The organism is Vibrio makurazakiensis (genome assembly GCF_050337375.1).
GTDB lineage: Bacteria > Pseudomonadota > Gammaproteobacteria > Enterobacterales > Vibrionaceae > Vibrio > Vibrio makurazakiensis.
The window spans coordinates 1-57,671 of sequence record NZ_JAKJSW010000019.1 but is presented as its reverse complement, the minus strand read 5'-3'; the positions used below and the strand labels follow the sequence as shown (position 1 = coordinate 57,671).

Annotated in this window: 47 protein-coding genes, 1 pseudogene and 1 riboswitch (1 of these 49 running past the window's edge); of the genes and pseudogenes, 22 read left to right on the top strand and 26 right to left on the bottom strand. The window is 43.2% G+C overall.

All coding sequences use genetic code 11. From position 1 onward, the window contains the following. Positions 1–235: the 3' portion of a lipoyl(octanoyl) transferase LipB gene (gene lipB, locus L4C33_RS02265; protein ID WP_428810848.1), read on the top strand. 425 nt of this gene lie to the left of the window's left edge; the window shows 235 of its 660 coding nt (coding positions 426–660); its start codon lies beyond the left edge, outside the window; the stop codon is at positions 233–235. 4 nt (positions 236–239) lie between these two features. Further along, positions 240–1,205 (top strand): lipoyl synthase, encoded by a 966-nt coding sequence (gene lipA, locus L4C33_RS02260; RefSeq protein WP_428810847.1) that lies wholly within the window; start codon positions 240–242, stop codon positions 1,203–1,205. A gap of 191 nt (positions 1,206–1,396) precedes the next feature. Here lipA and L4C33_RS02255 read toward each other — a convergent pair whose 3' ends face one another. From L4C33_RS02255 to L4C33_RS02240, 4 genes are all read right to left on the bottom strand, one after another. Continuing rightward, positions 1,397–2,761, bottom strand: coding sequence for a sodium-dependent transporter (locus tag L4C33_RS02255; RefSeq protein WP_428810846.1), 1,365 nt, complete (start codon positions 2,759–2,761; stop codon positions 1,397–1,399). Positions 2,762–2,914: 153 nt separating this feature from the next. Next, a complete protein-coding gene (locus L4C33_RS02250; RefSeq protein ID WP_428810845.1) occupies positions 2,915–4,423 on the bottom strand; it encodes a sensor domain-containing diguanylate cyclase in 1,509 nt (502 codons plus the stop codon). A 108-nt stretch (positions 4,424–4,531) separates the two neighbouring features. Then, on the bottom strand, positions 4,532–5,275 hold the full coding sequence (locus L4C33_RS02245; RefSeq protein ID WP_428810844.1) for a YggN family protein: 744 nt from the start codon (positions 5,273–5,275) through the stop codon (positions 4,532–4,534). 55 nt (positions 5,276–5,330) lie between these two features. After that, positions 5,331–5,810, bottom strand: a complete 480-nt coding sequence (locus tag L4C33_RS02240; RefSeq protein WP_428810843.1) for a GreA/GreB family elongation factor — start codon at positions 5,808–5,810, stop codon at positions 5,331–5,333. 78 nt (positions 5,811–5,888) lie between these two features. On the opposite strand from L4C33_RS02240, the gene L4C33_RS02235 reads away from it, so the two are divergent. After that, a complete protein-coding gene (locus tag L4C33_RS02235; RefSeq protein ID WP_428810842.1) occupies positions 5,889–7,799 on the top strand; it encodes a RecQ family ATP-dependent DNA helicase in 1,911 nt (636 codons plus the stop codon). 42 nt (positions 7,800–7,841) lie between these two features. On the opposite strand, the gene dinB is transcribed toward L4C33_RS02235, so the two are convergent. Then, complete coding sequence (gene dinB / locus L4C33_RS02230; protein WP_428810841.1) at positions 7,842–8,918, bottom strand: DNA polymerase IV; 1,077 nt, start codon at positions 8,916–8,918, stop codon at positions 7,842–7,844. A 150-nt stretch (positions 8,919–9,068) separates the two neighbouring features. Here dinB and L4C33_RS02225 point away from each other — a divergent pair, with 150 nt between their 5' ends. Then, the gene (locus tag L4C33_RS02225; protein WP_428810840.1) at positions 9,069–10,325 is read left to right on the top strand and encodes a GGDEF domain-containing response regulator; all 1,257 of its coding nucleotides are present in this window, start codon (positions 9,069–9,071) and stop codon (positions 10,323–10,325) included. A 68-nt stretch (positions 10,326–10,393) separates the two neighbouring features. On the opposite strand, the gene nqrM is transcribed toward L4C33_RS02225, so the two are convergent. The 9 genes from nqrM to bolA all read right to left on the bottom strand — a co-directional run bounded on the left by nqrM (position 10,394) and on the right by bolA (position 18,520). Further along, the gene (gene nqrM / locus L4C33_RS02220) at positions 10,394–10,648 is read right to left on the bottom strand and encodes a (Na+)-NQR maturation NqrM (protein ID WP_428810839.1); all 255 of its coding nucleotides are present in this window, start codon (positions 10,646–10,648) and stop codon (positions 10,394–10,396) included. 16 nt (positions 10,649–10,664) lie between these two features. Continuing rightward, positions 10,665–11,669, bottom strand: coding sequence for an FAD:protein FMN transferase (locus L4C33_RS02215; RefSeq protein WP_428810838.1), 1,005 nt, complete (start codon positions 11,667–11,669; stop codon positions 10,665–10,667). A 170-nt stretch (positions 11,670–11,839) separates the two neighbouring features. Next, positions 11,840–13,066 carry an NADH:ubiquinone reductase (Na(+)-transporting) subunit F gene (gene nqrF / locus L4C33_RS02210; protein WP_428810837.1) on the bottom strand — a complete coding sequence of 409 codons (1,227 nt, stop codon included), beginning with the start codon at positions 13,064–13,066 and terminating at the stop codon, positions 11,840–11,842. A 29-nt stretch (positions 13,067–13,095) separates the two neighbouring features. Then, on the bottom strand, positions 13,096–13,692 hold the full coding sequence (nqrE, locus tag L4C33_RS02205) for an NADH:ubiquinone reductase (Na(+)-transporting) subunit E (protein ID WP_152468280.1): 597 nt from the start codon (positions 13,690–13,692) through the stop codon (positions 13,096–13,098). Positions 13,693–13,699: 7 nt separating this feature from the next. Next, positions 13,700–14,332 carry an NADH:ubiquinone reductase (Na(+)-transporting) subunit D gene (locus L4C33_RS02200; protein ID WP_428810836.1) on the bottom strand — a complete coding sequence of 211 codons (633 nt, stop codon included), beginning with the start codon at positions 14,330–14,332 and terminating at the stop codon, positions 13,700–13,702. Then, a complete protein-coding gene (locus L4C33_RS02195) occupies positions 14,332–15,099 on the bottom strand; it encodes a Na(+)-translocating NADH-quinone reductase subunit C (RefSeq protein ID WP_428810835.1) in 768 nt (255 codons plus the stop codon). Before L4C33_RS02195 ends, L4C33_RS02200 begins: the two co-directional genes overlap by 1 nt. Next, a complete protein-coding gene (locus L4C33_RS02190; RefSeq protein WP_428810834.1) occupies positions 15,089–16,333 on the bottom strand; it encodes an NADH:ubiquinone reductase (Na(+)-transporting) subunit B in 1,245 nt (414 codons plus the stop codon). The genes L4C33_RS02195 and L4C33_RS02190 overlap by 11 nt, the downstream gene beginning before the upstream one ends. Before the next feature lie 5 nt (positions 16,334–16,338). After that, positions 16,339–17,679: a Na(+)-translocating NADH-quinone reductase subunit A gene (locus L4C33_RS02185; protein WP_428810833.1), complete on the bottom strand. Its 1,341-nt coding sequence runs from the start codon at positions 17,677–17,679 to the stop codon at positions 16,339–16,341. 529 nt (positions 17,680–18,208) lie between these two features. Beyond that, positions 18,209–18,520 (bottom strand): transcriptional regulator BolA, encoded by a 312-nt coding sequence (bolA, locus tag L4C33_RS02180; RefSeq protein WP_428810832.1) that lies wholly within the window; start codon positions 18,518–18,520, stop codon positions 18,209–18,211. A 176-nt stretch (positions 18,521–18,696) separates the two neighbouring features. On the opposite strand from bolA, the gene L4C33_RS02175 reads away from it, so the two are divergent. The 7 genes from L4C33_RS02175 to csdA all read left to right on the top strand — a co-directional run bounded on the left by L4C33_RS02175 (position 18,697) and on the right by csdA (position 26,095). Continuing rightward, on the top strand, positions 18,697–19,845 hold the full coding sequence (locus tag L4C33_RS02175; RefSeq protein ID WP_428810831.1) for a methyltransferase: 1,149 nt from the start codon (positions 18,697–18,699) through the stop codon (positions 19,843–19,845). A 119-nt stretch (positions 19,846–19,964) separates the two neighbouring features. Further along, positions 19,965–20,534: a YajG family lipoprotein gene (locus tag L4C33_RS02170; RefSeq protein WP_428810830.1), complete on the top strand. Its 570-nt coding sequence runs from the start codon at positions 19,965–19,967 to the stop codon at positions 20,532–20,534. Continuing rightward, the gene (locus tag L4C33_RS02165; protein ID WP_428810829.1) at positions 20,534–21,079 is read left to right on the top strand and encodes a peptidylprolyl isomerase; all 546 of its coding nucleotides are present in this window, start codon (positions 20,534–20,536) and stop codon (positions 21,077–21,079) included. The genes L4C33_RS02170 and L4C33_RS02165 overlap by 1 nt, the downstream gene beginning before the upstream one ends. A 57-nt stretch (positions 21,080–21,136) precedes the next feature. Next, a complete protein-coding gene (locus L4C33_RS02160; RefSeq protein WP_428810828.1) occupies positions 21,137–22,525 on the top strand; it encodes an AmpG family muropeptide MFS transporter in 1,389 nt (462 codons plus the stop codon). Positions 22,526–22,976: 451 nt separating this feature from the next. Next, entirely contained in the window at positions 22,977–23,822 is an 846-nt protein-coding gene (locus L4C33_RS02155; RefSeq protein ID WP_428810827.1) for a nucleoside-specific channel-forming Tsx family protein, read from the top strand. A 109-nt stretch (positions 23,823–23,931) separates the two neighbouring features. Further along, complete coding sequence (panE, locus tag L4C33_RS02150; protein WP_428810826.1) at positions 23,932–24,819, top strand: 2-dehydropantoate 2-reductase; 888 nt, start codon at positions 23,932–23,934, stop codon at positions 24,817–24,819. A 64-nt stretch (positions 24,820–24,883) separates the two neighbouring features. Beyond that, positions 24,884–26,095, top strand: coding sequence for a cysteine desulfurase CsdA (csdA, locus tag L4C33_RS02145; protein WP_428810825.1), 1,212 nt, complete (start codon positions 24,884–24,886; stop codon positions 26,093–26,095). 45 nt (positions 26,096–26,140) lie between these two features. Here csdA and csdE read toward each other — a convergent pair whose 3' ends face one another. The 4 genes from csdE to L4C33_RS02125 form a co-directional block, all read right to left on the bottom strand. Continuing rightward, positions 26,141–26,584 (bottom strand): cysteine desulfurase sulfur acceptor subunit CsdE, encoded by a 444-nt coding sequence (csdE, locus tag L4C33_RS02140; RefSeq protein ID WP_428810824.1) that lies wholly within the window; start codon positions 26,582–26,584, stop codon positions 26,141–26,143. A gap of 15 nt (positions 26,585–26,599) precedes the next feature. Then, on the bottom strand, positions 26,600–27,409 hold the full coding sequence (gene tcdA / locus L4C33_RS02135) for a tRNA cyclic N6-threonylcarbamoyladenosine(37) synthase TcdA (protein WP_428810823.1): 810 nt from the start codon (positions 27,407–27,409) through the stop codon (positions 26,600–26,602). Between the two features lie 92 nt (positions 27,410–27,501). Then, entirely contained in the window at positions 27,502–28,605 is a 1,104-nt protein-coding gene (mltA, locus tag L4C33_RS02130; RefSeq protein WP_428810822.1) for a murein transglycosylase A, read from the bottom strand. Positions 28,606–28,702: 97 nt separating this feature from the next. Beyond that, the gene (locus tag L4C33_RS02125) at positions 28,703–29,173 is read right to left on the bottom strand and encodes a DUF2850 domain-containing protein (RefSeq protein ID WP_428810821.1); all 471 of its coding nucleotides are present in this window, start codon (positions 29,171–29,173) and stop codon (positions 28,703–28,705) included. A gap of 163 nt (positions 29,174–29,336) precedes the next feature. Between L4C33_RS02125 and argA the strand changes: the two genes are divergently transcribed. Both argA and L4C33_RS02115 read left to right on the top strand, forming a co-directional pair. Further along, the gene (argA, locus tag L4C33_RS02120) at positions 29,337–30,674 is read left to right on the top strand and encodes an amino-acid N-acetyltransferase (protein ID WP_428810820.1); all 1,338 of its coding nucleotides are present in this window, start codon (positions 29,337–29,339) and stop codon (positions 30,672–30,674) included. A 276-nt stretch (positions 30,675–30,950) separates the two neighbouring features. Beyond that, the gene (locus L4C33_RS02115; protein ID WP_428810819.1) at positions 30,951–31,142 is read left to right on the top strand and encodes a hypothetical protein; all 192 of its coding nucleotides are present in this window, start codon (positions 30,951–30,953) and stop codon (positions 31,140–31,142) included. Between the two features lie 83 nt (positions 31,143–31,225). Here L4C33_RS02115 and recD read toward each other — a convergent pair whose 3' ends face one another. From recD to L4C33_RS02095, 4 genes are all read right to left on the bottom strand, one after another. Beyond that, positions 31,226–33,361, bottom strand: a complete 2,136-nt coding sequence (gene recD, locus L4C33_RS02110; RefSeq protein WP_428810818.1) for an exodeoxyribonuclease V subunit alpha — start codon at positions 33,359–33,361, stop codon at positions 31,226–31,228. Continuing rightward, positions 33,361–36,993 (bottom strand): exodeoxyribonuclease V subunit beta, encoded by a 3,633-nt coding sequence (gene recB, locus L4C33_RS02105; RefSeq protein ID WP_428810866.1) that lies wholly within the window; start codon positions 36,991–36,993, stop codon positions 33,361–33,363. Before recB ends, recD begins: the two co-directional genes overlap by 1 nt. 401 nt (positions 36,994–37,394) lie before the next feature. Then, positions 37,395–40,811, bottom strand: coding sequence for an exodeoxyribonuclease V subunit gamma (gene recC, locus L4C33_RS02100; protein WP_428810865.1), 3,417 nt, complete (start codon positions 40,809–40,811; stop codon positions 37,395–37,397). A 185-nt stretch (positions 40,812–40,996) separates the two neighbouring features. Beyond that, positions 40,997–41,974, bottom strand: a complete 978-nt coding sequence (locus L4C33_RS02095; protein ID WP_428810817.1) for a TDT family transporter — start codon at positions 41,972–41,974, stop codon at positions 40,997–40,999. Between the two features lie 121 nt (positions 41,975–42,095). Between L4C33_RS02095 and L4C33_RS02090 the strand changes: the two genes are divergently transcribed. The 7 genes from L4C33_RS02090 to cspE all read left to right on the top strand — a co-directional run bounded on the left by L4C33_RS02090 (position 42,096) and on the right by cspE (position 48,163). Further along, the gene (locus L4C33_RS02090) at positions 42,096–42,992 is read left to right on the top strand and encodes a LysR family transcriptional regulator (protein WP_428810816.1); all 897 of its coding nucleotides are present in this window, start codon (positions 42,096–42,098) and stop codon (positions 42,990–42,992) included. A gap of 89 nt (positions 42,993–43,081) precedes the next feature. After that, a complete protein-coding gene (locus tag L4C33_RS02085; RefSeq protein ID WP_428810815.1) occupies positions 43,082–43,375 on the top strand; it encodes a YebG family protein in 294 nt (97 codons plus the stop codon). Positions 43,376–43,531: 156 nt separating this feature from the next. Beyond that, positions 43,532–43,615, top strand: a riboswitch (Fluoride riboswitch). Between the two features lie 195 nt (positions 43,616–43,810). Beyond that, complete coding sequence (locus tag L4C33_RS02080; protein WP_428810814.1) at positions 43,811–44,503, top strand: iron-sulfur cluster assembly scaffold protein; 693 nt, start codon at positions 43,811–43,813, stop codon at positions 44,501–44,503. A 23-nt stretch (positions 44,504–44,526) separates the two neighbouring features. Beyond that, positions 44,527–45,507 carry a GGGtGRT protein gene (locus L4C33_RS02075; protein ID WP_428810813.1) on the top strand — a complete coding sequence of 327 codons (981 nt, stop codon included), beginning with the start codon at positions 44,527–44,529 and terminating at the stop codon, positions 45,505–45,507. A gap of 164 nt (positions 45,508–45,671) precedes the next feature. Next, positions 45,672–46,313: a MarC family protein gene (locus L4C33_RS02070; protein WP_428810812.1), complete on the top strand. Its 642-nt coding sequence runs from the start codon at positions 45,672–45,674 to the stop codon at positions 46,311–46,313. A 226-nt stretch (positions 46,314–46,539) separates the two neighbouring features. Then, the gene (gene dapD / locus L4C33_RS02065) at positions 46,540–47,571 is read left to right on the top strand and encodes a 2,3,4,5-tetrahydropyridine-2,6-dicarboxylate N-succinyltransferase (protein ID WP_428810811.1); all 1,032 of its coding nucleotides are present in this window, start codon (positions 46,540–46,542) and stop codon (positions 47,569–47,571) included. Positions 47,572–47,950: 379 nt separating this feature from the next. Further along, entirely contained in the window at positions 47,951–48,163 is a 213-nt protein-coding gene (gene cspE / locus L4C33_RS02060) for a transcription antiterminator/RNA stability regulator CspE (RefSeq protein WP_428810810.1), read from the top strand. Between the two features lie 376 nt (positions 48,164–48,539). On the opposite strand, the gene purL is transcribed toward cspE, so the two are convergent. Beyond that, positions 48,540–52,436: a phosphoribosylformylglycinamidine synthase gene (purL, locus tag L4C33_RS02055; protein ID WP_428810809.1), complete on the bottom strand. Its 3,897-nt coding sequence runs from the start codon at positions 52,434–52,436 to the stop codon at positions 48,540–48,542. Between the two features lie 319 nt (positions 52,437–52,755). On the opposite strand from purL, the gene mltF reads away from it, so the two are divergent. Next, positions 52,756–54,318: a membrane-bound lytic murein transglycosylase MltF gene (gene mltF, locus L4C33_RS02050; RefSeq protein WP_428810808.1), complete on the top strand. Its 1,563-nt coding sequence runs from the start codon at positions 52,756–52,758 to the stop codon at positions 54,316–54,318. A 289-nt stretch (positions 54,319–54,607) separates the two neighbouring features. Continuing rightward, on the top strand, positions 54,608–54,742 hold the full coding sequence (locus L4C33_RS02045) for a hypothetical protein (protein WP_428810807.1): 135 nt from the start codon (positions 54,608–54,610) through the stop codon (positions 54,740–54,742). A 63-nt stretch (positions 54,743–54,805) separates the two neighbouring features. Here L4C33_RS02045 and tadA read toward each other — a convergent pair. The 3 genes and pseudogenes from tadA to L4C33_RS02030 all read right to left on the bottom strand — a co-directional run. Then, a pseudogene (tadA, locus tag L4C33_RS02040) lies at positions 54,806–55,415 on the bottom strand (tRNA adenosine(34) deaminase TadA). A gap of 63 nt (positions 55,416–55,478) precedes the next feature. Beyond that, positions 55,479–56,768 (bottom strand): hemolysin family protein, encoded by a 1,290-nt coding sequence (locus tag L4C33_RS02035; RefSeq protein ID WP_428810806.1) that lies wholly within the window; start codon positions 56,766–56,768, stop codon positions 55,479–55,481. 143 nt (positions 56,769–56,911) lie between these two features. Next, positions 56,912–57,671 (bottom strand): AbgT family transporter (locus L4C33_RS02030; protein ID WP_428810805.1); only part of this gene is annotated, 760 nt, incomplete at its 5' end.

Below are 57,671 nucleotides of genomic sequence, written 5' to 3'. Positions count from 1 at the left end.
TCGACGTGGTTGTTCATTTCATGGGCTCGCACTCAACGTAAATATGGATTTATCGCCATTTCTTCGTATAAACCCATGTGGTTACCAAGGGATGGAAATGGTTCAAGTTAGCCAGCTTGGAGGCCCAGAAAGCCTTGAGCTAGTCGAACAACAATTAATACAAGAGCTTGTCACTTTACTTGGTTACGACCAAGTCGATATTCAGGCCAACAGTAACATTACAGCAGAAGCATAAAATCATGAGCAAACCAATCCAGATGGAAAAAGGCGTTAAATATCGTGACGCTGACAAAATGGCATTAATTCCCGTAAAGAATATGCCTGCTGAACAGAAAGAAGTGCTACGTAAACCTGAATGGATGAAGATCAAACTTCCTTCAGACAGCCACCGTATCCAAGAGATCAAATCTGCAATGCGCAAAAACAACCTTCACTCAGTATGTGAAGAAGCGTCTTGCCCGAACTTAGCCGAGTGTTTCAACCACGGTACGGCAACGTTTATGATTCTTGGCGCTATCTGTACTCGTCGCTGCCCGTTCTGTGATGTTGCCCATGGTCGTCCTATTGCTCCTGAAGCTGAAGAGCCGAAGAAACTGGCTAAGACAATTCAAGACATGAAACTGAAGTACGTGGTAATCACTTCAGTAGACCGTGATGACTTGCGTGATGGCGGTGCTCAGCATTTTGCTGACTGTAACCGTGAAATTCGCGAACTAAATCCAAGTATCCGTATTGAAACACTCGTACCTGACTTCCGTGGTCGTATGGACGTTGCGCTTGATCTAATGAAAGACAACCCGCCAGATGTTTTCAACCACAACCTAGAGACAGCGCCACGCTTATACCGTAAAGCGCGTCCAGGTGCGAACTACAAGTGGTCTCTTGACCTACTGAAGAAGTTCAAAGAGCAGCACCCTGATATCCCAACAAAATCAGGGGTGATGATGGGTCTTGGTGAAACAAAAGAAGAGATCGTTCAAGTACTGAAAGACCTTCGTGAACATGGCGTGACTATGCTGACACTAGGCCAATACCTAGCACCAAGCCGTCACCACTTACCAGTTGAGCGTTACGTTCCACCTTCAGAGTTCGATGAGCTAAAAGAGATTGCGCTTGAGCTTGGCTTTACTCACGCAGCATGTGGTCCATTCGTACGTTCGTCTTACCATGCTGACCTACAAGCTCAAGGTATGGAAATTAAGTAACCGGACTATCGTTACTTGAACATTTGAAATAGTAAAAGCGCAGACCATTATGTTCTGCGCTTTTTTGTGCCTGTCGTACAAAGAATACAATGCTCTTCGCTACGATCTCAGCTAGAGGCCTTCTGGAGAAAAATATCAGGATGGGCAAAAGCCACTCAGATGAGTGGCTTTACAGACTCTATATGTTGTGCCTAGCCAAATGAAGCCCAGATAACCGTCGCAACTAAAAGTGGGCACACAAGCTTCACATACATTGGCCACACCTTACCAAACCAGCCAAGCTGAAAGTCAGAGCAGCCTTGTTCAAGCTCCTTCACTTTAGAAGCTCTACTCCAAACCCATCCACCAAATAGACAGAACATAAGAGCTGCAATTGGCTGTAGATATTGAGTCGCGATCATCGCAACCATGCCGAACATCGCTGCAAAATTATAGACAATCACTACACTAAACAGCGCAATGACACCACCAATTACCCAACTCGTTGATGTACGTTTGGTATTAAAACGTTCACTAACAAGCGCTACAGGGCCTTCCAGCATCGAAATTGAAGAAGTAAGTGCAGCAATCGTTAACAACAGGAAGAATACAATCGCAAAGATTTGCCCGAGTACGCCCAAGCTATCAAACATCAGCGGCAAAACGGTAAAGACTAGAGTGTCGGAACTCAGTAGCGAGCCATCTTCAGCGTAAATTTGTACGCCTTTTTTCATCGCCACAAACATCGCTGGCATAACAACAAGGCCAGCAATAAAAGCAACAGCGGTATCTACCAGCGTTACATTCATCGCCATTTTAGGCAGGTTCTCTTTTTTACTTAAGTAAGAACCGTAGACCAACATCGAACAGCCACCGATAGTTAGCGAGAAGAATCCTTGCCCCATCGCTGCTAAAATCAGCTTTCTATCCCATACTTTTTCAAAGTCAGGTACGAGATAATGCTTCAAACCTTCCATCGCGCCAGATTGGGTCATGATGTAAACAAACAAAAGTGCGAACAGAATGAACAGTGCCGGCATTAAACGTGTCGACCATTTCTCAATACCTTGCTTAACACCGCCCTGCACAATCAAGATAGTCAGTACATAAAATGCGACGGTACCAAATACGTTGCGCTCAACACTGAAGCCTTTAAACCAATCAGCAGCAGTCTCTAGACCAATCAGATCTGCAACAGCACCAATTAGGAAACAGATTAACCAACCGCCGACAATGCTATAGAATGCCAAAACTGCACTAGGGACGCTTAAACCAACCCAACCTACAAACTCACCGACTTTCTTGCCTAAAGGGTTTGTCGTCAAAGATCGCATGCTATCGACAGGGTTTGCTTGGCCGTGACGGCCGATCGCCATTTCAACCACTAGCATCGGGAAAGCCACCACAAAGATCATCACCAAATAAACAAGGAGGAACGCCCCTCCACCATTACTAGCGACTTGTGTAGGGAACCCCCAAATATTGCCTAAACCAACAGCAGCGCCTGCTGCTGCTAAGATAAATCCGAGACGAGAGCTAAAATGCTCTCTTGGAGAAGATGATGTTGATGGAGACATTAACCTGCACTCATACCAATGAACTAGTTTGCGAGTACAATACTGAAATTAGAGTTCCAACTCAAGCTGTAGTTATATAAAGAACCAAATAACCACCTGAATTATAGATAAACACACAACCAAAGCATCCAACCTACAGGTTATGTATCTAGCCTATGGCACTTTCACAGTAAACTGAGCTCTTCCCAAAGATTTAGACTCATACAATGCTTCATCAGAAACTCGGAACAATTTGTGATAATCAGCAACCTGTGGATTCTGGATCACCGTACAACCTAAACTGACTGTGACGATATTACGCGTCGGGGAAAAGTCATGTGGAATAGCAAGTGCCTCGACTTGTTCTAAAATCCCCTTAGAGATCGTTCTTGCATCTGCGTCACTTCCTAACAGCATCGCTATACAAAACTCCTCCCCTCCAAATCTTGCAACAACACTCTCGTAACCGTAATTAAGCTGTTTAAGTGCGTTAGCAACATTGATCAAAGCGGTATCACCTTCAAGATGACCATAGTTATCATTAAAAAGTTTAAAATGATCAACATCGATGAGGAACAAAGCTAGTTGTTGTCCATTAGGTTCAGCTAAGAGCTGTCTTACTGATWTTTCTAACTTTCTTCGATTAGCAACGCGTGTAAGCGGGTCGTGATCCGATTGCCATTGTAGCTCTGCACGACTTCGATCTAAGTCGTTCACCAATGAATTTATCATTGATGCAAACCGCTTCATCTCCGAAGACACAAAACTATTTTCATCGGGAAGCTTCCCACCATTGTCTTTAAACTCCGCCAATATCTTTTTGGCTCGTCTTAAAGGGGAAATCAGCAGTTGAACAATCAGTAAGTGAAAGAAAAATAACAGTATTGATATAACAGCCAGCGCTACAGCTTCATCTCGCTCAATAAAGCTTGGTAAAGTGACTGAGTGGTTCACTTTGATAATAAATGAAGGATGATTTTGATAATCGTCCCTGCGCAAATACGACACGTTAGGTAGATCTGTGAGTACTACCGTTCCCTTTTCATCGACAATAAGGTCAATATCAATACCGGTAGACTGTTCAACTTGAGAAATAAATGACTGACGAACTTTTTTAATGAACATCATGTAGCCACTCGTACAACTATAACCTTCGCTATTACAAACTCGAGATGTGGCTAGAAGGTAAGGCTGTCCATCAACCACTAAAAATCGTACAAATGACCGAACCTCATCACTTCCAGATCTTAAAGCATCAATTAATAGAACCCCATATTTATATTTCAATTGGCCGATTGGTACACTTTTACGTAATTCATGATCATACCTTTGTCCCCAAACCAATTGAACGTCAGAATCAAATATAAAAATCCCATCGAGCAGTTTGGTATCAAATGTATGCTGATTCATGTTCTGATCGATAAACGTTTGGTTGGGCTTATCAATAAAACCGCGAATAGAGTCCCACGCAGCGTAATCTTCTAAAGCCTCACCCAAATGGGATTTATTCATATTCAGAACGGTGAGGATGCGTTGGGATTCTAGCTCCTGTAAACGAAGCGCTTCTTTGGTGTCTTTATCAAATGACCAGAAGTATTTGAACAGTAGTAGCCCTATGAGAAACAGCGCAACAAAGGAAATGGAAACGAGAAGTGATAACTGTCGAAGTGAAAGACTACGCATAAGACTTTAAACCGAATGATTGACGCCACTTTCTATCATAGACAAAAATAATGTCTAGAAAAAGAGCACCCTAAGGCGCTCTTGAACATCATTTAATCGATATCGGTATCATATTGTGAATACTTGGTAATCTTTTAAGTTTGGAATGACTTTATGTAGTTGCTGTTCTTGCTCAGCCATTTCACCTAACGACTCACAGAATTCTTCTGTTTGTTGTTCAACTTGCTGAGAGTGCTCAGACAAACGTTCTTCGACTTTTGCCTTTAGTTCAGCCATGCTGTCTGCCAGCTCTGTCAAATTCAAACCGCCATCTGCTTTCATTTTTTCAGACATTGCATTGAAGGCGCTAGAAATAAACTCTTCATTAAAGATTTCCATAGCTCGGTCAAAATCTTCTGTCCAGCTATTTGCCATAGAATCAAAACTGTCTGCAGGCAGAACTAAATCGCCATCTTTGTAGTAACGAGCTTCTACATCAGCAAAGAACTGCTTCATCGACTGTTTTACATTATCGAATGCTTCAGGTGAATCAAAGCTCGCTGAAATATCATCAATCACATCATTTGCTAATGATAAACCTTCGCGTGCCATCTCTTTTGCTTTTGGTAAGTATGCATTCATACTTTCACGGTATTTTTCAATAGCCGCTTGTTGATCAGCATCTAACTCAACCTTTTCGCCATGAATATAAAGGTTGTTGTCATTATCTAGTACGGCTGAGCTTCCATTTACTTGCAGGATCTCAACTTGTTGATCATCAATGTGAATTTCGTTTTTCAGGTCGACGCGACACTGTGCAGATAACGCAGACTGACTCACCAATAATGAAGCTATTAAAACAATTTTTTTCATAATACTCTCTCGAACGACAACCCTTATATTATATCAATACTCAATAGATCTAATGTCAGTAAACAGTGACTATTTCGTAACAAAAGAGACTGTCGGCCACGTTAAACTCAATTTCGTCACCAACCTCTTTACCAAGAAGAGCCTTACCTAAAGGGGCTTGTGGCGTCAGTATCGAAACTTCAACACCTTGCCAATCAACCGACAAACCACCAGCGCAAGGGCCAACGAAGAAGTGTTTCTCATTGTCCTGTTCATCCACAACCGCAAGGTAACTAGTCATAGCAATAGGTTTCCCCTCTCCTTCCCTCAATACCAGTTCTTGATATTGGCGAATGTCTTCTTCGCACTCTAATACACGCATCGCTTGGCCATGAGCTAAATAAGAGGCTTCCAGAGCTAAGGTATCGTATTTATGCTCTGGCACAGTTTCTTCATCGGTTGCAGCATCTATAGCCCTTTGGGTGGCTTCATGAGCAATGACATGTCTTTGTTTAAGTTTGCTTAATATTATTTGTTGAAGCTCAGACTTATTCATACTTTTGCGGTGCTTTTCGTTAGGAGCTACAGAATAGAATTAGGTACAATTAGGCGCAAGTCTTTAAGGGGAATATAAATGATAGAGCAAACTCTCAAGCAGGTTTTTGGATTTGATTCACTGCGCCACGGTCAACAGCAAGTCATCGATAAAGTACTAGATGGGCGCTCTACTGCTACGATATTCCCTACTGGCTCGGGTAAGTCACTATGTTACCAACTCCCGGCACTAGAGTTACCTCACTTAACTTTAGTCATATCCCCGTTACTGGCATTAATGAAAGACCAACTTAGCTTTTTACACAGTAAAGGGATCAGTGCGGCGTCTATCGACTCAAGCCAAGATCGCCAACAAACTCAACAGGTGATGCAATCCGTACGAGATGGCAGTACAAAAATCCTCATGATCTCTGTCGAAAGGCTTAAGAACGAACGCTTCAGACAGTTTATATCTCAGGTGCCTATCTCATTATTAGTGGTTGATGAAGCCCACTGTATTTCTGAATGGGGGCACAACTTCCGTCCTGATTACTTAAAGCTTCCTCAATACCAGAAACTGCTTAATATCCCCCAGGTATTACTGTTAACGGCAACAGCAACGAGCTCTGTGATTACTGATATGAAGAGTAAATTCGCTATCCAAGACCAAGATGTGGTCGTGACTGGCTTCTATCGTAAGAATCTCAATATATCCATTCAACCCTGCGTAGAAGAAAATAAAATTGAGATTCTGGGCGATGTCATTAATCAACAAGCTTCGTCACCCACCATTGTTTATGTGACGCTTCAACAAACTGCGGAGCAGGTAGCGCAACAATTGCGAAATGTTGGCGTCAACGCCACCGCGTATCATGCAGGTTTAAAACCTGAAGTTAGAGATTCTATCCAACAGCAATTCATGGCCGACGACATTCACTGCATCGTGGCGACCATTGCTTTTGGTATGGGAGTCGACAAGTCGAACATTCGACGTGTTATACACTTTGACTTACCTAAATCGATAGAAAACTATTCACAAGAGATTGGCCGTGCTGGGCGTGATGGGCAAGACTCAGACTGTATTCTTCTTGCTAACAAAAACGGCTTAAACGTACTCGAGAACTTTGTCTATGGTGATACACCCGACCGCATTTCAATTCAATCGGTACTAGAGCAAATCTATCAGCATCAACAACAATGGGAAGTGATGCTGAATCAGTTATCCCGAGAATCAAACATTCGCCAACTTCCTTTGAAAACATTGTTGGTTTATTTAGAACTTTCAGGTGTGATTGAACCTAAATACAGCTATTTTGCCGATTATCGCTTTAAGTTCATCCGCCCAAAACAAGATATCGTGAATCAGTTCCAAGGTGAACGCCGCTCTTTTGTAGAGGCGATATTCCAATGTTCACCTCAGGCAAGAGTTTGGTGCCAGCTAGACTTTGATGCGCTCTGGGAGCATTTTCAAGCTGATCGACATCGCGTTATCACCGCGATGGACTATTTCCATGAGCAAGGTTGGATTGAACTTGAAAGTAAACAGATCACAGACGTCTATGCAGTTCATGATAAGGGTGAAAATATCGTCGACCTAACGGAGCGTTTATCCGAGCTATTCGCAACTAAAGAAAAAAATGAAATCAATCGTATTAACCAAATGCTCGAGTTCTTTCAATCCGGTGACTGTTTAAGCGCAAAACTCGCCGCCTACTTTGCAGATGACAACGCACCTCAACAGTGCCAACACTGTTCAGTATGCCAGGGACAAGTAGCAAACCTACCAAGTAATCAATTTGAAGAAGTAGAAGCTGAATCGGTCGTGTTATGGATTAAAGAGTTCGTATCTGCCAGTGATCAGTTAATCACCAATGAAGCAGTAGCTCGCTTTTTGTGTGGTATTGCTACACCGCTCTCTACCAAGCTTAAAGCCAGTAAAATGGCGGGGTACGGTAAGCTTGAACAACAACCTTTCAGTCAAGTTCTTGAATTGGCGGATAGCCTTAGATAAGCCATACATAATTGAAGTAAGGCTAGCTGATATAAAGAACCTTTAATCGGCAATAAACAAATTAAGCTGTTTCATTTGTTCAGGTGGTGGTAGAGCAACATTTAGACCTAAGAGTCGAATTTCTCTACTGCCTTGCCGCTTCAAAATTTCAGTGAGTAGTTCGCGAAAATAATTTAGATCCAGCGATGCATGTATGTGCTCTATGGTAGTTTGTTGAAAATCAGCAAACTTAAGCTTAATGCCCTGTTTAATTATATTTTTATTTGGATCGGCACGTTCCAAGCGCTTTTCCAGCTCAGGAAATAGCTTTGTTTCAATTACTTCCCAGCACTCTTCAAATGTCGAAATATTCGTAGTAAATGTTCTCTCAACACCCACGGACTTTCGTTCTCGAGAAACAGTAATTTTACGTTCATCAATTCCATGGCTACGCTTCCAGAGCGACGCACCTAATCGACCAAACTTAAGTAACAGCTCTCTATAGTCAGTAGCTTTGATGTCTTCACATAAATAGAAACCAGCCTGTTGCAGCTTCTCCAAGCTCACTTTCCCAACACCAGGGATCTTTTCAAGGGGTAGCTTATCAATAACAGTTTGAACATCTTGTGGCGGGATGACAAATTGACCATTCGGCTTGTTTAGATCAGACGCTACTTTAGCTAGAAATTTGATTGGGGCAACGCCCGCCGAAGCTGTTAGATTCAACTCCGTGAAAATATCCCTACGTATTGCTTCTGCAATGAGTGTAGCTGAGCCGTGGCACAACGTTGAGTCTGTTACATCAAGATATGCCTCATCTAAAGACAATGGCTCTATGAGAAGTGTATAGCGTGAAAATATCTCACGGATATGTTTAGACGTTTCTTTATAGACATCCATTCTTCCAGGCACAACTAACAACTGCGGACATAGTTTTAAAGCTTGCCCTGTTGGCATAGCACTTCGAATACCAAACTTACGCGCTTCATAATTACAAGTACTGAGCACCCCTCGCTGCTTCTCATGCCCACCAACGGCTAGAGGACGGTTTCGGTACGCAGGGTTGTCACGCATTTCAACTGCAGCATAGAAGCAGTCCATATCGACATGAATTATTTTTCTTTGTTTTATTTCCGGCAAAATCGCAACCCACAACTGTATTAATAAACAGTATACTTCTTAAATACAAAAATAAAAATAAGATAAGTTTGAGTACCTTTTTTCGCTGTGATATAGATAAATCCACAGGACTTATTATTATTAAGGTAAATAACCTCACAGGGGTCACGCTTGACTAAAAGGATTTTAGTTGTCGAAGATAGCCGCGCATTTAGGAACTATCTTCATCAGCAACTCACTAGCAATGGCTACGAAGTAGTTCTGGCAGAGTGCCTCAACGAAGCAAAAGAAATCTTAGAACACGAAAAAGATTTTTTATGTGCTGTTCTCGACTACTGCTTACCAGATGGACAAGATGGTGAAATCATCGACCTTGTTCTTAAACATGATCACCGAGTCATTGTGCTTACAGCAATGTTTAGCGATCAAGTTCGGGAAAGTGTATTAGCCAAAGGAGTCCTCGACTACATACTTAAAGACAGTATGGCGTCGGTCAGTTATTTATTACCGCTAATAAATCGACTCACGAATAATCAGCAGCATAAAGCGCTTGTTGTCGATGACTCAGCCGTGGTTCGTCGTTATGTAGTTCAATTGCTTGAGCATCAGTATATCCAAACAGTTCAAGCTGAAGATGGCCAAGTTGCACTCGATATTCTACAAAAAGACCCATCCATAACATTCGTGATAACAGATCACGACATGCCGAATAAAGACGGTATTTCGATGATTCGTGATATTCGAGTTCATCAAGATCGCAACCAACTTGCTATATTAGGCTTATCTGGCAGTGATGATCGAACCATGACAGCCCGCTTTCTAAAAGCCGGTGCCAATGACTTCCTATATAAGCCTTTTAACCAAGAAGAGTTCTTCTGCCGCGTACACCAACTTCTTGATATGAAAGAAGCTGCGAGTGAGTTGTATAAAATGGCTAACGAAGATGCCCTCACTGGATTATGGAACCGCCGATTCCTTTTCAATCAAAATTGTAATTCATGCGAACTTCGTAGCATTGCTATGTTAGATATTGACCACTTCAAGAAAGTCAACGACACCTATGGGCATGATGGTGGAGATTGCGTTTTAGTCGCTATGGGAAAAACCCTGAAAGCTTATTTCTCTGACGATATTGTCACGAGGTTTGGGGGCGAGGAGTTTTGCATTCAGTCATGTCGCCCCTATGAAGAGTTTGTGGCTAGGTTAGATAACATGAGGCAATTTATTGAGAACGCTGACATCAATCATAATGGCACTAACATCAACATTACCATTAGTATTGGTGTTACTGACCTCGAGGGTTCACTAAACGAACAAATCAAGATCGCCGATGATAGGTTATATATCGCGAAAGAAAATGGCAGAAACCAAACAATCAGCCAGTCTATTCCCCCTCCTCCCGCTCTATCAATAAGCCCGGCAGACTAAAGTTTTATTTCTTCAAACATAAAAAAGCCATGGTTGAACACCATGGCTTTTTTTCATAACTTTACTGATTATGCGATGCGGTCTTTATTCCAAGCCGCTTCTTTTTGTTCACGTTCGGCTAGTTTTTCAACGCGGTACGCTTCACGTGCTTCACGCTTTTTGCGTGCGTCACAAGGCTCAGGACAGTTACATACCTTATCGATGCCAACTGCACCTAAACCACCACAGCTACCTTTCACAACTTTCTTTTGGATTATATAGCCAATCGACATTGCTGTGATTACGGTAAGAAAAACACCAAATGTAATCAGAAATGTATTCATAATTTTCTCGCTTACCTTATTTACCTAAGTATGGCTTAAATGCTTCAGAAGCARTCTCTTTAAAGCCATCTGCTGTTTTTACCACCATGAACACCGGAATGTTATGTTGGTTTGCGATTTCCATTCCTTTTTCCTCACCTAGAACCATAAGGCCAGTAGATAAGCCGTCTGCAGTCATTGAAGACGGATCTAAAACAGTTACAGAAACCACTTTATGATGAAGAGGTTTTCCTGTTTCAGGGTTGATGATGTGTGAGTAACGAACACCATCACGCTCAAAATAGTTACGGTAGTCACCAGAGGTTGCGATCGCCATATCACCCGGCTCGATGATCTCTTGAATGGTACGCTCTTCAACACTTGGCTTCTCAATCGCGATACGCCAGCCGACGTTTTCACGGTTCAGACCTTTTAAGCGGATTTCACCACCAATCTCTACCATATAATTGTGAATACCGATTGAATCAAGATAATCAGCGACAACATCAACGCCCCAACCTTTCGCAATAGTCGAAAGATCAACATACAGTTTTGGTAGATCTTTAGTTAACTTATTACCTTCAATGCTCAGATGGTGAATACCGACCTTTGCTTGACGAGCTGCTAACTCTTCATCCGTTGGTACGACTTCAGGGCGCGCTTCAGGGCCAAAGCCCCAAAGGTTAACTAATGGGCCAACCGTAACATCTAACGCACCTTCAGTAAGACCGTTCAAACGAATCGCTTCTTTCACTACAGTGGCAGTTTGTTCCGACACTTCGAATGCGTTCGCACCTCGGTATTGATTAAAACGGCTCAGCTCTGAGTCTTCACGGTAAGTCGACATCTGATCATTTACTTCTTCAAGTAGGCGATCAATCTCAGTATGAATTTCTTTAGATTCAGGAAACTCATCACCGTTGATGTACTTAATATTGTAACTTGTGCCCATTGTTGGGCCACTTAAATGCACTTGCTCGATTGGCTTTTCACAGCCAGCAAGAAAAATCAAAGAAGTTAATGCAACAAGCCAAATTCTCACTTGCTTACTCCTATTCATGTTGAGGATTTATATAAGGAAAAATAAGAGTACAAAGGTATTTTTAGCACCTTACTCTTTCTTATATAAGCCGTTGTACTGGCAAAATCTATCTTAGAAAAACAAATGGCTGACTCGTAGGAGTCAGCCATAATATCAATCACTTAAATGGATTAACCACCGAAGTCATCTAGTAGGATGTTTTCATCTTCTACACCAAGATCTTTCAGCATGCCGATAACAGCAGCGTTCATCATTGGTGGACCACACATGTAGTACTCACAATCTTCAGGAGCTTCGTGATCCTTCAGGTAGTTTTCGTACAATACGTTGTGGATGAAACCAGTGTAACCGTCCCAGTTGTCCTCTGGTTGAGGATCAGACAGTGCACAATGCCATACGAAATTTTCGTTCGTAGCCGCTAGGCCGTCGAAGTCTTCAATGTAGAACATTTCACGCTTAGAACGCGCACCATACCAGTAAGACATCTTACGAGTAGAGTTAAGACGCTTAAGTTGGTCGAAGATATGTGAACGCATTGGCGCCATACCTGCACCACCACCAATGAATACCATTTCGTTGTCAGTGTCTTTAGCAAAGAACTCACCAAATGGACCAGAAATAGTACATTTGTCGCCTTCTTTAAGAGACCAGATGTATGAAGACATAACACCAGGAGCAACGTCAGGATTATTTGGCGGCGGAGTCGCGATACGAACGTTCAACTTAATGATGCCTTTCTCTTCTGGGTATGAAGCCATAGAGTAAGCACGGATTGAATGTTCTTTAACGATAGACTCGTAACGGAATAGGTTAAACTTATCCCAGTCACCACGGTATTCCTCTGGAATATCGTAATCAGCGTATTTAACGTGATGTGGTTCAGCTTCGATCTGAATGTAGCCACCTGCACGGAAAGGAACTTCTTCACCTTCCGGAATTGCAAGAGCTAGCTCTTTGATGAAAGTAGCTTCGTTGTTATTCGAGATAACAGTACATTCCCACTTCTTAACACCGAAGATATCTTCGTCCAGTTCAATCTCCATGTCAGTTTTCATAGCAACTTGACATGCAAGACGTTCGCCTTCACGAGCTTCGCCTTTTGTGATGTGGTCAAGCTCAGTCGGTAGAATATCACCACCGCCAGACTTAACTTTCACACGACACTGACCACAAGAGCCACCGCCACCACAAGCAGAAGATACAAAGATGCCAGCACCAGCTAGAGCACCAAGTAGCTTACTACCAGGTTGAGTTACGATTGCCTTTTCAGGATCGCCGTTTACAGCGATAGTGATGTCACCTGATGGTACTAGCTTAGATTTAGCGAAAAGGATCACTAAAACTAATACCAATACGATAATGGTAAACATCGCTACACCAAGAATAATGCTTTGCATTTGTTATTCCTTATTACCGGGTGCTTACCCTACAGTTGAACACCAGAGAAAGACATAAAGCCTAACGCCATCAAACCTACAGAGATGAAAGTGATACCTAGACCACGAAGACCTGGAGGCACATCTGAATACTTCATCTTCTCACGGATACCCGCAAGTGCAACGATAGCTAGCATCCAACCCACACCAGAACCAAAGCCGTAAACAACAGACTCAGCAAAGTTGTAGTCACGCGTTACCATGAAAGATACACCACCAAAGATTGCACAGTTAACTGTGATCAGCGGTAGGAAGATACCTAGTGCGTTGTACAAAGGTGGGAAGAAACGGTCTAAAACCATCTCTAGGATTTGTACAAGTGCTGCGATAACACCGATGAATGCGATAAAGTTAAGGAAACTTAAATCAACACCTTCAACAAGCGCGTTTTCTTTTAGGATGTTAGTGTAAACAAGATTGTTTACTGGTACCGCGATGGTAAGTACAACAACTACCGCTACACCAAGACCAAAAGAAGTTTTAACTTTCTTAGATACCGCTAGGAATGTACACATACCTAGGAAGAAAGAAAGCGCCATGTTTTCGATGAAAATCGATTTAACTAGCAGACTAATATAATGTTCCATGACTACCTTACCCCTTCGCTTCTACTTGTTCTGGTTTGAACACACGAATTGCCCAAATCAAGAAACCAATTAGGAAGAATGCTGAAGGTGCTAGAAGCATCAAGCCATTAGGCTGATACCAACCACCGTTGCTCACTAGTGGTAGTACTTCCATACCAAATAGCTTGCCAGAACCTAGAAGCTCACGGAAGAAACCAACAGTGATAAGAACGAAACCGTAACCAAGACCGTTACCAAGACCATCGATGAAAGATGGTACTGGCGCAGACTTCATTGCGAATGCTTCAGCACGACCCATTACAATACAGTTAGTAATGATAAGGCCAACGAATACAGACAGCTGCTTAGAGATGTCGTATAGGTATGCTTTAAGCACTTGGTCTACCACGATTACTAATGATGCGATAATTGCCATCTGAACGATGATACGCACACTGTTAGGAATGTGGTTACGGATTAAAGAAACGAAGAAGTTAGACAATGCAGTAACAAACATTACCGCGATAGTCATAACAAATGCTGTTTCTAGCTTAGTTGTTACCGCAAGAGCAGAACACACACCAAGAACCTGTAGCGCGATTGGGTTGTTATCCAATACTGGCGCTAAAATGCTCTTTTTAATATCTTTTGCACTAGACATTAGTTCAGACCTCCGTCACGAACTTTTGCTAGGAATGGACCAAAGCCCATCTCACCTAACCAGAAGTCAAATGTGTTTTGTACGCCAACACTGGTCAGTGTTGCACCAGAAAGGCCATCAACACCGTGCTCAGTACCTTCAGGAGCACCACCTTTAACTACCTTGATAGCTGGCTTGTGGTTTTCGTCGAATAATTTCTTACCAACGAACTGTGCACGCCAAGTTGGGTTCTCAACTTCACCACCAAGTCCAGGAGTTTCACCTTGCTCGTAGTAAGTGATACCAGAAACTGTGTTGCCATCAGTTTCTACCGCAACGAATGCGTACATCATTGACCAAAGGCCGTTACCGTGAACAGGGATGATAACTTTAGAAGTTTCAGCGCCATCTTTCACTAGGTATACAGTACCTGTGTTAGCACGACGAAGGATCTTAGCAATGTCATCTTCAGCTGAAAGCTTGATTGACTGAGCTGGATCTTTTGCCGCTTTACGTTGGTCGTATGCAGCAGCATCTCCGTCAACGAAATCACCAGTAGTGAAATCAACTAGACGAGGTTCGATGTTCTCTGCGTACAACGCTGGAACGTCACCCGCTAGCTCAATGCCCGCAACTTCTAGGATCTTAGTTTGCTGATCTAGAACTGCGTTAGCTTGTTGCTTAGGTTTAAGAACGACTGCAGCTGTTGAAACGATGATTGAGCACACTAAGCTCAATGCGATAACAACAAACAGCGTCTTTTTAATGCTATCGTTATTACTTGCCATAGCGCGCTAGTCTCCGCTTAATGTTCTTCTCGATTACAACGTGGTCAAACAGAGGAGCAAATAGGTTTGCGAATAGAATCGCAAGCATCATGCCTTCTGGGTATGCAGGGTTAACTACACGGATCATTACACACATTGCGCCGATTAGGATGCCGTACCACCATTTACCACCGTTGGTAAATGAAGCTGATACTGGGTCTGTCGCCATGAAGAACATACCAAATGCGAAGCCACCTAGAACTAGGTGCCAGTGCCAAGGCATGCTGAACATTGCGTTAGTATCAGAACCAATCACATTAAATAGCGTAGATACTGCAACCATACCGATCATTACACCGGCAATGATGCGCCATGACGCAACACGGATGTAAACGATAAATGCAGCACCAATCATAAGTGCTAGTGTCGATACTTCACCAATTGAACCTGGGATATTACCGATGAACGCGTCCATCCAAGTAATAGCTTCGCCAGATACAGTGTTCACTAAAGCGCTACCGCCGCCTTGAGCCCATTGGCTAAGAGCAGTTGCACCAGAGAAACCATCTGCAGCAGTCCAAACTACGTCACCAGAAATCTGTGCAGGGTATGCAAAGAATAGGAACGCACGGCCAGCTAGCGCAGGGTTTAGGAAGTTACGACCCGTACCACCAAAGATCTCTTTAGCAACAACAACACCGAAGGTAATACCTAGTGCTGCTTGCCATAAAGGAAGTGTTGGCGGAACGATAAGCGCGAATAAGATAGAAGTAACAAAGAAACCTTCGTTTACTTCGTGCTTACGCACCATACAGAACAGAACTTCCCAGAAGCCACCAACGATAAATACCGTTGCATAGATAGGTAGGAAGTATGTCGCACCTAGCAGCATTTTACTGCCAACCCCAGCATCAGCACCTAAAGAAGCGCCAAGCATTTGAGTTAACCAGTAGTGCCAGTTACCATCGATAACAGATACTAATTCAGCACCCGCATACATATGGTTAAGTGCAGCGATAGCTTGGCCACCTGCGTTGTACATACCCCAGAACATTGCTGGGAATACCGCAAGCCAAACCATAATCATGATACGTTTTAGATCAACGCCATCACGAACATGCGAGCTTTTCTTTGTAATAAGACCTGGCGTGTAGAACACAGTCGCAGCGGCTTCGTAAAGCGCAAACCACTTTTCATGTTTACCACCTGGCTCAAAATGATGCTCGATGTCTTCAAGAAACTTTTTAAGGCCCATGAAAATTACCCTTCCTTCTCAATTGTATCTAGGCATTCACGAAGTAGCAGACCGTACTCGTACTTACCTGGACATACAAAGGTACATAGCGCTAGATCTTCTTCATCTAGTTCTAAAGCACCTAGTGCTTGTGCACTATCAACGTCACCAGCACATAGATCACGAAGCAACAGAGTTGGCTCCATGTCTAGTGGCAGTACGCGTTCGTAGTTGCCAATTGGAACCATTGAGCGATCACTACCGTTTGTAGTCGTTGTCATGTTGAACAACTGACCTTTAAACAGGTGACCAAGGAATGAACGAGTAACAGAGAACTTGTTCTTACCAGGCATAGCCCAGCCGAATAGCTCTTTATCACGACCTTCACGTAGAACAGAAACTTGCTGATGGTAACGACCTAAGAAAGCGTGTGGGCCAGTAGCCTCAACGCCAGATAGAACCGAACCTGAAATCACACGAACTTCACCAGGCATCAACTCACTATCCGTTAACTCTTCAAGGCTAGCACCAATTTGAGTACGAATTAGACGTGGGTTGTTAACCACTGGACCCGCTAGAGAAACAACGCGGTCAGTGTAGATTTCACCAGTAAGGAATAACTTACCGAAAGCAATAACATCTTGATAGTTAATGCTCCACGCAACATTTTCAGCATTTACCGGGAAAAGGTAATGCATGTGCGTACCCGCAAGACCTGCTGGGTGAGGGCCATCAAATACATGTTCTTCAACGTTTGATTGAGAAGAGCGAGGTAGACTAGTACCTTTCTTACAAACGTAAACTTTGCCTTCAGTCAGAGTTGACAGAATGTCTAAGCCAGCTACGAAAGCATCAGATTGCTCACTAATAATCAATTCAGGCTCTGCCGCCAATGGATTAGTATCCATCGCAGTAACAAAGATAGCCTTTGTTGAAGACTCAATAGCTGGAACCTTGCTGAACGGACGAGTACGCAAAGCGGTCCATGCGCCAGACTCAACTAACTGAGTTTTAACCGTTTCACGGTCTAAACCTGCTAGTTGGCTAGCTTCAAAGCTGTTGAAAGTAACCTGTTCGTTGCCAGCTACTTCAATCACTACTGATTGAAGAACACGCTTAGCACCACGGTTCACTTCAATAACTTTACCACTTGCTGGAGAAGTAAATACAACACCTGGGTTCTTTTTATCTGCAAAAAGAACTTGGCCTTTCTTCACTTCATCACCAACGCGAGCATGCATCGTAGGACGCATACCAACGTACTCTTCGCCAAGCAAGGCGACTTTAGTGATGGACTTACCATCATTAATCACCTGGGATGGAGTTCCTGCGATAGGAAGATCCAAACCCTTCTTTATTGTAATCATACGCACTTGCACTACTTTATCGGGAAAAAGATTCTTTTAATTGCGTAAATTTGGAGTGTTAATAGTTCACTCCTAGACACGACATTACAGTGTCCGGTTTCGATGTGTTTAAAACATCAAAATCGCAACATCCTATTAATAAATCCATCACAAACATTTAGTGAGATTTATCAGGTGCGGTAGTCTAGCATTTTTTGGGAACTTGTTGCCATGACCAATAACTTGAATAGCCGTTTTATTTGGAAGGAATTGGAGTGTCTAGCCTAGAGAATATTCATAACTTTGACATGCCGCACAGATAAGCAGCAATTATCACCCTTTTGTTCATAGTGACTAAACAGTTTTTCATAATCTCAAATCTACTGTAATTTGTTGTTACACTGTTAATAAAAACACTACTCATTATAGGTATTTAATAGATTAAGTTGTTTTCATAATGTTCTGTTCAATTTCGAATTTTAAACAGAGCATGGGCCAAAAGAACACAGATACAAAAACGGTGGCTATTGCCACCGTCAGTCAGTTAATTTTAACCTTTCCCACCGCCCATACACATAGGGCTTTCAGGAACCGAATCATACTGAGCTTGCCACTCTTCCCGTGTGAAAGTGTGCATTGAGAGTGCGTGAATATTATTTGCGAGCTCTTCAGATAAAACTTGGTTTACCTTGCGATGACGAGCAATAAGCCTAAGTCCTTCAAAAGCTTCACTTACAACGACTACCTTAAAGTGACTCTCGGAACCAGCAGGGACATTATGCATGTAGCTTTCGTTCACAACATCTAGGTGTATAGGGTTTAATTCGTTGTGTAGTTTCGTTTCTATGATTTCTTGGATCATGCTGATTCCTCGCTGTCTAGCACACTTACGTTTGACTCAGTATAAACGGTAAGCCCCCCTCTGTCCGACAATTTATTTGGTACGCTACCTTACATGACATCACTTTCTTCTATCTTGTTTCGGCTTCATTTGAGACAATACTTTAGTTATTTCCTATATATAAGTGCCCCAATATCATGAAAACTGAACTCTCCCTTCACGGCAGAAATTTATCCTTACATCGCTTTCCTAAGCGTTCTAATGAAACCCTTCAGGCTTGGGATGCTGGTGATGAGTACATCATTAACCATGTAGAAGAAATGAATCTCGATGCTGGTAAACATATTCTAATTTTGAACGACAGTTTTGGTGCGCTCTCTTGTTGGTTCTCTGAGAAACACGACGTCACCATGATGAGTGACTCGTTTATTTCTCACCGTGGGGCGCTAAAGAATCTACAACGCAATCAATCTGGCCGCGTTAACTTCCTAAATACAATGGATGACATCCCACATGGTATTGATTTGGTCTTGATGCAAATTCCAAAGACGAATCGTCACCTTGTTTGGCAATTGAGCCAATTACGTAAATCACTCCCAGAAAGCTGCCAAGTCATCGGTGTCAATAAAGTTAAAGAAATCCACACATCAACTTTAAACTTGTTTGAAAAACACTTGGGCACAACGACCACCTCTTTGGCAAAGAAAAAGCATCGTTTAGTTTTCTCTGCACCAAACTGCCAACCTAATGCGGTTGAACCTTATGTGGAGTGGGATGTTGACGGCGAAGATATCCGCCTGAAGAATTTACCAAACGTTTACTCAGGGGAAGCATTAGATCAAGGTGCGCGTTATATGCTTGAACATATCCCACAAGATCCTGAGCTTCGTCATATTATTGATCTAGGCTGTGGTAATGGTGTTCTTAGCGTTAAGGCAAGCCAACTAAACCCACAAGCTCGAATTACATGTGTTGATGAAAGTTTTATGGCTGTTGAATCAGCTCGTCAAAATATTAAGGATAACCTTGGCGAAGACGGAAATTTCCAATTCATTGCCAATAACTGTCTAGACGGTTTTAAAAAGAACAGTACCTACTTAGTAATGTGTAATCCTCCATTCCACCAGCAACAAGCGATTACAGATCACATTGCTTGGCAAATGTTCTGTGATGCAAAGCATGTTCTAAGCAATGGAGGCAAATTAATAGTTATTGGTAACCGACACCTCGGATACGATATAAAGCTAGCGCGATTGTTTGGTGAAGCAAATGTGGAGACTCTTGAATTAAATCAAAAATTTGAGATTTTACAAGCGACAAGAGAACCTGCTAACTTTAACAAATAACCAACTGATATTTGGCTACAAATTTAGCCGAAAGCGACATATAAAAGCTACGTATAAACCAGCATTCAATACCTAGCTTTTATATATGTAGCTATAGTGCACTTAAAAAGGATATGAGAATGAAAAAACTGGTTTTAGCAGCTTCAATGGCTTTATTGACAGCTTGTGCAGCGCCTCAACAAGAACAAATTAGCATTATGCCTACGGCTACATTAAGTTCTAGCAACCTGGTCGATTCAGCAACGTTTACTTTAACCAGTAAAGATGTTCGTGCGGCTCAGTACGTAGCTCTTGTTGATAGCGGCCGCTCAAACATAGAACCTATTCACCCTAAGCAAAACATGCGCATTACATTAGAGAATATCCTAGCGCAGCAATTGCAGTCTCAAGGCTACCGTAGCAGCGTAAATAGCGAAAACTCTGTTGTATTAGAGATTCAAGAAGCATTAGTAACCGTGAAGCACAGCATCATGGAAAACGAAATGGACGGCAAAGTAACGGTTGAAGTGACTGCTGAAACGCCGAAAGGCAAACTAGTAAAAACATTCAACGGTGTTGCTCAACGTTCAGGTACTCTAAGCGCTTCAAATGAAGAGATTGAAAAAGTACTAAATGATGTAATTAATCTAGTATTTGAAGAAATTGCCAACGATAAAGAGCTTCAAAACTACATGAAGGAACGTTTCTAATGCTTCGTTTATTAACGCCTCTCCTACTCTTCGTAAGCTTTGCATCTTGGTCTGCACCTAAAGTTGTGTTTGAAACAACACTGGGTTCATTCACAGTAGAGCTCAATCAAGAAAAAGCACCTATTTCAGTCGCAAACTTCATAAAATATGTTGAAGATGGTAGTTATGTTGGTAGCCAATTCCACCGTGTAATTCCGGGGTTTATGGCACAAGGTGGTGGTTTTGATAAAGAAATGAATCGCCTTCCAACTTACGCGCCAATTAAAAATGAAGGCTCAAATGGTTTAGCTAATGCTACTGCGACAATCGCAATGGCGCGCACTAATAATCCAGATTCAGCGACTCGTCAGTTTTTCATCAACCTTAATGACAATAACTTTCTAGATGCAACGCAACGACCGCCTGGTTATGCCGTATTCGGTAAAGTATCTAACGGTTTCGAGGTCGTTCAGGATATGGCGACTAAACCAACACGAAATGTTGGTCGTATGGCTGATGTTCCAGCCGAAGCTATTGTTATTACGAAAGTAACCCTCCTAAAATAATACACTTCACGCCTCAAGCTTTCTTGGGGCGTTTCTCTCTTACAAGGACGTGTTCTTATGTCATCTGGCACTCAGCCCCTTTCATGGATGCAAACTTTTAAAAGCTACCTAGACAAACGGTTACTCTGGGTATTTATGTTAGGTTGCTCAAGTGGTTTTCCATGGGTTCTTATCGGCTCTAACATGTCCGGTTGGCTAAAAGATGCAGGCTTAACACGTGCTGCAATTGGTTATTTCGGCAGTGTATTTGCTGTTTATGCGATTAACTTCCTCTGGGCACCTCTTGTCGACCGAGTAAAACTGCCCGTTCTCCACGCCGTATTAGGGCAACGTCGTAGTTGGATATTTTTATGTCAATCCGTAGTACTGGTTTGTACGTTATTCATAGCAGGGGTTAACCCGGCGAACGATCTAATGTTCACTTCTATGTTGGCATTGGGTGTTGCGATAGCTTCGGCAACTCAAGATATCGCGATTGATGCTTACCGTATTGATACCTTCCCTAAATCGGAATCAACCAAGTTACCTCAAGCATCAGCTATGGCTGTTATTGGTTGGTGGACTGGCTACTCACTTCCGGGCTACCTTGCTTTCGTCAATGCAGACTCAATCGGTTGGAACGGTGTCTATTTTGGTATGGCAGGTATCGTCGGGATTTTGATGCTATTTACGTTACTGGTTAAAGAACCAAAAACTCAGCGAGAAGCATTACAGCAGCAGGCGGAAGCTAGACATAGTCAAGTTGTTGGCTCTAAGGTTGCCGCTTGGTTCAGCGTAACGGTAATTGAACCATTTTATGACTTCTTTAAACGAAATGGTGTGCAAGTCGCCATTACTTTATTGCTGTTTGTCTTCCTATTTAAAATCGGTGAAGCATTTCTTGGTCGGATGTCGATTACTTTCTACAAAGAAGTGGGGTTCAGTAACGAACAGATAGGACATTACTCCAAGTTAATTGGTTGGGGAGCTACGATCTTCTTTACTTTGCTAGGCAGTGTATTCAATGTGAAGTTTGGTATTGTCCGTGGATTAATGATCGGCGGTATTGCTATGGCAGCTAGTAATTTGATGTTTGCATGGATTGCGAAAGTAGGTCCAAATGAACACTTATTTTTAGCGACGATCATTGTAGATAACTTTACCACCGCATTTTCTACCGTTGCATTCGTTTCTTTCCTAACCTTACTAACGGGCCAGGCATTCTCGGCAACACAATATGCCTTACTCGCTTCCCTTGGTAATTTTGGTCGAACAACCTTGGCATCGTTCAGTGGCGAATTGGTCGACTACCTTAATGATTGGTCAACGTTCTTTATTCTCACCTCTTTCATGGTCATCCCAAGTTTGATTATGCTTTACTCTTTACGTCATTACTTCACCGACCTTTTAGAAAAGGCCAAAAGTAAGACAGACGAAGAAGTCAGTAATAAGAAAGTCACAGAGTAATTTAAACGTTTAATCCTTATTTACCTGCTATAGATGAGAAGGCTTGGAAATTTCCAAGCCTTTTTTATTTCTGTCACATTCCCACCCGCCCCTATAACCATCAACAAAAAAGATGGTTGGTTGATGTCATATTTTTAATGTTTATATATGCATTATTTTGATTAACCAAGCTTACTAACTAAAACTGTTGGTTAATCGATAAGCATAAAACTTAAAAAACCGATAAAGCAAACGATTAAGATCACATTTATTAAGCAATAAAATGCAACAAACAAAAAGTTCCATAAGAAAAATAAAAAAGAAGATCTAGATCACTCAATTTATGAAATTTACTGGGTCTTATCACTTTTAATTGAGATTTAAATCGTTATTATGCGCCCAATTCGGACAGATTCGATAGAACGCATGGATAAGCGTGATAAGAAACCATTACAACATAGAGAGTTCCATTATGCGTAAATCACTTTTAACTCTTGGCCTACTTGCAGCAACTTCTGCTCCAGTTATGGCTGCTGACTATTCTGACGGCGATACTCACAAGAATGATTACAACTGGATGCAATTTAATATCATGCATACAGTTAACGAAAAGCCAGGTAACGCTGATCATACTTACCTAGAAATGGAGTTTGGTGGTCGTTCTGGAATTTTCGATCTATACGGCTACATTGATGTATTCAACTTAACTGACAGCGACAGCAGCGACAAATCTGGTTCAGACCAGTTGTTCTTGAAACTTGCTCCACGTATGTCTCTAGACGGCCTAACAGGTAAAGACCTTTCTTTCGGCCCAGTTCAAGAGCTTTACATCGCGAACTATACAGTGATCGATGGTGGTGCTGAGCATAAGATTGACTTAAACAAACCTGATGCAAACGGTAATCCAACTTACGATGAGAAAAACCCAGGCTACCAATCTATGATTGGTCTTGGCTCTGACGTTATGGTTCCTTGGTTTGGTAAAATGCAATTCAACCTTTACGCAAACTACGACCTAAACCAGAAAGATTGGAACGGTTACCAATTATCTACTAACTGGTTCAAACCATTCGTTAACTTCGAAAATGGTTCATTCATTGCTTACCAAGGTTACCTAGATTACCAATTCGGTATGAAAGACGAATACAGCTCAGCAAGCAGCGGTGGTTCTATGTTCAACGGTATCTACTGGCACAACGATCAGTTTGCTGTAGGTTACGGTCTAAAACTTTACAGCGATGTATATGGTATTAAAGACTCTAGCTCATTTGAATCAAGCGGTGTAGGTCATTACTTCGCAGCTACTTACAAGTTCTAATAGAGCTTCTAAGAAAACTTTCTAAATGGCGCCTTCAGGCGCCATTTTTTATTGCTTTCATTTTCTAGCTCGTTATCCTTGCCGCTATCGCTATCAAAGGGGTAGAGCTATGAATATCACCATACTTGGTCCAGGAGCAATTGGTTCCCTTTGGGCAGTAAAACTATCAAAAGCAGGCCACTCTGTTTCTCTATGGAGTCGCAGTACTTCTCCTTCGACATTACTGTCATTAGATGAAGAGCAAGCAATAGCCTTCAATAACAATAATATTCAAAACCTTGAAGCGGCGGATCTAGTCCTCGTAACCGTTAAAGCTTGGCAAGTCGAAAGTGCTATCGCTCCCCTTTTAAAAAACATCCACCCTGACGCTATTTTAGTATTTATGCATAACGGTATGGGGGCTCTCGACTCAATTGAGCATTCACTTGCCGATCGCCCTGTTGTTATTGCTACGACAACGCAAGCAGCTTTCAAGCCATCTAGTGACAACGTAAACCATACCGGTATGGGGCAAACTCAACTGGGCTCATTTAATGCTAAAGGAAGCCAATGTCAGTTTTTAGTTAATGTATTCAATCACGCGCTACCTGAAGTTGTATGGAACTCAAAGATTCAAACAGCACTGTGGACTAAGCTTGCGATAAACTGCGCGATTAACCCTCTAACGGGTCTAAATCAGGTCAAAAATGGCGAGCTTGCTAATCAAGAATACTCTGGGCAGCTAAGTGCAGTCATTCGCGAACTCGTTCAAGTAATGAATGCCGAACATATTCAATGTGATTATCAGCAGCTTCATTCAAGTATCTATAATGTCATTAATACCACATCGGCCAATAACTCTTCGATGAAGCAAGACATCCACTTCCAGCGCCCGACTGAGATTGAGTTCATCACTGGCTACCTAATCAAAATAGCTACTAAGCACAGCATATCAGTGCCAGTTAATACCGCGCTTTATAATCAAATAAAGCAGCAAGAACAAAATTGGTTAGACTAATAACCAGACTCTATAACCATGTTAAAATCACTCTCAAACGACTAAAAATATTTAGGTAATAGTAATGCTTGATATAAGCCACATTCGCGAACAGTTTCCTGCACTTAAGCAAGAGGTGAACCAACAACCTCTGATTTATTTAGACAGTGCAGCCACGACTCAAAAGCCTCAAGTCGTGATAAATGCGATCAGTCAGTATTACTCTAAACAAAATGCCAATGTTCACCGTGGCAGCCACAGTTTAACAGCGCAAGCAACCAGCCAATTTGAAGCAGCACGAGCATGCGTTACGGAATTTATAGGCGCATCCTCACCAAAAGAAATCATTTGGACTCGTGGCGCAACCGAAGCTCTCAATTTAATCGCTCAAACCTATGCTAGAAATACATTACAAGCTGGTGATGAAATTCTGATTAGTGAAATGGAGCACCACGCCAATATCGTACCTTGGCAAATTGTTGCTGAGCAAACAGGGGCTAAAGTCGTCAAAGTGCCTATGACACCAGAATGCCTGTTCGATATGAGTGCATATAACTCGTTGTTATCAGATAAGACAAAAATCGTCGCACTTGCACAAGTTACTAATGTTACTGGCTCTCGACAACCGATTGAACAAGTCATAGAAAAAGCACATCAAGTCGGCGCAGTGGTCGTCGTGGATGGTGCGCAAGGAATCGTCCATGAAGCGGTCGATGTCACCAAGCTTGATGCCGATTTCTACGTGTTTTCCGGGCACAAGTTATACGCACCAGCAGGTATCGGCGTGCTCTATGGAAAGTTAGAATTACTTGAGGCTATGCCTCCATGGCACGGTGGTGGGAAAATGGTCGAGAAAGTATCTTTCTCTGGAACTACGTACTCTGAACTACCTGGAAAATTTGAAGCAGGAACACCCAATGTTGCCGGAGCGATTGCCTTAGCGACAGCAATTGAATGGTTACAAACATTTGATCAACAAGCCATTGAAGCGCATATACATCAGTTGCAAACCAAAACCTATAATGCTCTTAGCCAATTGGAAGACATTAATATTCTTGGCTATCAACCCAATGCGAGTGTACTGACTTTCGTAATGGAAGGTGTTCATCACCAAGATATCGCGACACTACTTGATCAACAAGGCATTGCAGTAAGAGCTGGTCATCACTGTGCTCATCCTTTAATGGATGCATTGAACGTCAAAGGGACAGTACGAATATCTTTTGGGGTTTATAACAACTTGGATGATGTCGACAGGCTCATTGCCGCGATAGAGAAAGCGGTAGATATGTTGTAGAGAAAAATTTAAAAGGGTTGATGTTAAGCATCAACCCTTTTTGCATTAAGCAGTCAGCTCTTGAATTTGAGCCACAATAGCCTTTAAACCATTACCACGAGAAGGACTTAAATGAGCAATCAGCCCCACCTTTTCAAAGTACTCATCAATATTAAACGCCTGAATTTGAGCCGAGGTTTTACCATCAAATGCTGCCATCACCAGTGCAATTAAACCTCGAACAATTCGTGCATCTGAATCAGCACAGAAATGCCAAACTCCGCCTTTAATTTGTGCCACAAGCCATACTTGGCTTTCACATCCAGCAACCACCACTTGATCACTTTTCATTTCTTCTGGCATTTGAGGAAGCTTTTTCCCCCACTGAATAACTTGGCGATAGCGATCTTCCCAGCCCGAGAGCTGCTGCATAGTGGCAACAATATCAGCGCTAGTGATATCTTGACCAAACGGTGAGCTAGGAAACGAAGTCGATACAGATTGCGTCATAAGTGTCACCAATAGTTATTTTTTATGCTTTTGGATAAGCTTTTCAAGAATACGAGAAACAGCCACAAAACCAAATGATGCTGTAACTACAGTCGCAGCGCCGAAACCACTCGCACAATCCATACGTTTTGGACCTTCTGCGGTTGCTTTCGTTGCACATACACTTCCATCCGCTTGTGGGTATTTCAGGTGTTCTGTAGAAAATACACAATCGATACCAAACTTACGCGCAGGATTCTTTGGGAAGTTATGGTGACGACGCAAAGTATCTTTCAGCTTTTTCGCTAAAGGATCTTGAATCGTCTTAGTTAAATCGGCAATTTGGATTTGGGTTGGATCCATTTGACCACCAGCCCCACCCGTCGTAATGACCTTGATTTTATTACTTCGACAGTACGCTAATAAAGACGCTTTTGCCTTCATACTATCGATGGCATCTAAAACATAATCAAACTCTTTAGACAAGTATTCAGACTGATTGTCAGGGCCAATAAAGTCATCTATCAAGTTAACTTTACATTCAGGGTTAATAAGCTTAACTCGCTCTGCCATTACTTCAATTTTACTTTTACCCACCGTACCTGACATTGCATGAATTTGACGGTTARTGTTAGTCACGCATACGTCATCCATATCTATCAGCGTTAGTTCGCCTATGCCTGAACGAGCTAGAGCTTCAACAGCCCACGAACCCACGCCACCAATACCGATAACACACACATGCGCAGCACGTAATATCTCAACTTCACTATTGCCATAAAGTCGGCGAGTCCCACCAAAACGTTGGTCATAGTTTTCAGAAGCTGGAGAGGTTAATTCACGCATAGTGTCGTCCAATTGAGGTCGATAGAAAAAGAAGAGTGCGTTTTATACGCACTCTTGAATAAAAAGTCTAGCATTTGGGAAAAGCCTGAAAGCTATTCTTGTTTCTCTGGTGGCAAAGCCCAAGGTGCCGCGGTTGCACCACCATTCAAGCCTAATTTCCATACTCGACCAAAGTGCTTATAGTGGCCGGCCTCTGTTCCTGCTCTAGGCCCCATACCATGGTATAAATCCAAGTGGTTCTGTTTCACAGCTCCACCAGTATCTAAGACCAATAGTAATCTAAGTTGATGCGCACCACTCCACGTGCCGTCTGCATTTAATAAAGGCACTTCTGCAAGAATAGGCGTTCCCATAGGGAGAATAGAACGGTCACCAGCAACCGCTGCCATTGGAAGCAATGGAATACCCGCAGTTCCCATTACCGATAAATCCTCTCTAGAACTAAAGAAGACGAAAGACGGGTTTTGCTCAAGTAGTTCTTTCACCACTTCAGGGTCATTCGCAAGAACCCACTCTTTAATCGCTTTCAAAGACATCTTTTCACGTGGGACTAAACCACGCTCAATCAGAACTCGGCCAATACTCACATAAGCCTTGTTATTCTTACCAGCATAAGCAAAATACTCTAATGTGTCGTCATCTTCAAAATGCACAAAACCACTGCCCTGCACTTCCATAATGAAAGGGTCAATCCTGTTTGATGCATAACCGAGTTCTAGCCCTTTACCTTCTAAAGCCCCATCATAAATTTGAGCACGGGTCGGACAGTCTTGAGAGCATTCAGGTAATGAGTAGACAGGGAATCGATATTCTTCGTTGGCTTCATGGCGCAATTCCATTACTGGTGAAAAGTAACCAGTAAAAAGAACATTACCTTTACTATCACCACCACCAAATTGTGCGGCTTCGACACCAAAGTTAGCTAACTCAGCAGGGTCCCCACTTTGCAGCGCCCACTCTTCAAGTTGCTCATAAAGAGGCTGGTAGATTTTTGCCATTGAAGGCGAGCGGGTAATAACTTGTTCCGCTTGCTTAGAAAAGGTCGTGTAATCACGCGGCTTATTCGACTGGATTTGCTCAGTTTTATTGAGAGTTTGAGCGAATTCTTCATCCATATATTGCTGTGCACGTTCTGTTGGTTGCGCGCAGCCAAACAGCAGCCCGGCGGCTACTAGAGGGAACAGTTTTTTTATCACGAGAGTCTTCCTAAAAGTTCTGTAGGGCGAGAATGACAAACTCTGGCTAAGAACTCAATTCTAACTTTGTATCAAATGTTGGGAAGACAACCACTTACTACCTCAATGCTTTAGTACTTTTGCCTTCCAACTTAAATACAGGGGTATAGTGGGCAGTCTTTGAGTCTAAGACCATTTCCGAATGATCACGCGTAGTCATACGAAAACGCACGACCTGATCACCCGACGTATACGAAAAGTGAGAGCCGTCAAACTCAAAACTTGTTGCGACTACTGAGCCATCAATAGTGATGCCATGTTCACTTACGACAAATTTTTCCGTGGCGTAATGAGCAACCTTCTGTTCAACCCAAGTACCATAAATGACACTCTTGGGTGGGCCAATATCAAACACTCGATTAAACAGATCACCAAACAAAGTTATCGCTAGCACTGTTCCACCGATAGCCAAAAACATCAAAGCTCTCTCTATAGCTTTTCTCTTATTCGCTTTCTTAGGCTTTTCATCTTGGTTATAGAGGTTACTTGTCACCTCATCAATCTTATTTTTTTTCACAGATGCTTGCATTCGAAACACTATATACAGGGGGTCAACGCCATTCTATACATATAAAGTTTACGGAATAAAGTACCAATTATAATACTTTGCGCTGCATTCCAAAAAACACCTTGCTTACATTTGAATAAAAATGCTAATTTTAAGTATAAATAAACAATAAAGAACATAAATTGTGAAAATAAGAAATACTGCTCTCGTTAAAGGATTCAGACAATCGACACCTTATGTAAATGCTCACCGAGGAAAGACCATGGTGATCATGTTAGGTGGCGAAGCCTACGCAGATAAGAATTTCAGCAATATTATTAATGATATAGCATTACTTCATAGCTTAGGTGTCAAAATTGTTTTAGTGCATGGCGCGCGCCCTCAAATCAATCAATTACTAGATAAACAAGATTGCCATACACCCTATCACAAAAACATTAGAGTCACTGATGAGCATGCTCTTGGCCTAATTATGCAGGCCTCAGGTCAGTTACAACTGTCGATCACAGCCTCACTATCAATGAGTTTAAACAATACTCCAATGGCTGGTACTCAGCTCAATGTGATGAGTGGTAATTTCGTCATTGCACAACCATTAGGTATAGACGATGGCACCGACTATTGCCACAGTGGCCGTATTCGTAGAATAGATATAGAAGGTCTTAACCGCACGCTAGATCAAGGCTCTATCGTTTTGTTAGGCCCTATCGCAAGTTCAGTTACCGGAGAATGCTTTAACTTACCCTCCGAAGAAGTCGCAACGCAAGTTGCCATTCGTCTTAACGCTGACAAGTTAATTGGGTTTTGTTCAGAGCAAGGCATTATTAACGAACACGGAAATGCGATTGCCGAGCTATTTCCGAAAGATGCTCAAGAGATTCTTTCCAATCTCACTGAATCTCTAGACCCAACCCAAGATCATAGTTCAGGGACTTTACGATTTCTAAAAGGTGCGGTTTCAGCCTGTCGAGCAGGCGTACCTCGCTGCCACCTGATCAGCTATAAAGTCGACGGAGCATTAATCCAGGAGCTGTTTTCTTTCGATGGTATCGGTACTCAAATTGTTATGGCGAGTGCAGAGCAAGTTCGCCAAGCCCAGATCGATGATATCGGCGGTATTTTTGATCTCATTCGCCCATTGGAAGAGCAAGGGATCTTAGTAAGACGATCTCGCGAGCAACTCGAACAAGAGATACATCGTTTCACTATTATCGAAAAAGATGGCCTGATCATAGGTTGTGCTGCACTTTATGCTTATCCTCAAGATCATATGGCAGAAATGGCTTGCGTCGCCATTCACCCTGATTATCGAGATGGGAATCGCGGCTTACTTCTGCTGGACTACATGAAACATCAATCAAAATCCCGAGATATTGACCAGATTTTCGTGCTTACCACTCATAGTCTTCACTGGTTCCGAGAGCAAGGGTTCTATGAAGTTGGTGTGGAGTCTCTGCCGATGGAAAAGCAAGGGTTATATAATTTTCAACGTAAATCTAAGATTCTTGTTTTGGACGTCTAGCACTATTACTTACTGAGTTCTCAAATATGACACACATTTAATATCAAACTAATCGTTTGCTCACTGTAAATTTTTAAATAAGCACTTTCACTCATAATCAACATTGTATAGAATTCACTCGATTCTTAGTTCAGCGCTAGATTGAGTGAAGATCGCAGTTCATCATTAAGGAATGAACTGGCCTCGCACGGATTGCTAAACCGATTAATTTTTGATTTCAAAGCACTAAATTGAATATCAGAAATTAACAWTAATAAGCAATAGAGCAACGTCTATATGAGAACCATTATTTGTAATTCGCTTCAAAGTTTTTGGGATATGGCTGATAACCACTTCTTGGAAGGACTTGATGTCCACTGTGTATTTCCGGTCAGTGACCACCTAAAGAAATTTATTCTCGATGGTCAGCAGCAATACAAGATAAACAAAATATCATTTACTCAGGTGTTCACGCCAAGCGAAGCGTAACTTGAACACCTAAAGTAACAGATAACCAGGGATGGTTATCTTTTAGCATCTAAATCAATAATCCTAAAAATACCACTTTTAAGCTATTCAGCTAAACGGCTAACTAAACCACTCTCCCTGGCAGTTCGAACCTTCACTCCACGCTTTAACACTGAATTATCACAAAACATCATCAGGTTATTTTTGGCGCGAGTAATGCCCGTGTAAATGAGTTCTCGGGTTAATATTGGCGTAAAATCGGGAGGCAAAATCATCAAAGTAAGATCAAATTCACTGCCTTGTGATTTGTGGATTGTCATCGCATAAGCCGTCTCATGCTCTGGAACACGACTTGGTAGAATGGCTTTCACGCTACCATCAGGAAGTTCAAAATACACCTTAAGACGTGGCGTCTCGTCCTGTGAACTTGAATCCAACATGCAAATCCCGATATCACCATTGTATAAACCAAGTCCGTGATCATTCTGAGTGACCATGACTGGTCGACCGTGATACCAAAGCTCATCATTCGTCACGATCATTCTTCTTGCAGACAACGCTTTTTCAATACGCGTGTTCAAACCGGAAACACCAAAATCCCCTTCTCGAATCGCACATAAGAGTCGGCAACGACTGAATAAACTCAGCACTTCCTTTGCTTTATCTTCCTGGCTTTCTTCTTTCTGTTTAAGCGTGTCCATTCGCTCCAGATAGTGCCCATATTCAGCAACCAGAGTTTTCAGCATGACATTGTAGCTATCACTCGATAGTGGGTGGTTTTCAATATCAGGAAAACCAGAACCCAGCACTTTATCCACGTGCTGAACGAAACCTGAATTGATCGCCTTAGCCAGCTGTCCAATACCTGAACGAGCATCAAAACGGTAACTCTTTTGCAGCATACATAAACTGTCGGCAATAGCAGGAGAGCGCACCTGGCGATCGCTGTTTGCTGTCGGTAAGTATGAGAACCCTGTAAGTTGTGAAATTAATTTCCCTTGATTAGCGCTATAACCAACTTGGTTGAATGAACAGATATCACCAAGAACAGCCCCAGCCTCTACCGAAGCCAATTGATCTTTATCACCCAATAAAATCAATCTAGCATGGTCTGGTAGCGCATCCACAAGCTTATACATCATAGATAAATCGACCATAGACGCTTCATCCACCACCAGAATATCCAAGTGCAGCAAATTATCGCGGTTATGACGGAACTCAGCTCGATTAGGGATCGCACCTAATAATCGGTGCAAAGTGCTCGACTCTGTTGGTATGTTCGCTTTTACCTCTGGAGATAACGGTAATTGCTCAATCGCTTTACCTATCGACTCAGTTAATCGAGCCGCAGCTTTACCCGTCGGTGCCACCAGCCTAATGGTCGGTATCCGCCCTTCACCAATCGACTGCTCAACCATAGCTGAAAGCAATTTGGTTACTGTGGTGGTTTTACCTGTACCCGGCCCACCAGAAATCACAGCGAAACGGCGGCTTAGAGCAACGGCTGCCGCTACTTTCTGCCAATTCAAGCAAACAGAGTTTGGTACCAGTGAATCCAAAACGTCAAGATCTGAAACTTGAGTCGCAGCTTGCAGCTGAGCATCAATACTTGCCCAATCTAAGCCACTCTCGGCCACCACATCTAAATGGTCACATACTAACTGCTGCCTTAGAACTTGCGAGCTTTTGCCTGAAGCCAGTAACTTAGCTAGAGCGTTAAACAAAAAATGATAACTACGCGCAAATAGATGATTGAGTGTTTCAGTTAACTTCTCTTTTTGCTGAGCACTAAATTCAACGGGGGCACTTAAACGGTTCAACGTGTTCGCTAGTACTACTTCGTAGTTCCAGTAGCGCTGTAAATACACTCGCGTGCCATCGAACATGATTGGTTTAGCTTCACCACTGCTTTGCCCTACCAACACTGAACTCGTAAGTATTGATTGCCAATCACATTGAATAAGTCTCTGGTTTAGCATTAATGCTGCGTCACCATATAAACCTAGCATTGCAGCCATATCGACCAGTTCACCATGGGATTGTTTTAGCTGAATACAAATGTGCCCTTTACCAAGCTCGCTACTGATCACACCTGCAATAAAACCAAGTTCATCACTATTATTTGGAGACTGCTGGGCAATGAAACGTGCAAACTGATAGTCCAACTGACGAATAGCACCTTTAGCGGCCAATGCTTTCAGTACATCTAACAGAGCTGCGGATTGAAGATCTAAGTTCATTATATAAGCCCCATTTGCCCAGTTTCGTTATCATCAAGAGTGGCAGTACTTCGGTTGATTTGTTCACCATCTATCAGCTGATCCATTTCATTTAATAGCGCTAACGTTGGCTTCGCTGAAAATATTCCCTGCTGAGATTGCCCATCAATACCACGTAGAAATAGGTAATAGACCCCGCCAAAGTGAGTCTCGTAATCGTAATCAGCAATACGGCTACGTAAAAAACGGTGTAGCGCCAATGCATAGATTTGATATTGAAGATCATAACGGTGATCGGCCATCGCCGCTTTTAGGTTATCTCCATGATAAATAGCGACATCGTCGCCTAAATGGTTAGATTTCCAATCAAGTACGTAGTATTTACCTTCATGTTCAAAGACTAAATCGATAAAACCTTTCAACATTCCCTGAACGGTATGAAAACCAAGATCGCCCGCTTTTGCAGACAAAAGATCATGATATTGAATCACTCTGTTCAATGCAGATGAAGTAAGCACTTCAATCGGCAATAAGAATTCCATTTCAACTAAACGCTGGCTCGCTCCTTTTTCACTAAGCTTGAGGCGCTTACCATCTAGAGGAGTATTAAGTACCGTATCGACTAATTGCTGTAATACTGGCAACCACTCTTGCTCATATTGCTCAGATTCAAGTAGTTGAGTGATCACCCGGGTATTGCTCTCGCTCGTTGCTGGCTCGGTAAATTCAACGTCTTCAAATAATGTATGTAGAAACGTGCCTGGCCTTGCACCACGAGGGAAAGTGAAGATAGAACGTTCAGGTTCTAATAATTCCAGTTCGTCTTGTTCTTCTGCCGAGTCAATATCAAAACCCGAGACTTCTATAACCGCGTCATATGTAGAGCCATGAGAACCCTGCTTAACGAGCCCAGAATAACTGGTGATCCGCCAATTTCTATCGATATGAGCTTGGAGCTCCTTAGCTTGCAGTTGCTCCTCTTCCTCTTCTAAAGCAACAAATGGATACTCATGTGCGGTAGGAACATCGGCTAACACAATTGAAGGGTTAGCTTGTTCCATGGCATGAAGTTTCTGCCCTAGCTCTGCAATACCGAGTTCTTGCGCGTTTTGAATCAAATAGCCCATCGCACTCAAATGAACACCAGTAGGCTCTTTAGTAGAACGACCTTTTCTCAGTGGTGCCATTCCAATGAAACAGCCGTAAACCGCACGAGTTAAAGCCACGTAAATAAGGCGTAAATCCTCGGCTAAACGTTCTTTATCGGCTTGTGCTAATGCTGTGGAACTATTGGTGATATCAAGGACAGTCGTATCTGTTTCATGGTCATAATATTTACCTTCACTCGCTTCACGATAGCTGGCAACAAAGGGTAAAAATACGAGGTCATATTCCAGACCTTTAGATTTATGGATAGTAACGATCTGAACCAAATTACGCTCAGACTCTAAACGCTGGATTTCATCATCGCTGCCACCCAAACCGTTTTGCGCATCAGAAATAGACTCGGCTAACCAACGCAATAAACCGTAATCGCTGTCTAACTCTTGCCTTGCTTGCTGCAATAACTCACCGATGTGCATTAAATCAGTGAGTGAACGCTCACCATTTTCTTCTTCAAGTAAGCGCTCAGCGACATGACGTTTACTCATCACACTACGCAACATCGGTAGTACACCACGTAGTTGCCATAATTTACGGTACTCGCGGAATTCATTGACCGCATTTTCCCACACCACTTCATCGTTATTTAATTCATCCAAAGAAGCGGCATCCAATGCAAACAATTCGGAGGCCAAACTGGCTCGGAGTGCTCGGTCGTTTTCTGGAGTTAATACTGCTTGCAGCAAACGCTGTATATCTTGGGCAACAGGGCTGATAAACACGCTATCTCGGTTCGATAAGTACACACTTGCAATGCCTTGTTGCGATAGAGCATCTTTAACTAATCGACCTTCGCTACCTGTTCGAACCAACACCGCAAGATCACCCGCTTTAATTGGCTGTGGTGCTTTATCACTGTCTTCTTTACCGGTATAAAAATGCGCTTGATTGTTTTGCGAGGCGGTTAAAATAGTTTGAATTTGGCTCGCAGTTGCTTCAGCCATCGCAGCGTGATATTCGCCTTTAGGCAATGGCTTATCTTCAGCTTCTTGCAGCCAAAAGGTCATCGCAGGTTGAGTATCACCATTCATTTTCCACTGACGCTTCTCTGCGTTAGGGCTCGCTTTAACAGATAAGAATGGGATATCTTGATCATAAATAAAGGCGCTGTCAGGAGTAGCAAACACTTGGTTTACAGCACCAACAACATCAGCACTTGAACGCCAATTGGTGCCTAGAGTGTAGTGAGCACTAACTTGCTTACGCGCCTTAATATAAGTAAAAATATCTGCACCGCGGAAACCATAGATCGCTTGTTTAGGATCTCCGATCATGAACAGACCGCTTTGCGGATAGTCGACATAAATACGGCTAAAGATACTATATTGCAGTGGGTCGGTATCTTGGAATTCATCGATCATCGCAATCGGGTACAATTCACGAATACGGTTAACCAATAATGACTGCTCATCAACATCAATCGCAGCGGATAACTGAGTCAGTAAGTCATCAAATGATAACCACTGCTTTTGCTGTTTAGCTTTTGCCAGCATTTCACGACAGTGACTGATGGCATGCGCGAGCAACGGCGCTTTTAGATCTGCAGGCGTTGCCAAGAAAGACTCAATAGCAGCGAAAACTTCATGAGTTGGCGCAGTGCCTTTCGGCGTTTTTTCATTCAATGTCGCCTGAGAAAACTTTTCTAATTTGTCAGGCACTGAATAGTCGTGAGTGTCACTTTCAGCCCACTGAGTGACGGCTTCTAGCCAAGTCGGTAGTGATTTTTTGGTGTAACTGCGTTTGTTTACATCCGAGTCAGAAATCAGAGCTAATAAGTTCTGCTGCGCTACTTTCCATTTAGCTTTGAGTTCATCAATCTTTTTAAGGTTTTGATTGTGCAGTGACTGCAAATCACCCGACATAGCTTCTACAGTCAGTTTCAGTGGTGAGCCCGTTAAGTAGCGATTAACATCTGCCAACAACGCGGCAGGAGAGCCCCAAATATTACGAACTTCACCCGCTAACTGAATAGGAAGTGGGTAGAACTGCTTACGCCAATAGTCAGCCACGACTTGTGCTTTTAGGTGACTCTCATCAGTCACAAACTCATTATCAAAGCGACTTCCTGATTCAAAAGCATTTTGGGTCAGCATACGCTGACAGAAACCGTGGATAGTATATACGGCCGCTTCATCCATCTGTCTTTCAGCATGTAATAGAATGGCAGCCGCTTGTTGATGATCCGAGATTTCATCCAATAATGGTTTAATTACCGGATCGCTACTCACGCCACGGGCAAAGGCAATACGCGCATCGTGAATTCTAGCGCGAATACGATCTCGTAATTCCGCTGTCGCAGCTTCCGTAAATGTCACAACCAATATTTGATCGACGGTTAAAGGCTGCTGGTGACACGTTGCCGGTTGCCCATCAGAACCATTGGTTCCGTGACCAAGCAATAAGCGCAGATAAAGACCAGCAATAGTAAAGGTCTTACCGGTGCCGGCAGATGCCTCTATCAACCTTGCCCCATGCAAAGGGAAAGTCATGGTTTCTAGAGGTGTCGCCTCTGGTAGCTTGGCTTCGGATAACTGATCTTTTGGCAAATTCGCCTCTGATGAATGTTCTGCTGACACCGTTGTCATAAACTATAGCCTTCAACTATTTGTGATCTTTCCCATAAAAAACGGGGAATCTATGAATATTATGAATTTCTTCGAATGTAGTGCGATCTCACTCACGGTACACATTGATTGCGACCGCTACTATTCGCGCCACGAGTTACCAAACGCTTCAGCGTAGTAACCAAACAGATCATGGTCCCTCTGACCTGTGGCCGTACAGCGAACGCCCTACACTAATAATGATTTACTGGCGGCCACTTTATCTCTTGATCGACTCTCTTTGCCTTACCAAAATAACCACCAGCATATGATCTGCCTGATCAAACCTAAGATTCAAGATCTCTCGGATCTTGCGCCGCTAATCTCGCATCTTGAAGAATTAAACTACTGCATAAGCGTGATTGACTGGCAAGTTCGTCATCCCACTTTGGCCAAATTCTCGCGATATAGCTGTCACGACCTTCGCCTGTAAACGCAAAACTATCGTTAAACGTGTCCGCCATTTTTTTGAGAGATTTCTCTTCATCATCAACCCACTTTCCACGGCTAAACCCCGCTTCTACGCCCGCTAAGGCGGTACGAGGGAAGTATGGTAGAGGAGCAGTCATGCCTTGATAGAAAAGGCGAACTATTTCACCCAATAGCGCCAATGCTTGCTCAGTGTTATCTAATGGTGAGTAGATAAGGTGAACAACACCTTCTTTGCGATCATAGCCAATGATATGAGTCGATTTTCGCTCGCCCATTGCTGCACAACACAAATGATCGATCCACGCTGATAAATAATCCTGAGATCGAATTTTACCGCTGCGATAACGAACCAAGCCTGATTGATAATTTTGAGTCAGCCAACCATTTAACCGCACAGATTTGCCCTCACCAAGAACATTCAATTCTAGGTTTACATCAATATCAGCTTGTGGCGAACCACTTACGAACTGAATCTCTTTCGCTATGTCTTCCGCTTGCACTCGATTAGTTTCAAATTCAATATCGCCAAATGCACCCACAGGTAGCTTACCTTGGGCTTTTTGTTCAGATACATATTTTTGAATCGCTTGTTCACTACCCAATGGATTATCGATTAACACTTGCAGCAACCCATCTTTCAACTGAAAGCTTTCAAGGCCATTAAGTACGAAAGGTTCATCGTCTTCCATTACTGGCAACGGCGGCTCAAACATCACCTTTAAGCGGCGGTTAAAGAAATACTGAACAGGCAAACGCCAGAAACGTTGCAACTCGACGAGATCGAGATCCAGTGGGAACGTCGCACCGAGTAAATAATCATCTAAAGCACGGTTAAACTCGCTGCTTTTCTGCCCTGTACGATTAGCTGCAGGTAGCCACTCTTTGGCATAGCTGCCGACTTTATGCTCATCAGACAAATTAAATGRTGACGGACTGAATGGCGTCATTGCATGGTCAAAAGAAACAGCTTTTACCAACTGCTTGCCTGACTCATCACTTGGCAATGCTTCATCTCCAGCAAGGCAATAGTTTTGCTGGCAGTATTCTAATAACTCGGACACTAATACCGAAGGAACACGCTCCGTGTTATCTTGAATCGAGCGACCGACATAACTGACATATAAACACTGTTGAGCTGACAACATGGCTTCAAGGAAAAGGTAACGGTCATCATCACGGCGAGAACGATCGCCCGGACGTGTACGTCCATCCATCAGGTCGAAGCCTTCAGGGGGCATTGAACGCGGATATACTCCATCATTCATTCCCAACAGACACACGGTTTTAAACGGGATCGAACGCATTGGCATTAGGGTACAGAAGTTCACCTGCCCAGCTAAGAAGCGCTGGCTAATTCGAGCGCCAGACAACTTATTATTCAAATACTGGTAGATAATGCTTGGCGACAATGACTCTTCATATAATGCATCACCCAGTTGCTCTTTTAGCTGAGTTAACGTATCTCGAATGGATTTAAGTACCATTTCACCTTCAAGTTCAACCGCAAAAAAATCATCAATCAATTGAACTAAGAGATCACGCCATTCATCAATAGATTGAGTTCGCGTAAGTTCACCACGATAGTGAGTAATACGTTCAATGAAATGAGCAAGCTTACCAGCAAGTTCAGCATTCATTCCCTGTACTTCATTGTACGCTGCTATGGTATCGGAACCTTCAAATAAACCTGCCGAGTCAGACATAGCGTAGCCAAGTAACATACGCTGGATACCAAACAACCACGTATTTTGTTCCGTTGCAGGCAGATCAAACTCAGTCGCAGTGGATGAGTCTACTCCCCAACGAATACCCGCTTCCTCTACCCACTGCTTAGCTTGTTCAAACTGCTTTTCATCAATTTCAAACTTAGCCATCATCGCCGGAATTTCGAGTAACTCAAGAAGCTCAGATGCTAAGCAACGCGTATTCGGTAGCGCCACCAACTGCATAAATGCCGCTAAAATAGGACTTTCTTGATCGGCGGTTCTGTCTGAAATTGAATAAGGAATATAACGCTCACCCGGCGCATTGCCGAATACCGCTTGAATCGCAGGGCTGTATGCGTTGATGTCAGCCACCATAACGATAATATCGCGGGGCTTTAAACTTGGGTCAGCATCAAACATCGTTAGTAATTGATCGTGTAAAACTTCCACTTCACGCATCGGGCTGTGGCAAGCGTGAACGCTCAGAGAGCAATCACCAACTTCGATCGTTTTCTTATGATTACTGGAATCCAAGATTTGATCATTTCGATACTCTTTAAGTTCGAGAATGTCAGATTGAATCTGGTGAAGTAAATTATCAGCTTTAATATTTACAAAAGCTTCAAACTCACCACTATCTCCTTCTGATAACAAGCGCAGATTATCTCGGCCCAATTTCCCCATAGAAGCTAATAGATTATTACCTACCGCATTATCAATGTGTAAATCATCATGAACTACATATTTAGCACCTTCCATAAGAGAAGATGAGCCAGCATCAGCAATAGTATGATTTAATAAAGCTAACTTTTTCCGTCGCTTTGCATCAAACCTTGCAAGATCTTTAAGACTATCAATATCTCCCCAATAAGGTTTACTTGGGTTCGTGAACATTAAATTGACATCAATCTGTTCACCTAACGCTTTCAGTGCATCCATATAGCGTGGGGGCAATGAAGAAATGCCAAATACGAATAATCGTTTAGGTAGGTGAGATAAATTGGCTTTATTAGCGACCAGTGCTTCAATGAAGTCTTGGTACAAATTACCACGGTGATATTTCGATTGGCCTTGAGACAGAGTTTGCTCGTAAAGTGCTTTCCATAATATCGGCTGCCATGGGTGATCTTGCTGCCCTTCTTCACCAATTAATTCTGCAACAGCCTCCCCCGACTCCCAAGCCGCCATCCACTCTGGGCGATAAACCAAATAACCATCAAAGATATCGGCAATTTTTTCAGCTAACTGATACAGCTTGGAGTTGTCTTCGTCAGATTCTAAATAACGCTGCAGGGCAACAAAATCAGGATGAGAAAGTTGGCTTGGTAAAATGCTCATCAGCTTCCACGTCATTGCTTCTTTATTGAAAGCACTGCGCTTTGGCACGTCAGGTAAAACCTGGGTAAACATTTCCCAAATGAAGGTTGCAGGAAGTGGGAATTCAAGGTTAGCGGCGACACCAAACTCTTTGGCTAACTCCATTTTGAGCCATTGGGACATACCTGGGCTTTGGACCAGTATTTGCTCTTTTTCAAATGGGTTGGCTAACGGGTCACTTTTGATCAAATGAACCAGAAGAATTTTTAAGGTATCTACCTTATTGGAATGGTAAACAGTAAACAAAGTGCACCCATGCTAATCTTGCCACAATATAGGGCCAGATTAGCATAAGTGCCGAGTTTGAATTAGCAATATAAGCTTATGAAATACCGAAAACTTAAGGTCTGTTTATCTTTTGGACTATTACTAATTTACAATCTACCGCTGACCGCACTCATCATACGATGAGGTTTGTAGTTCATGTAGTAACGAATCGCTACATAGCTTACTACAAGCGTTGCAACCATTAGCTCAATGTCCGCTAATCCATTCACTTGCGCTACATACTCACTCGCGACATTAACACTCTCCATCCAGTCAGCCGTTTTAAATAACGCCGTTGCGCTAATCACAAGTGGGAAAGTGAAGGCTGCATAGCCAGGGCTAAATGGTAAACGCATAAGTTTTAGAAACGCTACGTAGATTATTGATGTCATCAGAATCGCAATACCAAACAACACACCAATGATAACGGGAGATGGTTCAGAGCTCACCGCTAAATAACCGGCTAACGAAACACTTGCAGGAGCAGCCATCACAGCAATGGTTGGTTTTGCTGCATCAGGCACTTCATGAGTGAATATTAGGCGATAAATCATCATAGGCAGCATAACTAAATAAGATGCTAGGCCAAACCACAGAACCGAGTCTGCAATCCATTGAAGTGAAGGTTCGCCAGAAAATGCCACATCAGCAACTACAATTCCGATAGGTGGAACGAACCAGCTTGGTACCATGTGGTGTAACTCAAAGTCTTTTGCACGGTGGTAAAAGAAACTCACTAAGAACACTATGTGTAGTACGACAGCCGCTAGCCAAATTACGTTTCCTGCTTGAGGGTAAAAATGACCAATTGAGCTTGAAACCACCATAACCCCCATTGCAAATGTTGGGACAACACTTCCCACAACAGGATGAGCAAGGTCTTTACGTAATAGGTGGCCGTGGAGTAAAAATTTGATTGCAAGAATTGTGAGTAACACTCCACCGATTGCAGCACTGATCCATTGAGCATAACCGTTACTGTCTAAAACATTTTCCCAACACCAGCCTAAGCTTGCTATGGATAAAGCTAAGCCAGCCATTGGTGTTGGAGCACCCATTACTGTATTTTTTAATCGTCTAATCATTATTGCCTCTCTTAGTGCTTTCAACTAACTAGCTTGATGAGACAATCTTAACCTTGCACTTCGTTCGAATATATCCAATTATATAAAACATACGTCAATCAAAATTGAACATAAACWTATCATGGCTAATATTTCGATTAAACAACTTAAAGTCTTTGTGACAATTACTCAACACAGCACCTTAACCGCTGCATCAGAAGCGTTATTTCTTTCCAAAGCTGCTGTGAGTATGGCGTTATCTGAAATGGAAAAACAACTTGGCCATTCTCTTTTTGATAGAGTGAACAACCGACTATTACTCAATCAAGAAGGGCAAAAGCTACTGCCCCTTGCTGACGAAATTTTACATAGAGCTTCTCACATCGACGAACTATTTGGCGACGATCAACCGTTAAGTGGTGTGCTAAAAGTCGGAGCCAGTGACACGATCGGAAACCAAGTTGCTCCTTACCTTTTATCAGGCTTTCGTAAACAAACGCAGCACCAAGATCAAAGCTTGTTCATTTCAAACAGTGCCTTAATTTGTCAGAAATTAATCGATTACGAGCTCGATATTGCTTTGATTGAAGGGAAAACCTTAAACCCTGAGTTTATTTCAACCCAATTTAGTAGTGATGAAATGTGCATCATTGCAAGCACAGATCACCCTTTAGCTAAGCAAGATGTAACGACTTTACAAGATCTCGAAAACAGCCAATGGCTACTACGAGAACCTGGTTCAGGAACTCGAGAGTTCTTTCTTCGTGCTGTAGCCCCTAGGCTGGAACATTGGTACGAGTCTTTTGAGCTAAATACGACCGAAGCGATAATTAACTCCGTGTCGGCTGATCTTGGCTTTGCCTGCCTTTCCCGGTTAGCCGCTCAACCGGCTATCGACCAAGGTAAAGTTGCAACACTCAATGTCACTCTCGACATGAAAAGACGCTTCTGGCTTTTAGTACACAAAGACAAAYACCAAAGCCCGTTACTTAAAGCTTTTATGGAGTACTGCAAAAACTGGTCACAGCATTCCGGCTAAGGTCTCAGTCTAGCTTGTTAAACTGGACTTTTAGTCACCAAAACTGTATAAAAAGCCAGTAAAATTTACTCAAACTTAGAGGATTAACCATGGCTGTTATCGTCAAGTACGTGGTGGAACGCAACGGAGAAGAGAAAATGACTTTTACCTCTAAAGCCGAAGCTGACGCTTACGACAAAATGTTAGATATGTCTGATGAGCTTTTCGAATTGCTAAGCAAAAGCGAACTGCTAGAAGACGAAAGTAAGCAAGAAGAACTTGCGATGTACCTAGCGAAGAACAAAGAAGAAGTTCTTTACGCACTAGGTGCTAAGCGTAAGCCAGCTCCGAAAAAAGAAAAGAAGCTTGAAGCGGTTGAAAACGCAGAAGAAGATGCAGCATAACTAGCTGATGCCTTTCTAAAAAACGTCAATGACGCCTCTAAATTAGAGTCCGTTATTGGCGTTTTTTTATGCTTATAGAAATATAATGAGCTCTGTTTATAGTCAAAATTGCTCTAAACATTCACTTGCACGAAAGTGTGATAAAGATCTAATCTATAGCCATCAGGTGATGGGGTTCCACCTAAGCTTTTGCTTCAACCGCCCGTTCTTTTGAACCGTGCTAATGACTCCTACAGAATCGAAAACAGGTAATACTGTTGGACGTATCGCTATTCCTCCATTTTGAAGTGGACTTAGTCTATCAAGACCAAGCTTCATGTGACTTTTGGATTATCGATACTCAAGATCTGTAGTGAATTAGCCACACCTCTTCCAACACGTCCTGTTTTCTCAACGCCCTAGTCCTTAAGTGGCTCTAATAAGTGAGAAAACAATATGCACTACTCTTCAGAAATACAATCAATGTGCCCTATTCAAAGGGGTGATCTTCACAATTCAGCGCCAATTCCAGTTGAAGGCGCTATGGTTAGCCCAAAAGATGTCATCGCTATTTCTGGCTTAAGCCATGGCGTGGGCACTTGTGCACCACAACAAGGTGCAGCCAAACTGACGCTTAACGTAAAAAGCGGCATCATCGAAGAAGCGCTAATCGAAACGATTGGTTGTTCAGGCATGACTCAATCAGCCGCGATGGCCGCTGAAATCCTCACCGGAAAAACCATCCTTGAAGCTCTGAATACCGACTTGGTGTGTGACGCGATTAACGTAGCCATGCGCGAAATCTTTCTGCAATTTGTTTACGGTCGAACTCRGTCTGCATTCTCTGAAGGCGGCCTAGAAATTGGCGCCGCATTAGAAGACCTAGGTCAAACACAGCGCAGCCAAGTGGGTACTAGCTACTCAACCGCCGCAAAAGGTGTTCGCTACCTAGAACTGGCAGAAGGTTACGTGACTAAGCTTGCGCTTGATGACCACAGTGAAGTAATTGGCTACGAGTATCTCAACCTCGGCAAAATGATGAAGGCGATTAATCAAGGCATGCCTGCCAATGAAGCTGCTGACCTTGCGACGGGGACTTATGGTCGCTTCGATGAAGCCGTTACCACCATTAACCCACGCCAACAGTAATTTTGCCAATTTAGAGGAAAGATATGATGAACACTCAATTTAATGAATCAGTAACTTGCGTATTGGCAGAAATGAACTTCGACTCTTTGGAGCAAGCTAACCAATACTGCAAAGCCCACAACGTTGATCCAAAAGCCTTGGTGATGGACACCCAGCCTATCGCTTTTGAAAGCGCTGCCGATGCTTATATCCTTGGCTCAGCACTGGCACTATTTCGCAAAGCCACCAGCGCAGAACAAGCGGCTAATATCATTGGTGAAGGCCTTCAAGCATTCACCAAACCCGGCAGTGTTGCTGAGCAACGCCAAGTCGGTATCGGCCATGGAGCGCTAGCCGCTCGTCTTCTAAATGAAGAAAGCCACTGTTTTGCTTTTCTTGCAGGTCATGAGTCTTTTGCTGCTGCAGAAGGTGCGATTAAAATTGCGTTAAACGTCAACAAATCACGTCAAAACCCATTGAAAGTTATCTTAAATGGTCTAGGTAAAGATGCGGCTTACTTAATCTCTCGCATCAATGGTTTTACCTATGTTCGCACTCAATACGATTACCAAACGGGTGAACTCGTTGAAACAGAGCGCCGCCGCTTCTCAAATGGCCCTCGTGGAGAGATCCTATGCTATGGCGCCGATGATGTTCGTGAAGGTGTGGCAATCATGCATCGTGAAGAAGTGGATGTAAGTATTACGGGTAACTCAACCAACCCAACACGCTTCCAACACCCTGTTGCGGGTATCTACAAAGCAGAGCGCACTCGTCAAGGTTTACGATACTTCTCAGTTGCTTCAGGCGGTGGTACAGGCCGAACATTGCACCCAGATAACGTTGCTGCTGGCCCCGCTTCTTACGGCATGACAGATACCATGGGAAGAATGCACGCAGATGCTCAATTCGCAGGTAGCTCTTCTGTTCCTGCTCACGTCGCCATGATGGGATTCATCGGTATGGGAAATAACCCTATGGTTGGCGCAACGGTGGCATTAGCGGTTGCCGTAAGCCAAGCGTAATAACCGCCGTAATATAAAAGAAATCCATAACGTCTTTTTGCCATAACCCTAATTAATAGCCGACATCTACATCGGCTATTTTTTGTTCTAATTATGATTTACTATCTAATCTTAAAGCACATCGGTGGCATCGCATTCAACTCACTCTTTATTAAAGGAATAATATGAAAGAGCTGATTATCCATACAATCACGGTATTCATGGGCTTTTTTGCCATAATGAATCCTGTGGCTAACACTCCAATATTTTTAGGGCTGACTAACGGCAACGACCGAGACACAGTCAAGTCCGTAGCCTTACGCTCAGTATTCATCGCATTTGTGATTGTTTCAGTATTCGCTATTTCCGGGAAAGTTATCTTTGACCTATTTGGCATCACTCTTTATGCCTTACGCATTACTGGCGGAATACTGGTTTTCTTGATTGGATTTCATATGCTTCAAGGTGATTCTACTCATGGAAAAGCAAAAGAAAAAGCCAACTCCAAAGCCCAGCAAGATGCAGCACTAAGTATCGCCGTTTCTCCATTAGCAATGCCAATTCTGGCAGGGCCAGGAACTATCGCGACCGCAATGAATTTTGCAACTACAGGTGGGATCTACGAGACAATAATTACCATCATAGCCTTTGGCCTACTATGTACTTTGACCTATATTCTCTTTGTTTTCGGCGAACGATTTGTTAAAGCCGTTGGTCCAAGTGCTCTGAATGTTATAACGAGAATGATGGGGCTTATCCTCGCTGTTATTGGCATGCAAATGCTCATCGAAGGTATCGAACAGGCCTATAAGGCTCTATTTATCTAGACAATGACGGCCTACCTTGTCGGTATCAGTCGGTTTCCCACCAAAACAATTTTTTCTTTTTTGAGAAAACTATCTCTAAAAAGACAAGCAATATCATTTTACAGACTTTCTCCTTATACGCCCTTTCATAACGAGGGCGCTCTCTTTATGATGTTCCCAACAAAAAGATTTTTAATGCAATAGCAACTTGCTATTCATAAGACCAATTCAAACATGGAGATTCAACATGGCTTTCTTTTCACTAGCCTTCGGTACGGCAACCACAAATCGCGACAATAAAATCATTGAAGCGTTCTTCCCTAACCCACTTCTAAACCCAAGCGATGCTCTAGTAGCAGCTGTGGCTGAAGTAGTCGGTTACTCTGAAGGCAACCAAGCTATCGAAATCTCTGCAGCACAAAGTGCAGAACTAGCAAAAGCATTCGCAGCAAATGACGATGCAGCAAACGCATCTTTCGCAGAAAAAGCAGCAGCGTCTGAACAGCCTCTTGTTCTTGTGATTCTAGCTACTGATGAAAAGCCAGCTTCTGTAGCTGAAGGCTTCCTTAAGCTACAGCTTATCTCTAACCGCCTAGTTCAACCTCACGGCACGGTACTAGATGGCATCTTCGGTCTATTGCACAACATCGCATGGACGAACGAAGGCCCTATCGACCTTCCTGAACTAGCTGAGCGTCAAATCGAAGCTCGCCTTGCTGGTCGTGCACTATCTGTAGATTGTGTAGATAAGTTCCCTAAAATGGTTGATTACGTTGTACCTACAGGTATTCGTATTGCTGATACTTCTCGCGTACGTCTTGGCGCACACGTTGGCGAAGGCACAACAGTTATGCACGAAGGCTTCATCAACTTCAATGCTGGTACTACTGGCGTTAGCATGGTTGAAGGTCGTATCTCTGCGGGTGTCGTTGTCGGTAACGGTTCAGACATCGGCGGTGGTGCTTCTATCATGGGTACTCTGTCTGGTGGCGGTACTATGGTCATTTCTATTGGCGAGAACTGCCTACTAGGCGCAAACGCAGGTCTTGGCTTCCCAATGGGCGATCGTTGTACAGTTGAATCTGGTCTTTACGTGACTGCGGGTACTAAAGTTCGCATGCTAGATAAAGAAGGCAACGAAGTAGAAATCATTAAAGCTCGCGACCTAGCTGGCGTATCTGATCTTCTATTCCGTCGCAACTCAGTGACAGGTCAAATTGAATGTCTTGCTAACAAATCAGCAGTTGAACTAAACAGCGAATTGCACAGCAATAACTAAGAATTTAGCTTTTTGATATCTAAGCCGTCAAAGCTCTTGCTTTGGCGGCTTTTTTTATTTTGGCATTTCGATAAGTAACCACAGCCTTACATCAGAAAGAAACCTTGAAGTGGGCTATGTAACGTGTTGTTTTATATAGATATAAAAAATAAGATCAAAAAAAGCGTGTACAATAATCCTACAAAGGTTATTATACGCCGCAGTTGTTCAGAGAGTTATTAAATGCAGCACCAAGTACAAGTAAAGTTTCAGCTACAAAAACACCTGTTTTTTTAGTTAGATGTTTCCTTTTATTTTCGCGTAACATGATATAATTCAAAAAATTAGCGTTTTGCTAATATTGAACTTTTTCTTAATCTAAATAAATAAGGGACATAAAATGTCTAACTCAACTACTGGTATCGTTAAATGGTTCAACGAAGAGAAAGGTTTCGGCTTCCTAACTCAAGATAACGGCGGCGCAGACGTATTCGTACATTTCCGTGCTATCGCTTCTGAAGGTTTCAAAACTCTTAAAGAAGGCCAAAAGGTTTCTTTCGAAGTTGAACAAGGCCAAAAAGGTCTTCAAGCTGCAAACGTTGTAGCTCTTTAATTAGAAGATACCTTCGTAGTTTATACGATTGAATAAATGAAAGGTCGCCATTGGCGGCCTTTTTTGTTTCTTGTAATAAACCTCTTTCTCTTTGGCGTTAATTACCTCCTCCCTAACTCACCACCACCTTCGTTACTTCAAACCCCAAGAGATTGTTATACCCCACAACCTGAAATTTATTAGCAGGCACTAGAAGAGCAATTTCCGTTATTCATCGAACTCCTCACACAGCTGCATCCCCCCGAATAAACCTACGTCCCTTTTGCTCTATACCTAACTTCGTATTCGATAGGCACAAAAAAGCGCAGACCTTTCGATCTGCGCTTTTCATTTTTGCTTAACCTAGCCTAGATTAATGCGGCCTGTAAGAGAGTGGTTAACCCACATTCTTACGTGCATTTTGGAACATACGCATCCAAGCGCCATTCTCGCCCCAACCTTCTGGAGACCATGAGTTTGCAACCGTACGGAATACACGCTCTGGGTGAGGCATCATGATAGTCACACGGCCATCCGTAGTTGTTAGACCCGTGATAGCATTTGGCGAACCGTTCGGGTTGTTCGGGTATTGCTGCGTTTGGTTACCGTTGTTATCAACGTAACGTAGAGCAACCGTACCTGAATTTTCAATCGCGTTTAGGTGGTCGTTGTCACGTACTTCTACGCGGCCTTCACCGTGAGAAACAGCGATTGGCATACGAGAGCCTTCCATGCCGTTGAAGAATACAGAATCAGACTTCTGAACTTCAACTAGGCTAAAACGAGCTTCAAAGCGTTCAGATTCGTTGCGAACGAAACGTGGCCAGTACTCAGCGCCAGGGATTAGCTCACGCAAGTTAGACAACATCTGACAACCATTACACACACCTAGAGAGAATGTATCTTCACGTTTGAAGAAGTTTTCAAACTGGTCACGAGTAGAGTCGTTAAACAGAACTGACTTAGCCCAACCTTCACCAGCGCCAAGTACATCACCGTAAGAGAAGCCACCACATGCTACAAGGCCGTTGTACTCTTCTAGCACCGCTTGACCCGTTAGGATGTCGCTCATGTGAATATCAGTTGCTTCGAAGCCTGCACGGTCAAATGCTGCTGCCATTTCAACGTGAGAGTTAACACCTTGCTCACGTAGAATCGCCATCTTAGGCTTAGCGCCCTTGTTGATGTAAGGGGCAGCGATGTCTTCGTTTACGTCGAAGCTTAGTTTCACGTTTAGACCTGGATCTGAATTGTCTTTCTTCGCTTCATGCTCTTGGTCAGCACACACTGGGTTATCACGTAGACCTTGCATCTTGTGCGTCGTCTCAGCCCAGATAGTACGTAGCTCAGTACGGTTACGTTCAATAACTACAGACTCACCGGACTTAATCACTAGTTCATCAGACGCTTCAACAGAACCGATTACATGTGAACATGCTTCTAGGCCGTTTGCTGCAAGAGTAGAAAGTACTGCATCTAGGTCATCGTTACGAACTTGGATTACTGCACCTAACTCTTCATTGAATAGTGCTGCTAGTGTGTCCTCGCCTAACGCTTCGATATTAGCTTGAACACCACAGTGACCTGCGAACGCCATTTCAGCCAGTGTTACGAATAGACCGCCATCACCTTTATCGTGGTAAGCCACAACTTGGTCGTTAGCAACAAGTGCTTGAACGCCTTCGTAGAAACCTTTTAGTTGCGCTGCGTTGTCTACGTCTGCTGGCTTATCACCAAGCTGCTTGTAAACTTGTGCCAGTGCAGTAGCACCTAGACGATTTTTGCCGTTGCCTAAATCGATAAGTACAAGGCTTGAAGCACCTTTGTCTGTACGTAGTTGAGGCGTAATAGTCTTACGAACATCTTCAACACGAGCAAACGCAGTGATAACAAGAGATAGCGGAGACGTTACTTCTTTCTGTTCGCCGTTCTCTTCCCACTTAGTCTTCATCGACATTGAGTCTTTACCCACCGGGATAGTTAGACCCAATGCTGGACATAGCTCTTCACCTACCGCTTTAACCGCTTCGTAAAGACCTGCATCTTCACCTGGGTGACCCGCTGGAGACATCCAGTTAGCCGACAGTTTAATGTGTTTGATATCGCCGATGTTAGTTGCAGCGATGTTAGTGATTGCTTCACCAACCGCTAGACGAGCAGATGCACCGAAGTCTAGAAGTGCAACAGGAGTACGCTCACCAAGAGACATCGCCTCACCGTGGTAAGAGTCGTAACTTGCTGCCGTTACAGCACAGTTAGCTACAGGAACCTGCCATGGGCCAACCATTTGGTCACGAGCAACAAGGCCAGTTACCGAACGGTCACCGATAGTAATAAGGAATGTTTTCTCAGCGACAGTTGGTAGGCGAAGAATACGGTCTACCGCTTCGTTCATTTCAATACCAGAACGGTCAATCGCAGGGTTATTCGCTTTCAGCGTTTTCGCATCACGGTGCATCTTAGGTGTTTTACCTAACAGGATGTCCATTGGCATGTCGATCGGCGTGTTGTCGAAGTGTGAATCTTCTAATTTAAGATCACGTTCTTCTGTTGCTTTACCCACCACTGCGTAAGGTGCGCGTTCACGCTTACAAATTGCGTCGAACGTTGCCATGTCTTTGTCAGCAACCGCCATTACGTAACGCTCTTGAGATTCGTTACACCAGATCTCAAGTGGGCTCATGCCCGGCTCATCGTTTGGTACATCACGTAGGTTGAAGATACCGCCACGCTCGCCATCGTCTACTAGCTCAGGAAGTGCATTCGAGATACCGCCCGCGCCCACATCGTGGATGAATGCGATTGGGTTCGCATCACCTAGCTGCCAACAACGGTCAATCACTTCCTGACAACGACGTTCCATTTCTGGGTTTTCACGTTGTACAGAAGCAAAGTCTAGATCTTCAGAAGAAGAACCAGAATCCATTGAAGAAGCAGCACCGCCACCAAGGCCGATGTTCATTGCCGGACCACCAAGAACGATTAGGCTTGCACCTACAGGGATCTCTTTCTTCTGAACATGATCATCACGAATGTTACCTAGACCACCAGCCAGCATGATTGGCTTGTGGTAACCACGAACTTCTTCACCAGCGTGAGAGTTGACTTTCTCTTCGTAAGTACGGAAGTAACCTAGTAGGTTTGGACGACCAAATTCATTGTTGAACGCCGCGCCACCAAGAGGACCTTCAAGCATGATATCCAAAGCTGTTACGATACGGCTTGGCTTACCAAAGTCTGTTTCCCAAGGTTGAACGAAGTTCGGGATCTTAAGGTTAGATACAGAGAAAGCGACAAGACCCGCTTTTGGCTTACCACCAATACCTGTCGCGCCTTCATCACGGATTTCACCGCCAGAACCTGTTGACGCGCCCGGCCATGGAGAGATTGCCGTTGGGTGGTTGTGCGTTTCAACTTTCATCAAGATGTGTGTTTTCTCTTGATGGTAGTTGTACTGGCGAGTTTCTGGATCTGGGAAGAAACGACCTACTTCAGAGCCAGTCATTACCGCTGCATTATCTTTGTATGCAGACAGAACGTGTTCTGGAGTCGTTTCAAAAGTATTCTTAATCATCTTAAACAATGATTTTTCTTGCTTAACGCCATCGATAGTCCAATCAGCGTTAAAGATCTTGTGACGACAGTGCTCTGAGTTTGCTTGTGCAAACATCATCAGCTCGATGTCAGTCGGGTTGCGACCTAACTTTTGAGTGAAGCTTTCTAGTAGGTAATCAATTTCGTCTTCTGCAAGTGCAAGACCCAGCGTTACGTTTGCTTCTTCTAGGGCTTTACGGCCACCAGTAAGAAGATCAACTTCCGCGTAAGGAGCTGGTTCAGCAACCGTGAAAAGTGCAGCAGCTGATTCGAAGTCTGTGAAAACTACTTCCATCATACGGTCGTGCAGGATCGCTTTAAGTTCTACAAGTTGTAGTTCAGAAAGCTCTGTTGACGTCTCGATGTAGAAAGCTGTACCGCGCTCTAGGCGAGAAACTTTATCAAGACCACAGTTGTGAGCGATATCAGTAGATTTTGAAGACCAAGGCGAGATAGTGCCTGGACGTGGCGTTGAAAGCAGCAATAAACCTTCAGGCTTATGCTCTTCAATCGTAGGACCATAAGTCAGTAGCTTTTCTAGCTTCTCAACTTCAGACGCGTCTAGGTCTGCTGTTAAATCAGCAAAGTGGGCAAACTCAGCGTAAATACCTGTTACAGGTAAGCTTAATTCACGACAAAGCTCTAAAAGCTTGTTAACACGAAACTCAGATAGAGCTGGGGAGCCACGCAAAATTCTCATGTGCTTAGGTCTCTTATGCAGTTGATTAAGGTGATATTGGAATAAATTCAGTGGGTTACTGTATTTACTTCGAAGCTATTCCCGAAGGTTTTCAAACCTATGCCGATTCCACCTCTTCACTTGCGAGCGCATTATAAAGCAATTAGTTTTGTGATGTAACACCAAAAGCAACCGTTTGCGTTATTTTTTTCGTCAACTCACAGTTACAGCTGTTTTGTTGATTTAATCGCCACTTTCACATTCCCTTAATCATTGGAGCTATGCCGGACTACTTGGGTTTGGTATAAAGACACTATTCGTCGTACGAGAATTCATTTTCATGTCAAAACTTACGTTAGGTTTTTCTACCAAGATTTTTCTAGTGCTCGTTAGCATCTTGGGTATCGCTGGTTGTCAGATAGAATCTGAGCCTCAAAGTGTTCTTGATCAGATAAAAGAACGTGGGGTGCTGCGCGTTGGTACCCTCAACAACCAACTCTCCTATTACATTGGCCCCGATGGTCCCGCAGGGCTTGACTACGAGCTAGCTCGAGAGTTTGCCAACAGACTGAATGTACAATTAGAGATCAAGCCGGCTTACCGCCTTTCAGGCCTTTTCCCGGCTTTAAAGAAAGGTGAAATTGACCTTATTGCTACAGGTCTCACTCAAACACCCAAGTTAACTCGACAATTTAGAGCCGCTCCCGCTTATTACTACGTTAGCCAGCAAGTCGTTTATAAAAAGGGGCATTGGCGCCCTAGAAATTTAGAACAATTGATCCAGTTTGAACAAAAACGTCAGGCCGAACATGCAGAAGCAAATGCAGATAAAGGCGAACAATCCCCTCAACTAGCTCCTTCATTAGTCGTTGTTGAAAATTCGCATTTCGAGCCAACACTCAAAGCCATTCAGAAAGAAAACCCTGAACTCAAGTACCAACCTGTTGGTGATGCTGATATTAATGATCTTCTAAGACGAGTGTCGACAGGAAAATTGCAGTTCACTGTTGCAGACTCTGTAGAGCTATCTTTAGCTCAACGTCTATACCCAGACGTTGCACTGGCATTCGAGCTAACCGAAGACCAACCAATTTCTTGGTACTTGAATAAGTCAGAAGATGAAAGTCTATACGCATTGCTTATTGAGTTTTTTGGTAACTACAAGCAATCAGGCGAACTAGCATCATTAGAAGAGAAGTACATTGGTCACATCGGTACTTTTGATTACGTCGACACTCGTGCCTTTATTCGTGCACTGGATAGTAAATTGCCAAAGTGGTCGCCACTCTTTCAACAGTATTCGCAAGAATTTGATTGGCGCTTAATTGCCGCATTAGCTTACCAAGAGTCACACTGGAACCCAGTTGCGCGTTCTCCAACTGGTGTTCGAGGCATGATGATGTTGACGCTGCCAACCGCGAAAAGTGTGGGTGTAACAAACAGGTTAGACCCTGAGCAATCCGTTCAAGGTGGTGTTGAATACCTGCGTCGCATAGTTAAGCGCATACCTGACTCGATAGCAGAACATGAGAAGATTTGGTTTGCTCTCGCATCTTACAACGTTGGCTTTGGTCATGTGATGGATGCTCGCCGCCTAACCAAATCACAAGGTGGTAATCCAGATGCCTGGGGAGACGTAAAGGATCGCCTACCTCTTTTAAGACAGAAAAAGTATTACAGTCGCAGCCGTTATGGTTACGCAAGGGGTGATGAAGCGAGAAACTATGTTGAAAATATTCGACGTTACTATCAGAGCATCATTGGTCATGTGAATCAGCGCAATGCAGAGGAAGAAGCTAACCTTGAAGGTTTAGTCGTCATCCCACCTTTAGAGGTCCCAGATGCAGAATCTACAACCAGCGCCGCTCAGTCCTCAATAGAGGATACGGATTCCACCAAGTAAAACGCAAAAGAGCAATGCCATTTAGCATTGCTCTTTTTTATTGCTTCAAGACAAGAAAACCAGAAGGCAAAGTAACTGCGAAATTTAGAGTGTCATATTGCAGTAACAATTGAACCTTATAACAACACACCACAATGAAGATTTGGCTCTGTTGCATCATGGTGCAGCTATAAACTCAACACTGTTCTAAAAAACAAATCAAGCAGCGGCAGAGCAGATACATAAACAGCACTATAATTAAACGGTTAATCCAAACTATAAAGCCAGACGACAATAGGAAATCACTGAGATGATGAAAAAGAAATTGAAATCAAAGCGCCTAGATAAGACTGTTGCAGCCAACCGTCGCAAGCGTATGCTTTCAAATAATAAGAAAAAGATCATTTGGCGTAACCGAGCTTTCATGCAGATGATTGCTGAGTAAGCTTGCGATGGCACTCTGAACAAGGAGTGCCTACTACATTTTGCCTTGTGAAAGATAGCCGCTCTATTTAGATTGAGTGCGATTCTCTTTCTGCTCTTCTGCTAAACGTAGCTCTTCCTGTAAACGTTCTTGTTTTCTTTTCTCTTTAATCTCTTTTCGACGACGCTTAAAAAATGATTGCAGTTGCTCACGACATTCTTGTTCTAATAAGCCATGTTCAACATCCGCATAATGATAAGAAGCCTGGCTTTCAAACAAGTTAAGTACAGTCCCGGCCGCACCTGCTTTTAGATCTGGAGCGCCAAATACAATACGTTTCACTCGGCTATGTAATAAAGCACCGGCACACATAGGGCAAGGCTCTAAAGTGACATATAACGTGGTATCGAGTAATCGATAATTTTCCAGAGTTTGCCCTGCTTTTCGAAGTGTTTCTATCTCTGCATGAGCCGTCGCATCATGGCTGCCAATCGAGCGGTTCCATCCTTCAGAGATAATCTCACCATCTTTTACCAGCACGGCACCCACGGGAACCTCTCCCTCACTCTCAGCTTGCTTGGCCACTTCAATGGCACGTCGCATGAAGATTTCATCTTGAGGGGTGAATTGATGGTCTGACAAAGGGGACTCCAAAAAGCAAAGAATAAAAACAAAAAGGTATGCGATGAAGCATACCTAATCTTACTGGAAATGAACAATAACCGTGGGCTTGTTCGTCTAATATCTAGCGGCTTATCTAACTAACAGCATCGCCTAGTTCATTGACTATCTGCGTAGCTTTAACACTCACAATACGGTTGTTCTCAACAGAGATTATTTCAAACTGCCATTGCTGACACTGAACGACCTCCCCCGTACCGGGTAGGCGCCCAATCAGCCAAGTAACAAGGCCGTTTAATGTTTGGAAGCCCTCACTTTCCCCTTCTAATTCAGACAGCTCTAAGCGGTTTTTAAGCTCACTGATAGGGATAAGTCCATCCACCAGCAATCCGTCATCAACTGGCTCAGTCCATAAGTCTTTAGGGTTGCTGGATAGCTCACCTGCAATCGCTTCAAGAATATCGTAATGAGTCACCAGGCCTTGCACATCTCCATACTCATCGACAATGAATGCCATCTCAGTACCAAACTCTTTAAAGTAGCCAAGCAGACGCAGTGCCTTCATCGATTCAGGAACATAAATCGGAGATTTAGACAGCCCCATGATCACTTGAATGCTTAAGTTACCCGCCTGATTAAGCAAGGCTTTCGCCGATACAGTGCCTACCACTTTGTTAAGATGATCTTGGCACAATGGAAACACACTGTGATTCGACGAACGTAATTGCTTGAAGATTTGTTCAACAGGTTGGTCGACATCTAAAAAGTCGATGTCTCGACGTGGGGTCATCAAAGAGCTCACCAGACGATCATCGAGCTGCAAAATGTTGCGAATCATCTCTTGTTCGCCACGTTCTATCACACCAGATTCAGACCCCTCTTTCACGAGTGCATGAATATCGTCTTCAGTCACACTGTCTTCTTCGCCACCACGCCCCATCAACTTAAGAATACCTTCCGTTGAAGCAGAAAGAGCAAACACAAACGGCGTCGCGATTTTAGACAACCAGAAAATAGGCAAAGCGACTAACACGGCAATGTTTTCAGCTTGAGACTGAGCAAAACGTTTTGGTACTAGTTCACCAACAACAATGGCAAAGTAAGTAATACCCACAACGACGACTGCAGTCGACAAGATATTTGCTTGTGTTGGGTCTAACCCCCACACCTCAAGTTGAACCGCTAACGGAGCCGATAAAGTAGCTTCGCCGACAATACCGCTGAGCAGACCAATGACAGTAATACCGATTTGGATAGTTGAGAGGAAGCGGGTTGGATTTTCTTTAAGCTCAAGAGCAACCTGAGCGGAACGGTGTTTTTCGGCTAAGCGTTTCAGCCGACTATTTTTTGCTGCTACCAATGCAATCTCAGACATGGCAAACAGACCATTTAAAACAATTAACCCTACCAGAAGCAGAATTTTCATGATGTTTTGGATTTCCTAATTTTACCGGCCAACCATTAGCCGTAATCCGGAGTATAAGCTGAGATTTATAAAAACAGGTAGCAAAAAAAGCCCGCACATTTCAGTGCGGGCTTCGATTATTTTATCTAACTTACTTGCTCTATTTACATAGTGTAAGTGTAAGGAGCTTGGATACCTAGTGGGATACCAAGAGCCCAGTAAGCTAGCAAGAAGATAGACCAACCGATTAGCATTGCAATCGAGAATGGCATCATTAGAGAAGCTAGAGTACCGATACCTGTCGACTTAACGTAGCGCTGACAGTAAACAACAACCAGTGGGAAGAACACCATTAGTGGAGAGATGATGTTAGACACTGAATCACCAACACGGTAAGCCGCTTGAGATAGCTCAGGAGAGATACCCACAACCATAAGCATTGGAACTAGGATTGGTCCAATAAGAGCCCACTTAGCAGAAGCCGAACCAACAAGAAGGTTAACTGACGCTGTTAGTAGAATCATACCAACAACCGTCGCCTCACCAGGAAGGTCCATAGCTTTCAAACCTTCAGCGCCATAAAGCGCAAGCATAGTACCTATGTTAGATTGACCGAATGCAGATAGGAACTGTGCACAGAAGAACGACATCACAATGTACGCGCCCATCGTTGCCATCGTTTCTGACATTGCTTTGATTACATCATTGCTGCTCTTAAATGTACCTGAAACACGTCCGTAAACGATGCCAGGGATAATGAACAGAATGAAAATCAATGGAACGATTGACTTCATAACAGGTGCTGAGAATGAAGTAAGTTCACCTTCTGGAGAGCGTAAAGCCGAGTTCTCAGGCATTAGCGCTGCAACAAGTAAACCAATACCAGCAACCATCGCCCAACCTGCGTATTTGAATGCTTTAGAT

Coding starts and splice junctions, on each gene's coding strand:
- lipA (WP_428810847.1), top strand. CDS start 240: ATGAGCAAACCAATCCAGATGGAAAAAGGCGTTAAATATCGTGACGCT.
- L4C33_RS02245 (WP_428810844.1), bottom strand. CDS start 5,275: ATGAAAAAAATTGTTTTAATAGCTTCATTATTGGTGAGTCAGTCTGCG.
- L4C33_RS02175 (WP_428810831.1), top strand. CDS start 18,697: ATGAAAACTGAACTCTCCCTTCACGGCAGAAATTTATCCTTACATCGC.
- L4C33_RS02070 (WP_428810812.1), top strand. CDS start 45,672: ATGAAAGAGCTGATTATCCATACAATCACGGTATTCATGGGCTTTTTT.
- L4C33_RS02170 (WP_428810830.1), top strand. CDS start 19,965: ATGAAAAAACTGGTTTTAGCAGCTTCAATGGCTTTATTGACAGCTTGT.
- L4C33_RS02240 (WP_428810843.1), bottom strand. CDS start 5,810: ATGAATAAGTCTGAGCTTCAACAAATAATATTAAGCAAACTTAAACAA.
- L4C33_RS02255 (WP_428810846.1), bottom strand. CDS start 2,761: ATGTCTCCATCAACATCATCTTCTCCAAGAGAGCATTTTAGCTCTCGT.
- L4C33_RS02155 (WP_428810827.1), top strand. CDS start 22,977: ATGCGTAAATCACTTTTAACTCTTGGCCTACTTGCAGCAACTTCTGCT.
- L4C33_RS02115 (WP_428810819.1), top strand. CDS start 30,951: ATGAGAACCATTATTTGTAATTCGCTTCAAAGTTTTTGGGATATGGCT.
- L4C33_RS02235 (WP_428810842.1), top strand. CDS start 5,889: ATGATAGAGCAAACTCTCAAGCAGGTTTTTGGATTTGATTCACTGCGC.
- nqrE (WP_152468280.1), bottom strand. CDS start 13,692: ATGGAACATTATATTAGTCTGCTAGTTAAATCGATTTTCATCGAAAAC.
- L4C33_RS02045 (WP_428810807.1), top strand. CDS start 54,608: ATGATGAAAAAGAAATTGAAATCAAAGCGCCTAGATAAGACTGTTGCA.
- L4C33_RS02035 (WP_428810806.1), bottom strand. CDS start 56,768: ATGAAAATTCTGCTTCTGGTAGGGTTAATTGTTTTAAATGGTCTGTTT.
- L4C33_RS02075 (WP_428810813.1), top strand. CDS start 44,527: ATGATGAACACTCAATTTAATGAATCAGTAACTTGCGTATTGGCAGAA.
- csdA (WP_428810825.1), top strand. CDS start 24,884: ATGCTTGATATAAGCCACATTCGCGAACAGTTTCCTGCACTTAAGCAA.
- mltF (WP_428810808.1), top strand. CDS start 52,756: ATGTCAAAACTTACGTTAGGTTTTTCTACCAAGATTTTTCTAGTGCTC.
- L4C33_RS02200 (WP_428810836.1), bottom strand. CDS start 14,332: ATGTCTAGTGCAAAAGATATTAAAAAGAGCATTTTAGCGCCAGTATTG.
- nqrM (WP_428810839.1), bottom strand. CDS start 10,648: ATGAATACATTTCTGATTACATTTGGTGTTTTTCTTACCGTAATCACA.
- dapD (WP_428810811.1), top strand. CDS start 46,540: ATGGCTTTCTTTTCACTAGCCTTCGGTACGGCAACCACAAATCGCGAC.
- L4C33_RS02190 (WP_428810834.1), bottom strand. CDS start 16,333: ATGGGCCTTAAAAAGTTTCTTGAAGACATCGAGCATCATTTTGAGCCA.
- nqrF (WP_428810837.1), bottom strand. CDS start 13,066: ATGCAAAGCATTATTCTTGGTGTAGCGATGTTTACCATTATCGTATTG.
- purL (WP_428810809.1), bottom strand. CDS start 52,436: ATGAGAATTTTGCGTGGCTCCCCAGCTCTATCTGAGTTTCGTGTTAAC.
- recB (WP_428810866.1), bottom strand. CDS start 36,993: ATGACTTTCCCTTTGCATGGGGCAAGGTTGATAGAGGCATCTGCCGGC.
- bolA (WP_428810832.1), bottom strand. CDS start 18,520: ATGATCCAAGAAATCATAGAAACGAAACTACACAACGAATTAAACCCT.
- L4C33_RS02160 (WP_428810828.1), top strand. CDS start 21,137: ATGTCATCTGGCACTCAGCCCCTTTCATGGATGCAAACTTTTAAAAGC.
- L4C33_RS02195 (WP_428810835.1), bottom strand. CDS start 15,099: ATGGCAAGTAATAACGATAGCATTAAAAAGACGCTGTTTGTTGTTATC.
- panE (WP_428810826.1), top strand. CDS start 23,932: ATGAATATCACCATACTTGGTCCAGGAGCAATTGGTTCCCTTTGGGCA.
- cspE (WP_428810810.1), top strand. CDS start 47,951: ATGTCTAACTCAACTACTGGTATCGTTAAATGGTTCAACGAAGAGAAA.
- L4C33_RS02165 (WP_428810829.1), top strand. CDS start 20,534: ATGCTTCGTTTATTAACGCCTCTCCTACTCTTCGTAAGCTTTGCATCT.
- L4C33_RS02125 (WP_428810821.1), bottom strand. CDS start 29,173: ATGCAAGCATCTGTGAAAAAAAATAAGATTGATGAGGTGACAAGTAAC.
- L4C33_RS02095 (WP_428810817.1), bottom strand. CDS start 41,974: ATGATTAGACGATTAAAAAATACAGTAATGGGTGCTCCAACACCAATG.
- L4C33_RS02085 (WP_428810815.1), top strand. CDS start 43,082: ATGGCTGTTATCGTCAAGTACGTGGTGGAACGCAACGGAGAAGAGAAA.
- L4C33_RS02185 (WP_428810833.1), bottom strand. CDS start 17,679: ATGATTACAATAAAGAAGGGTTTGGATCTTCCTATCGCAGGAACTCCA.
- csdE (WP_428810824.1), bottom strand. CDS start 26,584: ATGACGCAATCTGTATCGACTTCGTTTCCTAGCTCACCGTTTGGTCAA.
- recD (WP_428810818.1), bottom strand. CDS start 33,361: ATGAACTTAGATCTTCAATCCGCAGCTCTGTTAGATGTACTGAAAGCA.